A 57671-nucleotide genomic window follows, 5' to 3' on the forward strand; every position below is an offset into this window, starting at 1 on the left:
TATTTCTTCTAGGTTACCGATTAAAATATACCCACCTTTCGATCCTCTAATAGCCTTAACTAGATCAGCTTTTTTAAGTTTAGAAAATATCTGCTCTAAATAGTGAAGCGATATATTTTGTTTTACGGACATTTCATTCAAAGTGACCGGTTCGGCACTTGATTTTGAAGCCATTTCAAGTATTGCCATTACGGCATATCTTCCTTTCGTCGTCAGCATCATATAACCAACCTATTAAAACTTAAAATTGTTTTATATCTACAATACCCAAGTAATTTAGTCAAGTATATAATTATATTATTTAATAAAAAATTAGCTTGTTAATATAAACTAAAATTTAATTGTGTAGAAACTAGTAGAAGTAGAAAAGAAGGAGAAAATATTATAAATAAGTGATTAATCCAACATTACCTAGGGACGTTGTTGCATGGTGCAAAAAACACCTTCGATATCATTCCTAGCTAGAAGCAGGAATCCAAAATTGCTTTGTCATTATCCCGCAAGCTTGTAGCGGGCCCCAATTAAATATTAGTACTTTAAATTATTTTTATGGTCCCAGTGGTCAAGCGAACTAGGTGACATAATGGGTTTTACCAATCCACGCAACAATGCCGGAGTATGACATTTAGCTGGATGCCTGCTTTCGCAGGAATGACATTTAATTATAAATAGTTAATTATTTTATTATCCACGCCCTCTGTTTGTTGTTCTATTTCTAGCTTTAGGTTTTGAAGAAGCAGCAATATTTTTTAAATTAGTTTGATAATTTTCTCTATTCTTTCCTATCTTAGTTTTTCATAATGAGTTTTAGCATTTTTTCTGAAACCTACTTTGGTTTCCATATTTTTTACAAAATCAGTAACAAGTATTTGTAGATGCCCTTGAATATCGATTTGACAATTTTTATCTAAAGCACCGGGCATAGTTTCTTGTATTTTTTTACAGCACAGTACATATCTAAATCTTCAGGTTGATAATGACCACTATTATTACGAAGGTAATCAATTTTTCCCCTATCATTTATCCCTATAACTCCTGCTGCTTCCGCAGGCTTTCCACTTAAAAATGAACCGTGGACAAGATTTTTAGTATTTGGCAAATATTGATTTTTATGAGTACCCATATAAATTGTTCCATCCTCTCCCATTACAAATGCTTGAACATTATTCATGCTTTTACTTTCTTTACCGATAGTAGAAGCTACTTTATCGTTAGCATCAAGTAATCTTTGAGAGGAGGTATCATAGAATAATTGGTGCTTTTTTTCCTCTGGTCCCACACGTAATATTTTAAATTCATGCCTATCCCATATTTGTTTACCTTGAGCTATTTTTTGAAGATGATGTTCTGCAAGTTTTGGATTTGGATGAACTACTTTAACTCTTACAGAATCTAATATTGCATCGTTTAATTTTCCTAACTCATGTTCCAGTATTAAAGCATGCTTAAATTTCTTTATTAATCTATTCCAATTATCTCTAGCTCTAGTTTTTGGATCTCTAAAAGGTGTATCAATCTTTCTTCCGACATCTCCAACTAGATAAACTTTATTATCTTTTTGGACTAAGTTATCTTTGTATAAAGGCTCTCCTTCTTGATTTATAAGTAGACCTTTTCTTTCAATAGCAGCTGATTGACCATCCTTATAAAGAATAATTTTTTCATTACTTAGTCCAAACTTTGAATTAATTTGTATTTTACCCTGATGATTTAAATGACCAATACCGATACCGTCAATATCTGCAATTTGAATATCTCTATTTTTATCAACAAATTTTCTAATTTCTTCAGAATTATTAATAAATTGACCGTTATCCTTTAATATTCCTTGTATATCGCCGGTAGTATAAGTAAATTCTTCTTTGATTGTTTTTGTGTCCTTTATAAGACCTACTGCAACGAAAATTTGTTGAAAGAAATTTAGATTGCTCTTGACTTCAACATTTTTTACTCCAATAGCTTCTCGTTCATGAATTACCAATTGATCCGGCTTTAAGTAGCCGCCTTTATCATAAATATTAATTACTCTGCCTCTTATAAGGTCTACTTCTGTTGCTTCTTTATCTTGTGCAAATTCCTTAACTTGCAGCTCTTCTGCAAACCTTACTTTCTTTTTTTTCTTACCCATTTAAATTACCTAAATTTATAAATAAATAACTTTAGGTTTCATTTTAACAATAAAAACTTTTATTTTTTTAATAATAGGCTGTTTTTTTAGTAAATTGAGAATTTAAAATCACATATTATATGATAACTGATTTTTCTTATATATAGTGTGATAGGTTCTTGTTAATTTGCCAAATAGCGACAAATACTAAACAAGTTGTAAACATTTGTAGTAGCTGTAATAATATGCTTAATTCCGGTATTAATATAATAATAACCGGTTGTAATATTATCGGGACTCCGCTTGAAAACATTACTAGCCTTATAGAAGTTTGTATTGAAGTTTTAGTAGTAAGTAAATTAGCTAAGCTATATACTAACAAAACTATAATACTTCTCTCTAATAAGAATGTTACAAACCAAAATAATATAATAGCCGGCATACCGAAATAAATAAATAAATTTGGTGCATATAATAAATGATCGGCAAAATATTTTTTTATTATTTCAGGAGTTAAAATGACTTCATTTTGCTTGAATATCTCAGAATAGTTAACAGTACTTGGAAAATTTTTCTTAGTATTGGCTACAATTAAATTTATCTTCAGCTTATTCTCTTCAAGTACAAACGGTATTTTGCTTTTTTCTTTGTTAGAAACTTGATTTTTTGTATCAATGACGACTATTTTATTGTCTTTCTTGCTATATAAATATATAGGCTCTACTTCTTCAACTGAAATGTTTGAATTATTATATTTAATTTCCGGTAATTGATTGATAATATATTCAATGTTGGCTGTAACTTTTGATGATTGTATTCCGTTAAAATAATCTTTTAAAGTTATTATGTAATTTAATATAAAAATACAATAAATTATTGATGGAATAAAAGATAAGGTAAATACATATCTTATTCCGTACCCTTGATAGTTTTTATATACATCTTTATAAAACTCTATAGAGCGAATTGATAAATGTAATTGACGGAGTAGTGCATTTAATCCTCCTAATATAAATGATAATAAATACATGTATAAGTAATTTATTTAAGTTTTTCAACCTCTTCCTTCTTTAATCCGGTTGAGGTAGCGATTAAATCAGTTTTTACACTGGCTGTGATTAAATTTTTGGCTATATTAATTGTGATTTAAGTATTTTTTCTATTTCTATTATATCATTTTGACCAAGTTTGGTCAAAATGTAGAATAACATTAACTCTATATAATCAATCCCTATATTAACTTCAACAAATATAGTAAAAGGTCTGCTATTTCTTACCATCTCTTTAACAAATCTCGTGTATGAATGTGCTTCATAAAAAATTATAAAATTCCGGACCAAGTATTTTCTGTCAATTTTTCATCAGGAATTTCATGAACATTAATTAGCTGATAATCATTAATCCAAGTAGCTTTTACTAATTCACTATTTTCAAATAATTCCCATAAATTTAAAGGAGCAGTATATTTTTGTATGCCATTATAAAACACTAAAGGATATATGAAAGGAAATTTTGTGTTTTTTAGTACTTTCTATGATATTCAGCAATATTTAACATAATATCATCACGGTTTGTATATAAAGATTCAATAAATAAAATAGAGTCCTTTAAAGCTAGTTGCACAGCTATATTGTCCTGATTATGTCTTTCTATAGCTTTAGAAAGCCCAAATTCTTTAACTACATTACCTAATTCTTTTATATTAGCTCGAAATCTAGTAGAATCAGAATTTGATATAGGTGTTTTTGAAAGATTTATTATTTCGTTTCTACGTTCTTGTGTTTTAATAATAACTATTTTCTTTAAGTTATCGTCTAAATCTTCTATTCCAATTTTATTGCGAATAATATCGTTTATACTAATTACTTTATTTCCATGCTTTCTCTCATGCCTTGCTGCTACTATACTGCAAGCCAAATCTGTTAATATATCTATCTAAGAAACTTTGCGTTATTAAATCTATACCTTTTGCTAATATTTTTATTATACCCTCTTGCTCATTAATATTATTTTTAAATATTTTAGTTTCAGCAATACAGCAAGCATTTATGATATTTTTATATTCCAATAAAATGCATTACAGTAATCGTATAATAATGGGCTTGCTTGTGCTAAACTTTCAATTTCTCTAAAGATTTCTGCTTTTTGTATTGTGCCACTAGCTTTTAGTGTTTTATTGTGGCTATCTATCTTAATGTCATAGGCATCTAATCTTTTATTTGCCCCGGCATCTAGTAATTTAAAATTACTGGTTTTCAACCTTATTTTTGCATCTTGAATTATTTCACTTGCAAACTTCAGCTTACTACTATGTTTAAATATCTGTTTTTCTTCTTCAGGCTTAAGCTTTTCATTCTTAATAAAACAATCACATTGTTCTTGGGCTGCTAATTCGTTAAATAGTTGCCCTCTTAGTTCTGTGTTAATTTCTGCTGGATAAATCGTGGCTATTTTCTTTAAATGATCCTCACCAAATTTATATATTCGATGATCACCGAAAATACTTCTTTTTTCTAACAACATTACGAACTGATCTTTATTATCACCTGCATAAGATAAAAGATATTTTTCAGTAAAAAATTTGGTATTTTAATTTGTAATACTACTTACGTAATTAATATCACTTGCTGCTATTTTAAGAGCTAATCCTTTGTTTAGGAATATAGGTTTATGTGTTTTATATCATTCTGCTAACGGATCGTCTGTTTCTGCAAGTAATTTAGTTACAAACTCCTCTAAACTTACTATTTTGCTTGCTGAATTATCGGTTGTAAATGTTTCATAGTTTCTATCTTCAAATATTATCTTGCCTTCTATTCCCGGTGCTTTACTAACCGATACTGTAAAAGTAAAATTATATTTCTTTATACCATTTAAAATAAACTTACTCTCTAACTCATTTATCACACCGCTCTTTAATATGCTTTTACATATTTCTTTTAAAAAGATTTGCGTTTCGCTTATGTTCGGTAATTAGTTAAAACTCACAATAAACCATTCTATTACTTCAGGATTTTTACTTTTTTCATATTCTTGAGTGATGTAATCGGTTATTGTGTAGAGTGGTGTTTGCCTTTGTGTGTAAATCTTCATCAAATTGGAATGCTTCAATTTTAGTTAAGTAAATTATTTTTAATAATTCATGAAATTGTTTATGACCTCCTTTATTAACTAACATTACTTTTAATATTTCAATTAAATTCCAAGTAGCTTCATACTTAGGCATATCTGTCAACATAAGGGTCACTGAGTATATCTTTGAACACTTTAAATGCTTCTTCTACCGGTTTTACCTTTCCTAATTCAACTAAACTTAAAGCAGACTCAGATTTGTCAGAATTACTAAATAGATTTTTCAGTATTTTAGATGCGTCATGTGATATATTGGGGTTTATTTGTATTATCCAACCTAGGATTTTGGCGATTGTGAATTCAATATAATTACTAGGGTTATTAAGTAGTGTATTCAATATTTTTAATGTCTCTTGGGCTAAACTAGGATTTATACGTACTGTTTCAGTTAAGCTCCAAATAACTACAATTTTGACTTCGTTGCCGGAATCGTTTAATACTTCTTTCAATATACTAAATATTACTAATGTTAAACTTGACAATATAATTTATTTTTTTATTTATTGCAACTATTAATTATTAATGTATAAGAAATTATACACTCAACAAAGTTAGCACTTATAGTTATGAAATATAAAAATATGAAATGAACATCTAAAATATTAGCCATAGGAATTTTAATAGCCGGTAATAATATATTTGCACAGGATACGAAGTCTGCTAAAGAATAAGAACAAAGCAGGATTATTAGAACTAAGCTGTAGAGGGCTTTAGCAACTATAGGGTTTTCAAATGCACTACGTACAATCTCATCATGTTTAGGCTTTTTTTGTATAATATAATTTTACGAAGAAAATAATTTTAATTAGAGGTAGTATTAAAGTGCAATATTATATATAAGTTTGTTGATAAAAAATGATTTATTTACTAATATCTATATTTCCATAAATAATATTAGTTTTATATGCTACTGCTACTTCCTGAAATAACTTTGACTTTAATAGCACTTTTAGGGCAGTTTTTTGCCGTAATGATCCCAAATAAAAATAGAATTATTTCTAATATCATTATTTTACTATGCATATTATCAATTTTTCTTACCTTTAAGTATTCAAGTTATGAAGGAGTATGGTACTCATTTGCTACCGGAATAAATATCGGTATTAGTAAAAGCATAGTGCTACTATTCACTATTATCTCCATGATTATATACCGTGATTACTCTATTCTTGTTGCTGAGGAATTAAAGTTTGAATTTATTACTTTAATGTTATTATCGGTCGTAGGTATTTTTGTTGCAATTTCATCACGGAATTTTCTATTATTATTCTGCGGTATGGAGCTTACTGCTTTAACTTCATATGCACTTGCAGGATTCAAATTAAATGATATGAAATCATCGGAAGGTGCTTTAAAATATTTTATCTTAGGTAGTTTAGTTAGTTGTTTATCATTATTCGGTATTTCTTTTATATACGGATTTGGCGGAAGCCTACAATTTGAGGATATCTTATATAAACTAAATGATAATTCCGGAATGAATCTTGGTTTAATAATCGGTATTGTACTATTTTTAAGTAGTATTTTCTTTAAACTCTCAAGTGTTCCACTCCATTTTTGGGTCCCTGACGTATATGAAGGATCACCGATTACTTCAGTTACTTATTTCACCGCTGCCTCAAAAATAGGTATGGTTATTGTTTTATTAAATATCAGCAAATTAATTATAGGTAATTACTACCTTATTAATTATAATTTAATAAAGATAATTGCTATATTATCTATGCTGTTTGGAGCTTTTGGAGCCATTCGTCAAACTTCTCTAAAAAGATTAATGGCTTATAGTACTATTTTAAATATCGGTTATGTATTAATCGGCGTTCTTCTGCATAATCAAGAAGGATATAAAGCAACTCTACTATATATTCTAATATATGCGGTAGGGAGTATAGGATTTTTTACTTGCTTAATTATACTGCTCGGTAAAGACGTCGATAAAGCTAGTTTTAAAACTATACAAGGAATTGCAGAGCATCATAAAACTATAGCTGCCGTAATTAGCATAGTTATGTTTTCAATGATTGGAATCCCTCCTCTTACAGGATTTTTCGGTAAATATTACCTTTTTTACCAAGCAATTAATCAAGAAGAATTCGCATTAGCTTATTGTGGTATTTTTACCAGCGTAGTTGCTGCGTTTTATTATCTTAAAGTAGTAAAAGCCATGTATTTTTCTAAAAAGATTGAGATAATTAAGCTGCCGATGCAATATGGGCTTTTACTGATTAATTACTTAGTTGTAGGCTTCTTGTTGCTTGGTTCATTTATTATCTCGTTTTAGCCGGTGTAGACTTTTTATTAACAACACTAGCTGCAGTAGTTTGAGTAGGCTTCATAACCTTTTCTTTTAGATTCTTTATATGTTTTAGATTTTCTTCATCTACTTGGTCTTTTTGTTTAGCTTTTTTAGCTAGACCTAATTGACTTGGAGTAACACTAACCATATCATCCGTTCCAACTGCTTTCTTAAATTTTTCTAGAGTATCTACATATTCTCTGTTTGCATATATATTTGTCTTTACCAATTTTTGTTTTGGTTCTTTCTTTATTTTATCAGAAGAACCAGCTAAATTTCTTTCATCTTTAATATCTTCATTTAAACTTTTTATTGTCTTTATTAAATGTTTTTTCGCACTATCTCTAATACCAAGTATTTCTAAAATTCTTGCAAAATTAGTAGTAATTTTATTTCTTAATTTAAGTTTTTGTCCTCCTTTTTTTCTTTCTTCATAATTAAGAATTTTCGCAAAATAATCAGGATACTCTTTCATTAATGTTTTTAATCCTTGCTCTTTCACTTCGTAATAAGGAAAACTATCTTTTTTAGAAATTAAACTATTTACTTTAATTTCTAAGCCATATTCCTTTAAGGATTCTTGCCTTTTTTTCATTGTATCTATTAAACTAGCCTTAATTTCTTCAGGCGTTATTTCTTTAGATTGTTTATTATTAAATTGTTTTGGCATCGCTTGTTTTGCAAATTCTGCAATTGCTTCATTACTATAATATTTAGTTAATTCATCAAAACTTTTATCAATAGTTTTGCTTAAATCAATTTTAGAAACTGCAAGTAAGCTATCGGCAAAATTAGGATTTTTTGTTCTTAAATTAGAAGGAAATTCTCTAAAATGGTTAGTGGGACCGAATCCAGGCAAATGTTTGGCTCTTGAATGCGGATATATATTATTTGTTAAATTATCAAAACTACCAGCAAAATCAATTCTTACTAATTTAGGTAAAGTTTTTGGATTTTTTTGATCTCTGATAACTCCTATATTTCCAACATGTATATCAAAATCGCCGATCAATAAACTTGCCGGCATAATGTTTTCAAAGTTCTGATACTTAATTTCCTTAAAAGCATTTTCTAAGGTTCTAAATAATTTATTTCTAGCCCCCATAAAAAGTGGTCTACCGCCGTCCTTTCTAAACCAAGAACTCGGTTTAGTTTTAGCAGACATATGTTTATCCATGTCCACATACATATCGCTACTATAATTCTCAAAAAATTCAGATTTGACATATATTTGCGAATCAACGGTTTTAGATTTATTAAAATCATCAGGAGCAATTAAATTAACCTTTGCTCCATTTCCAGGACTTATAGCTTCAAAAATTTGAGATCCTAAAAACTCGGCTATATTTTTTGAGCTTGAAGCCTCTTTTTTTATCATCGCCGTAATTTTACCGTCTAAGCTTTGATATACTCCGCCATGCTCTCCTACCTCATTAGCTCCGCCTCCTTTAGGCTTTAAAAAATTCCAACCTTTAAATACTGATTTCTTATTTTGCGTCATCTTCGCCTCTTTATAATGATTTACATCAAATTGATAATTTTGATATAATTATAAAACATATTATTTATTTTATATCAAGAACAGAAGCCGTTTTCTACTGAATTTTATTGTTCTTTAATATTTCAGCTACTTCAAGAGCTGCATAGGTAAATATACCTGTGGCACCGGCACGTTTAAAACTAATTAATGACTCCATCAAAGCTCTCTCCCAATCAATTGCCCCTGCTTCTGCTGCAAATTTTAACATTGCATATTCTCCACTAACCTGATATGCAAAAATTTTAACATTAAAATTATTTGCCGCTTCACGAATAACATCCAAAAACGGCATACCAGGCTTCACCATTACTATATCGGCTCCCTCTGCTATATCATGCTCAATCTCAAGCATTGCTTCCTTAATATTACGTACATCCATTTGATAGCTTGATTTATCTAAATAATTCTTTTTATTACTCTTAACAGCATCGCGAAACGGACCGTAAAAACTTGACGCATATTTAGCGGCATAAGCAAGAATTCCAACATTTATAAATCCCTCTTTGTCAAGATATTCCCTTATAGCCCTGATTCTTCCATCCATCATATCGGAAGGTGCAACAATATCTAATCCAGCTTTTGCTAGCACTAATGCCTGATTACACAAAGCTCTTACTGATCTATCATTATCAACTTCCCCATGATGCACAATACCATCATGACCATGTGTAGTATAAGGATCAAGTGCTACATCGCATATTATACCAATATCGATATTAGCGTTTTTGATGCTTCTAATAGTTCTACATATTAAATTATCTAAATTATAAGCCTCATCGGCATTTTCACTTTTTAGACTTTGATCAATACTCGGAAATAATGCAATAACATTAATACCAAACTCTGCTGCTTCTTTTGCCGTTTCTACTATTTGATCAATCGATAAACGATATATACCAGGCATAGTTTTAATTTCTTGCCTTTCATTATGTCCTTCAACAACAAATAAAGGCAACACTAAATCACTAACCGATAAATTACTTTCGGATATTAACTCTCTAAGCCAAAAAGCTTTTCTATTTCTTCTAAGTCTAATATGGGGATACATAAAATTCATATCTCATTTTAGTTAATAACTTGGATTCTAATATATAAAATATATAACCTAACTTATAGTAAAAATATTGCATTACAAAAAGAAATTTTGCTTGCAATTTATAAAAAATTTAAGCAAGCTGTTTAATTATGTAAATAAACATAGGGGCTTAATATGGCACAATATAATATTCCAACATCAGTAAAAGATAGAATACAAGAGTGGGAAAAAAATCAAAAAATATGTCAAATAACCCACCAAAAAATACAAAACCGGCTGTTCCTCCAAAACCCACTTCTGAGCAAATAAAGGCATAGAACGAGGCACATAAAAAACAGACTGACTTAACTACACATTCCCAAGCACTTGATATATTTGTTGACACCCCATCTCCGCAAGTTGAAACCCAAAAGCCTATTATTTTTTCAAAACCGGCTCCGGAACAAACAAAAGTACCGGAAGAAACACCTAAAAAACAATCTAATTTAACCGTAAAAGAGAAAATAGAGAAATTTTTGATCATACTATTGATACCAAAGATGCTTTGATTCCGGAATTTAGCCGCTATATAGCATTAAGCGGTTCTATGGCAGGGAAGCGTCTTGATGTTACTATTAAAGCTTATGAACAATCATTAGGACGGCTAATAAAACAAGCAGGAGTACCTCAAAAAGAGTTTGTTTCTTTTATAGAAGATGATCTAATAAAGAATCATACACACAAAGATAAATTTGAAAAAATCAATCAACATTATAAATTACCTGAACCACCTAAACTATCTGAGATAATTGATAATCTTAGAGAATTAGTAAACAATGATGATATAATAGCTTATTTGAAACAAAATAGAAAACACATTGAATTTAAAGAAAAAGTAAATAATATTATTCAGATTTATGATGATTATAAACATAATCCAGCTGCTATAGCTAAAGTTGAAGCAAAACTGAAAGAGGTAGGTAAATGGTGTGAAGAAACTACAAAAATGGATAATAATCCTATTTGGAACAATATTGGTAATTTTATAAAATATTCTTTTACCGGAGATAAAGCTAAAGCTGCTTTTTATAAAGATGCTATAAAAATTCTACTCAAAATACTAAAAAAGCTATAGCAGAAATACAAAAATCTCTTACCAATCCTTCTCCTCATTCATCTAATGTTCCACCGTCAAGAATCAAGGAGCAAGATATAGAAGCTAATAAAAACTTTTAGGATCGATATCTATTTTTAGATGGCAAAAAGAAGGAATTTTTATAAGGCTTAGCCAAAATTTTAAATATTTCTGCAAATTAAATTTCTTATCGGCTATAATAAGTATTCGGTAACGATATTTACCAGCGAGCTTTGACATTAATGAGCTTGCCGGTCCTAAAATTTTCACGTTTGCTTTTGGTGCAATTCGGACCATATCCCTAGCAATTTCTAGAATTTTAGCCTCACTGGAACCTGATAAAATTACCGATGCTGTTTTGGAAAATGGCGGCATATCTGCTGATTTTCTTATTTCAAGTTCATTTGCAAAAAAACTATCTTCATCACCAGCTTTAACATAACTAAAAATTGTATTATCAGGATAATAGCTTTGTAAATATACTACACCTTTACTATCTCCTCTACCCGCTCTACCACCTACCTGATGTAGTAGCTGAAAAGTTCGCTCAGATGCTCTAAGATCGGCATTATTGCTTCCAAGATCGGCATCTATTACTCCAACTAAAGTAAGATTCGGAAAGTGATAACCTTTTGTTATTATTTGTGTGCCTATTAAAATATCAATTTCTAAATTTTCCATTTGATGTAGAAGCTGTGCTATTTTTTCCGGGCTTTTAGCATGATCTTTACTTATCACCGCAATTTTACTCTCAGGAAAAAGTGCTTTTGCTTCTTCCTCTATTCTCTCTATACCTGGACCACAGATAGTTAATGTTTCATCCTCTAGACATTCAGGACAAGAACTAAAAATTTTACTTTGATAACCGCAATGGTGACATTCAAGTTTTTTAGTCGCTTTATGTACTACCATCCAAGAAGAGCAAAATTTACAGGTCAATCTGTGACCGCAAGCTTTGCATAGCATGAGCGGAGCATAACCACGCCTATTAAGAAATAATAAGACTTGCTTTTTATTATCTAAATTACCTTTGATAGCTTCTATAAGAAGCTTGGATAAATAGGAATTCTTAGATAGCTTTTCTTTAGTCATATCGATTATTTCTATATTTGGCAAATCGACATTTTTGTATCTATTAACCAATGTAACCAATTGATATTTACCCATTTCTATATTATGTATCGTTTCAATAGACGGTGTTGCCGAACACAAAACAATTTGTGCTTTATCAAATGTACCTCTTACGATAGCCGTATCCCTAGCATTATATAATATACCGTCATCTTGTTTATAGGAATCGTCATGTTCCTCATCGATAACTATTAAACCGAGATTTTTAAAAGGTAAAAACAAACTACTTCTAGCCCCAATTACTACTTTAACTTTATCGCTTAATATACCTCTTAAAATCATTTTCTTGTGAGCTTTGGTAACGCTTGAGTTCCATATGATAGGCTCAAAACCGAATCGCTCTATAAAACGATTAATAATTTGTGTACTTAAAGCAATTTCAGGCAACATAACAAGCACTTGTTTGCCTTTTGCTAAGTAATCTGCTATTAGATGAAAATATATTTCTGTTTTACCTGATCCCGTAACACCTTTAACAAGTGTTGGCTTATTACTTTCATTTAAAATTGTTACTGCTTGTTTCTGCTCCTCTGACAAATCAGGTAGCACAAAGTTATTATTGACCTTCTGCGCCTTAACTTTAATCGGTTTTTCAGCAATATCTATAGGTAATACTAACTTGGCTATGCTCCCAAGCTCTGACATATAGTAGCTACTCATCCATTTAATTAATTCTAAAACTTCTGAAGTAATATTTAAGTTTAACGGTACTTTCGCTCTAATAGTTTTTATTTTTTTTGCCTCGGAATTTGAAACAAGCGCCCATACTATGCCGGTTAATTCCTTATTTCTAAAAGGCACTACAACAAGATCACCTATGTTTAGCTCTAAATCTTCAGGTATTAAATAATCTAGCGGAAATAATTTTGCTACCGGTAATAATATTTTTGCTATTCGCATATATAATGTATTTTATAATTTTTTTTTTATTATATACTAAACTGATAAATTATAGAAACCTAGATGAATAAAGAAACAAAAATTGTTATAGCAATTTCTGGAGCTTCAGGAGCAATATACGGTATTCGTTTGCTTGAAGTACTAAAGCAACAAAATATCGAAACTCATTTGGTTATTTCAGAGGGAGCAGCTCTTACTATAAAGCTCGAAACTCAATATTCTATAGATGAAGTTAAGCTACTGGCTAATGATTATTATGACGATAAAGATTTAGGTGCTACTATTTCAAGCGGCTCTTTTAAAACTTCAGGCATGATAATAGCCCCTTGTAGTATGAAGACCTTAGCCAGTATTGCTCACTCAATGGAAGATAATTTAATTAGTAGAACGGCAGGTGTTGTACTTAAAGACAGAAGGAAACTTATTTTAATGACCCGTGAAACTCCTTTGCATATCGGACATTTAGAAAATATGTTAAAAGTAGCGAGTTACGGCGGCATTATATCGCCGCCCGTGCCGGCTTTTTATAATAACCCTGTAAGTATAGATGATATAGTGAATCATTCTATTACTAGAGTTTTAGATTTTTTCGATATCGAAACTAATTTAATTAAACGCTGGGATAGTTATGAGCAATAAAGTATCAACTTTACTATTAAAACTTGTATTTAAAAAAGCCCGTAATATCATTAATAAATATTTTTCACCGGAAGAAAGTTTAGTAGATAAATTAATCGCTGAACGTAGAAATGAAGCAAAGAATGAATAATGTAAAATGTTCTGTTTTGGGCTTTGTTGTGTGGATCGGTTTTAACGTCATTGTGAGGAAATTACATAAGTAATTGACGAAGCAATCCAGTAAAAATTCTGATTTACAGAATTTTTTTATCACCACGCAGCCTACGGCTGCTTGCAATGACGACTCGGTATCCTTTCAAACCATATAATAATTTAACAAACAACAATGGTACGTAATAAAATAAATAACGAAACAAATATATTAGCTGATAACGAAGATAATTTACCTATATCAAGGGTTTTACCTTCAAATGTTCAAGCAGAGCAAATGCTACTTGGGGCGATTTTAACCAATAACGAATTACTAAATTACGTATCGGAATTTTTACGTGATGAACATTTTTTTGAACCTATTCATCAAAAAATCTATAAGGCAATTGAGAAAATTACTGAAAAAGGGCTAACAGCTACACCTATTACTTTACGTAGTATGTTAACTCAAGATGAACTATTTCAAGAAGTAGAAGGAGCGGCGTACTTAGCAAAATTGATAACTATGTCAATGATGGTAATAAATCCGGTTGATTATGGTAAAATAATATATGATTTAGCAATAAAGCGTAATTTAATAAATATCGGTGAAGAAGTAGTAAATAATGCCTATAATTCTTCATTAGAAGTTGAAGCAAAGGAACAGATTGAACATGCCGAAGCTAAACTTTACGATTTAGCTAGCGAAGGCTTGAATGAAAAAAGTTTTACCAAAATCGGTGTATCTATTTCAGAGTCACTAGCTAGTATTAATAGGGCTATGAAAAATAATGATCATATAATCGGCATATCTACCGGTTTGATTGATCTAGATAATAAATTATGCGGCTTTCATAATTCCGATCTTATAATTCTTGCAGGGCGTCCGTCGATGGGTAAAACGGCATTTGCTATAAATCTTGCACTTAATGCCTGTAATAATATGCGCCTTAAAAATATTAGAGATAATCAAGAAATTCAGTCAGTAGGTTTTTTCTCTTTAGAAATGTCCTCAGAACAGCTAACCACACGTCTACTTTCAATGTGTGCAGAAATTGATTCTACTTCTCTTCGTACGGGGATTCTAGGTGAAGAAAAATATAACCGTCTTCGCAAGGAAGCAAATACTTTATCGGAATTACAATTTTTTATCGATGATACCCCTGCTCTATCTATTTCCACTATAAGAACAAGAGCTAGAAGAATGAAACGCAAGCATAATCTCGGTATATTATTTATTGATTATTTACAATTAATTAGAGGAGTAAGTAAATCTGAAAATAGAGTTAGCGAGATTTCAGAAATAACCCAAGGTTTAAAAGCAATAGCAAAAGAGTTAAATATTCCGGTTATTGCGTTATCTCAGCTTTCAAGAGCGGTAGAACTACGTGAGGATAAAAAACCTATGCTATCCGATCTTCGAGAATCGGGAACTATAGAACAGGATGCTGATATAGTAATGTTTATTTATCGTGAAGAATATTATTTAACTAGAAAAGAACCGGCAGCAGGCGATGCTAAACATGCCGCATGGTTAGATAAGCTCAACAAAGTATATAATATTGCCGATATAATTGTTGCAAAACATCGTAACGGACCAGTTGGAAATGTTCCGCTTTATTATGATAGTCAATTTTCTAAATTTGGTAATTTGGAGACAAGAACTTTTAACTCTAATTAAATCAGACTTGTTTTACGTCATTATTGCGTGGATATCAAATCGTCATTGCGAGCGAACGTTAGTGAGAGTGGCAATCTCAGGAATTTTTCCTGAGATTGCTTCGTCAGTTACTTCATACCTTCCTCACAATGACGATTTTTATCTTTTATTTTTTTCTGTCCATCCTATTGCTTTATCAAGCATCTCATTATTATTGTTCCTATAAAGCCACATCTCATTATCAGGAATGAACTTACCGGGCTTTATTATTATAGTACCGTCACTTAATGTTAAAACTTGTATCTGTTTTCCTGCATATTTCTTCCCCATGGATATTTGCCCGTTATTTCCTACATGTTTGATTGTTTCTATATTATTTCCTATTATCATAATATACAAAATTCCTATTTTTTAATATTACTAGTATATGTATAAATAATAAATAGCCTTATTATTTAGTTACTATATTAACAAGTTCATAGCCCATTATAAGCATTTCGACAATTACGCATATAATAATTAGATATTGTTTTTGTAATTCAAGATAATAAATTATTTATCTTTGCTTTATATAACAGATAAACCGGTAATAAAATTGCAATAATTACAAGAATCATACCAGCAAATCCTAAAATTATAATAAAAGCATTAGGTACTACTCTACTGCTACAATATAAGCTGGTAATATAGTAACTATAGAAGCGGTCATATTACGCATTACTACATTCGGTATCGAATTCATAAACATAGTTTTAAGGGAATCACATAACCCTACTCCGAGTATTGATGTAACGATAGCAAGAGTTGAAATTATCCAAACTAATAATTGTACGGACGGCCATTTTGCTATATTACTTAAATCTCTGACTTCTACATTACTGGTAATCATTTGTTGATAAAATGTTGGATTATTATGATGTACTACAATAAGAATACTACAAGTCCAAATTATATATACTATTGCAGGAATTAAGCTTCCAAATAAAAACGCCGTCTTTAGCATTTTTGTTACAATAATTAGTTAAGGTATGGAAGATTGCTTGAAAACCAAATGAAGTAAAAACTACCGGAGTGACTATACCCCATACAGATATTTCTTTTAGAGGTAATAATAATACACCATGCTCCTATATAAGTTATACTTGTATTTAAAGCTAATAACTTCTGTAATATTGAAGAGCCTCCGTATATAAATACTGCAAGTAAAGCATATGAAAGGAGCTTAAGACTTACCGTACCGATGATTTGAGCAGTATGTCCTGAAAAATATTTTCCCAATGCCCAAGTGTTAAGCCTTTACCCGCTTGAAGATTAAGCTCTAGGTTAATTAAAGAAGTATAATACATTATAAACCAAATTATAAACATCAATATTATACTAGGTATTATACCTAATTTTGCTAATACCATGGGTAGTGCTATCATACCGCTACCTATACAAGTACCTGAAATTAACAGGATTGAACCAATAAGTTTTTGCATATTTTGCATAATTTAATGAAGTTTAGATTAAAGCAAAGGACTTAATTTTTGTTAAAAAGAAAATCAGCTAAAAAAAGACGATAAGAATTTTAAAGAATCAAAAGTTTTGATAAGTAAAAGTAACATTCGTATAATTTTGTTAAAACATATGTAGCGGTATAGTATAATTATATTAATAATTAATGTAAAATTATTAATATTGCTTTTTAAGGGTATTTTTATATATTCTTATTAGACCTCTTCCCAAACCAACTTATAGAGAGGAATTGAAAGGAGACACGGAACACAGCACCACAGCGTATATAGAAATACGTGAAGATGCGAGTACCGGATCGACGTATAAATTATCTCTAGAAGCGACGCTTGGGAAGAGGTCTATTGAAAATTACTATATTTAAAAATGCATAGATTAGCTAAAATAATTAGTAATGCAGGAGTTTGTTCTAGGCGTGATGCTGAAAAGCTGATAGTTGAAGGACAGGTAAAAGTAGACGGCATTACAATTTTATCACCGGCTACAAATGTTGATATTAGTAATCAAATTGAAGTATCAGGCACATTAATCAATAATATACACAAACCAAGGCTTTGGATTTATTACAAACCTGTTGGTTTAATTACCACTCATAAAGATCCTTTATCTCGTAAAACGGTGTTTGAACAGCTAACCGGTTTACCTCGTGTTATTTCAATAGGTAGGCTGGATTTAAATAGCGAAGGTTTATTATTACTAACTAATAGCGGTGATTTAGCTCGTCAGTTTGAGCTCCCCTCAAGTAGGTTAAAGCGAGTATATCATGTTAGGGCGTATGGGCAGTCTGATATTCTACTAAAAAGCAATTATAAAAATTTAGAAATTGACGGGATATTTTATAACCCTCATTCGATAAAATTACTTAAGCAAAATAAGACTAATTCTTGGTTTGAAGTAGTTTTATTTGAAGGAAAAAATCGTGAAATTAGAAGAATATTCGAGTATTGTGGACTAAAAGTTAACAAATTAATTAGGATTCAATATGGTAGTTTTACAATAGATAATCTAAAACCCGGAGACTATAAAGAAATAAATAATAAAGTACTGGAAAAATAATTAGTAATGTGTTATTATTAATACATTTTAACTAATCATATAGAATACATATGACAAATCTTAATATATATAAATGTGCAGAAAAAGACCTAAACGATTACCTTGGTTATATAAAAGATAACCCTAGTGTCTCGCTAAATGATTTTATCAAAAATAAATATTTCGCTGAAGATAATGATAAAATTATCATTACTAGTTTAGAAAATATGGAAATTAACGCAGATTTAGCCAATGCTAATTTCCAAGGTACAATACTAACAGATGCCGTATTTAATAATTGTGACTTAACAAATACCATATTATGTGATTCAGATTTAACAAATGTAAAATTTAATGATTGTACATTTATCGGTACCGACTTTAGAGGAGCAAATCTTCATTATACAGATTTTAATTATAAAGATTATGATTATGATAACTATAAAATCCCCAATCTCAAAGATAAAATACGAGATATAAAACTATCTTTTTCAGATCTTGAAAGATTAAATCAATATATAGATAAAGATTTAGAAAAAGAACATATCAAAGAAATAGTTATAGATGAAGCTACGAAGACAAAGAAATATATTTTGGCTGGAGAAGACGAAAAAACTTTATGGGAAATCAAATCAAAAGAGCTAAAGACTAAGCAAGAAGAGTTAGAAACTCTAAAGCAAAATTTAGATAATCCTGGGATTGCTACCAATCTTTTAAATGCTTTTTGGAATAGTGCAGAAACTATTGCTAGAAACCGACAAAACGAACTAGAAAAAATCAACAAGTTACAGCATGAAGTAAACAAATTAGAAACTGAAGTATATGCTTTAGATAATCTTAGAATGTTCTGCGGTAAGGGTTTAGATGGTATTTTTGAGCAGTTAAAAGACGAAGAAATACAAATAAAACTAGACCCATCATATATTATAGGTTCGACTGCCAAAGAACGAGATATACCGAAAGAATATATAAAATTAACTTCTGCCGAATTTGATCTATATTTAGCTGAAGCAGCAAAACAATCCAATACAAAATTATCTCTTACCGAATTTGTTAGAAAGCAAAAAAATCTTTCAGAAGATTTAAATATAGTTCCTGATCTTTCAGCGATTAATTTATCAGGTAAAACTCTTACTAATCTTAACCTGAAGAATACATTATTGCTTCAGCCAACTTAGAGAATATCAAAATCTCAAATTGTAATTTAGATTTTACTAATTTTGAAGGAGCTAATTTACAAAATGCCGTTTTTCAAAATGTTACGGCTCGTAACGCAGGATTTCTTTTTGCTGATCTTAAAAAGAGCAAAATTGAAAATAGTGATATGTCGAGAGCTTACATGCCTAAAGTAGATTTATCTGAAGTAGAGGTAACAAATAGCAAATTTAATGCGGTTATGATGGTTAATGCCGATGCCGAAAAGTTAATTATTAAAGATTCAGAATGGAAAAATTCTAATCTTACCGGTATATCGCTTGCCTATGCAGATATGCAAAGAGTTCAAATGCAGGGGGTAGTTTTAAATAATGCACTTCTAGATCAAGCAAATATCGTTTCTACTGATCTTGAAAATGTTTTTATGAATAAAACACATGCATTAGAAGCAAAATTTAAAGAGCAATGTAACATGCAAGGCATAACTGCAAGAAATGCCTATTTTAGCGATGCTGAATTTGAAAATATACTATCTTTAAAAGAAGCGGACTTAAGAGAAGCTATAATGCAGCGTGTTAAACTTAAGAACGCTGATTTAACAAAAGCACAGCTTGATAAAGCAAATCTTGAATATGCCGATCTTACAAACGCTACGCTTACTAATGCAACTGCACAATTTGCTAAGTTAAGTAATGCTACTTTAGAAAAAGCAGAAGCCGAAGGATTAAATATTTCGGATGCTATTGCTAAAAATATTAATGCTAAGGAAGCTAACTTTAAAAATGCAATTATGAAACGTGCCGATCTTACTAAAGCCAATTTCACTAAAGCAGTGTTGGAAAATGCCGATATGCAAGCAGTGGAAGCAGCCGAGGCTATATTTAAAGAAGCAAATCTAAAACAAGCGAATCTAAAAGCAGCAAATCTAGCTGGAATTAATAAAGAAGGAGCAGATTTTGATAAAGCAAAAATCAACGATGCTACAAAGATGCATGATACTAAAGGTGAGGCTAAAGGGAATTTAGATCATCAAGATAAAGACGGTAAAAAAACATCTGTCAATGTTAACGAACATGCTAAATTACAAGATAAAATTCACGCAAGAGAGAAAAGCGGTTGGTTTCTGAAAACCGGAGTAGGACAGCTTTGTACAAAACTTGCTAAAAGTACTATATCAGGAATTAGCCGCGTAACAAAGTTTTTAGCAAGTAAAAAATTTTTAGTAGGATTTGCCGTAGTAGCGGGTCTTGCAGTAACAGCTGCACCTTTCGTAGCAATGCCTGTGTTATTGGTCACCGGCACGGCCCTTACTACTAAAGCTGTCATTCTAGGAGCAGGTATTTTGGCCGGAGGGCTAGTTGCTACCGGAACTTATAAACTCACTCAAAAACCTTTACACAATCTTCAGAAGTCATTTGAAAACTTAACTAGTAGTATAGATAAATATATCTCACCGCCTCCTAAAAATATTGATGAATTAGTAATAGAAAAACAACAAGCAAGACAAAAAGCTGAGACAGAAAAATCTAAAGAAAGGGAAGAAAATTTAAATAATGTAAATAATAATATTGATAAAGCTAAAGAACAAGATCTTTTAAAACAAGCACAAAATAATTTAAACCAAGCAACGCCAAAAGTAGAAATAAAAGAAAAGCAAGATAAAACTGTAGAAAAACAACAAGCAACATCTAATACATTCGCAGTACAATTTAAGCCTAACACTAAAGGCAAAGGATTTGCCACAAAAATAAAAGACGAAAAAAAATCACGCTCAATAAAAGAAGTATATAACTAAATAAGTGTTAAAAATAATATCCGGTAAATATAGAAACCACATTATACCTACCGCTAAAAATATCAAATATCGACCTTCCACCGGTAAGCTCAAAGAGGCAATATTTAGTATATTAACCTCCGGTGAGTTTACCGGTAATAAATTATTTAACGAAAATACTCACATTCTTGATTTATTTGCCGGTAGCGGTAGCCTTGCTTTTGAGAGCCTATCAAGAGGAGCAGGTTTTGCTACCTTAATTGATATTGATACATCCTCATTAAAAATAGCAGAAGGATTTGCTAAATCTCTAAACATTGAAAATAATGTTAATTTCGTTAATATTAATGCTTTAAATCTACCAAAAGCTACTAGACATCTTTTTAAACCAGCTTATAGAGAGGGATCTAAAGGAGACACGGAACGCAGCACCACAGCGTACACACTAGTACGTGAGGATGCGAGTACTGGATCGACGTCTAAATTACCTCTAGAAGCGAAGTTTGGGAAAATATATAATAAATCATTTGATCTTGTCTTTATAGACCCCCCTTATCATAAAAATATAGTGCCTAAAGTAATGAAACTGCTGATAAAAAATAATTGGCTCAAAGACGGTGCTATTATAGTTATTGAGATGGCTAAAACAGATGATTATGTTTTAGATGAAAATATTGAAATTATACGTGAAAAACTATATGGTAAGAGTAAGCTGTTGGTTTTGAGCTTTACCGTCATTCCCGCAAAGGCGGAAATCCATTAAAACATATAAAATATAAAAACTTGTTTTTATATTTTATTTTATTAATAGTATGTAATTTTGTACCTGTATTGCATAACAAGACATTAAAAAACAAACATGACCAAAAAACATTACATATGTTCTAACTGTGGAAATATTAGTCCTAAATGGTCAGGACAGTGCTTTGATTGCGGTGTATGGGGTAGTATTGTCGAAGAGATAGTCAGTACAAATCAAGCAATTGTTAAAGTCGGTAGCAAGCAAGACTTCGATAAGCTTTCAGGGCATGTAACCGAGCAGTTACGCATCCTTACCCCTATAGGTGAATTAAATAGAGTACTAGGCGGCGGTTTAGTGCTTGGTTCTGCTATATTAATAGGAGGAGACCCTGGTATAGGCAAATCTACTTTGTTACTACAGCTAGCAGCAAGTAATTTTGCATCAAAGATGAATTGCTTATATATAACGGGCGAAGAATCGTTAGACCAAATAAAATTAAGGGCCATAAGGCTAAACCTAACTAACTATAATACCGATATTTTAGCAACTACTAATTTGGAAGATATTATTGCGAGTATAGAAGCTAATAAAAATAATATTGATTTAATAGTGATTGATTCTATTCAAACAATTACCACAAAAGAATTATCATCGCCTCCAGGCACTGTTTCGCAAATTCGTACATGTGCAAATGAGCTTGTTAATTATGCTAAGCAAAACAATATAATTATTTTATTAAGCTGTCACGTCACTAAAGACGGACAACTAGCAGGTCCTAAGATACTTGAACATTTAGTTGATACCGTGCTATATTTTGAGGGAGATCATAATAATCATTTCCGTATTTTACGCTCATATAAAAATCGTTTTGGCGGTGTGGGTGAAATAGGAGTATTTGAGATGAGCGGCAGCGGGCTTATTGAAGTAACAAATCCGTCTGAACTATTTTTAATGAAGCGAGAACAAAACGTTATAGGTACGTCTATTTTTGCAGGAATCGAAGGTTCAAGACCGTTACTTATGGAAGTACAAGCCCTTATAGTACCCTCAAATATGGTAACTCCTAGACGCTCTGCGGTGGGCTGGGATGCTAATAGGTTATCAATGATACTTGCCGTGCTTAGTAGTAGGATAGGACTTAATCTTGCTAATTATGAGGTATATTTAAGCATTGCGGGGGGACTTAAAATTGCCGATCCTGCTTCTGATTTAGCAGTAACAGCGAGCTTAATATCTGCTGCAACCGGCAAACCTGTACCCGAACATAGCGTCTTTTTCGGCGAAATAAGCTTATCGGGTGAAATAAGAAAAACCGCAAAAGCAGAAACAAGAATAAAAGAAGCCATAAAACTTGGATTTAATAAGATTATCTGCTCTAAATTTGAAAATTTAACGTATGACTTTATATCTTCCGTCTCACATTTAAAGGACCTAAAAGAGATAATTAAATGAGTATAGTTTATGAAATAAGAAATTTGGAAGAAGCACGTAATTTTTTATCTAGTGTAGAAGAGCAGCTGATATTAACAAATCATGCCTCTAGCATAAAATATTACGGTATACTAGCAATTGATTACATGTTTAAAACTCTAAGTAAAGAATTTCCGGAAAAAGTTTTAGATCTTACCGTAAATGTAGGAGAGGATCACGCCGCTTTATTTACTGCAATCAAACTAGGGTATAAGAATATATCATATACAGGGAATTCTGAGGAAGCTAGGGGGTTGTTGTACGGCTATCAAACCGTCATTACGAACGACTGAAAGGAACACGGCAATCCAGAAAATAATTAAAAAAAATGCTAAAATTAGCATTTTTAACTGGGTTGCTTTGTCAATTACTCCGTAATTTTCCTCGCAATGACGAAAATTTAATAATAAAAATCATGAATATCAAAGATATAGGAGTAATAATTGCTAAAAAACCTTTAAAAGAAAATACATTTATTATTACGGTTTTTACTAAAAATCATGGTTTATATTCGGGAGTTGTAAAAGAATTTTCTAGAAAAAGTAAATTTATATATCAAGAAGGGAATATTATAGATTTTCTTTGGCAGGCAAGATTACATGAACATATTGGTATGGCTAAATGTGAACTCATTAAATCTTACACCGGTTATTTTATCACAAATAAAGCTAAATTATATGCCTTTAATTCTGTTATATCTTTAATCAAAGAGTTATTTCATGAAAGAGAAGAACATTCTAAATTTTTTTCATTTCTAATTAACTATTTAGATCATTTATCAAAGAATTTTTGTTTTCGTGATTATATTAATTTTGAGCTAGCTTTACTTGCCGAGACGGGTTATAAGCTTGATCTTACCAAATGCGGCGTGAGCCATGTTACAACTGATTTAATCTATGTATCACCTAAATCAGCTAGAGCATTATCATATGAAGTAGGAAAACCTTATAAAGATAAATTATTGATGTTACCAAGATTTTTACTTTCAGATAATAGTGAGATTACATTAGAAGAAAAACGGCAAGCTTTAGCTCTAACAAACTATTTTTTTAATAGATATTTATTTCATAATAATAGACAGGTTGAAGCACGCCAAACTTTCATTGAATATACTTTAAATAATTTTTAGAGACTATATTTTTACTTTTATTTTTCTTATTTTATTGATATACTGACTTAAGTAATTACTTAAATAAGTATGTAATATGACTAGACTAAGCATAGATATACCAAACAAATTACATCATTTTCTTAAAGTTCACACTGCACATAAAAATGATACTATTATATGAATTTTGTAAGAGAAGCGATATATCATAAAATAGCACAGGAAAAAGCATTAAATGCAGAATCAATAAAAATATTAGAAGAATCAGCAAAAGGTTTAAATATTAATAAATATTCTGCGTATAAAGAAATGTATAAAAAGCTTAATTTAATATGATTCTGCAAACCTCTACTATTTTATTCCATGTCATTCCTGCGAAAGCGGGAATCCAGTTGAGTAAAGCTTCTTAAAAGCTTTACTCAAGAAGAAAGTAATATAATAAAAAAATCTTTAAAATCAAGATTTTTTTTAGCCTGGATTCTGTTTTCACAGGAATGACATAAGGTCTTTTCAAAAATTTCCCGGTACACTATTTTATACATACCGGTACACATAGTGTAGTAATCTATGAAAATACTAGCATTTGACACAGCCAATAATACTGCATCGGTAGCAATATCCGAAAATGAGAATATCCTTGCATGTATAGAAGAATTACGTCCTTCTATGCAAGCAGAAAATCTAATGCCGATGATAGAAGACGTGATGAAATCAGCTAAATGTTCATATGATGATTTAGATTATTTAGCGGTAACTAACGGACCCGGTAGCTTTACCGGTATTAGAATAGGACTTGCTAGTGCTAAAGGTATATTATTTTCCAAGGAGAATATTAAAGCAGTAGCGGTTAGCAATTTTGAATATGCTTATTTTAGAGCCATAACTCAAGTTAAAGATTATGATAAAATATATGTCTTTTTAAACGCTTATCGCTCACAGCTTTATATGCAAGTTTTTCATAAATCAGGACAAATAGAAGAACCGTTGTTGATAGATTTCGAGTATGCTATAAAACTGCTTACAAATGAGAAAGGGAATATAGTTTGTTGCGGTAGCGGACTTGAATTTATATATCACCAAATTATGCATTTGCCGAATATAATAACCTTGCCACGTTTTGCACGAGTTAAAGCTTGGGTTACCTGTAGATATATTGCTAGTAGATTGTCGAGCGATGTAAAATTAAATAGCTCTATCGAGCCACTATACATACGCCCTCCTGATGCTAAAATCGCAATCAATTATGCCATTCCTAGTTAAAAATAGGAATCCATTTACTGGATCTCTATAATCAACGAAATGACATAAGAGCTTTATTATAAGTATACTACATCATCTTCATAATCAAAGACTCCAAAATAATTATAAGATAATTTCTCACCTGATAACTTCATAGTAAAATCACTATTAGAGTGTTCTACTTGATTGTCTGATACTTCTACTTCATCTTCATAATCAGAGAATCCGGAATCACTATCAGATACTGCACCTGATTCTTGCTTTACACACTTCTTGTCGTGTATTAAGGCTATTATTTGCCCAACTAATGATTTCGATAAATCATGATTATCCGAGTTAATAATATCAATGATTCTTACTAGACTTTCATCTGAGGCGCGCGAAATTATTGTTGCTAGCTTATCATTTGAAATATTACTCATGATTCTTACTAAATTTTTATTTGGAATAATATCAAAATTTTCTGCAAGTTTTTCTTCTCCTGCTAAAATAATTATATTTTCAAGCTGTTCATCAGAAATATCCTCATCTGATAATTTTTTTAGTTCCTGCTCGGTAAGCTTTTCTAAAGAAATGGTAGTATCTAAATATGTATTTAATTTATCTAATGGCATAAATTGTATTAATTTTTCAAAATGCTCCGGCAAAATATAATGAATTAATTTTTGTGCTTGTTCGTCGGAAATATTATCAATTAATTCTACCAATTTTTTATATGTTATACTTTCAAAAACTTCATCTAATGCATTTTCAGACGTGTTTAAAATTTCTTCTACTAACTCATTATCAGAAAGAGTTTCTAGTTGATCTAAGAGATTAAATGTTTCTTCAGTGTTATGATTTAAATAAGAAAAAACTTTATTACTCACAAAATTAAAAGTTTCAGCAACTTTAGAAGAAAGAATACTAGATGTATTTTTTATAATATTAAAACTCTTTACTCCGAAATCATAAACTGTTTTTAATGATGAACTAAATGTACTGAAAAAACCTTTACTTTTAGGTGTGTTAGTTACTTTTTCACTACCATCAAGCTTATTTAAAAGATCTGTAAATCTGATTTGAGAGATGCCTAGAGTATTAGTAGTTTGCTTTGGAGAAGTTATAAACTCAAATTCATCGTTAGCAAGATAGGAGGCTAGCTTTGGAGAGGTATTATGTGGGATTAAATTTTGTAACTTATTAAAAATTGATGTTATGGCCATAATTTTTCCTCATTTCTGATTATAATAATCAACATTGCATTATAATAGAAATTATGAGGAGGTCAAGATAAAGGATAATAATTATTAACTTTTTATTATATTTTACTTAAAATTGATTAATTTATCAAAAAGGGATATTCTACTAAATGTCATGCCCACGAAAGCAGGGCGTTGTTACGTGGTTCTAACTTTTCGTCATTGCGAGGAAATTACGAAGTAATTGACGAAGCAATCTCAGAAGTTTGTTATTATTTAATAAGATTGCCATGCAGTATACAACTACTCGCAATGACGATTTAGTAGTATCCATGCAACAACGCCGCAGTACTTGTATGATAATGTAACCAATTTTTGAAGTTCAACGCGTATATTATAATTGTCTTCGTTCTTGAATTAGCTCAAAAACTTCAACTGTGTCTCCTGCTCTAATATCTTCGTAATTTTCAAATTCTATACCACACTCATATCCTTCTCTAACTTCTTTAACTTCATCTTTACCGCGTTTTAAAGTTTTGAGTTTTCCTTCATGAATGACTACATTATCACGTAATAAGCGTACGCCCGCTCCTTTCTTAATAATCCCTTTAGTTACATAACTACCGGCGATTTTACCGACTTTGGTAATATTAAATATTTGTCTAATTTCTGCGCTTCCGATATACTGCTCTCTAACGATCGGATCAAGCATACCGCTCATAATGGCTTTTATATCATCAATTAAATGATATATTATGCTATAATATCGAATATCGACTTTTTCTTTTTCTGCGGCAGTTAAGGCATTTGCCCCTGCTCTAACGTTAAAGCCGACAATAATAGCCGAAGAAACATGTGCAAGAGATACATCGGATTCCGTTATCGGACCTACGCCGCTATGAAGTATACGAAGCTTTATCTCATCACTCGGTAATTTTAATAAGCTACCTGAAATAGCTTCAACCGACCCTTGAACATCACCTTTAATAATTAAAGGTAATTCCTTAATTTTACTATTACCGGAAGCTTTTAAAAACAAATCTTCTAAACTTGAACGCGGTGCAATAGATATTTTTTTTTCTTTAGCAAGACGCATTCTATATTCGGCTATATCTTTTGCTTGTTTCTCATTTTGTACTATGTTAAATTTATCGCCGGCAAAAGGCACTTCATTTAACCCCTGAATTTCTACAGGAACAGATGGAGTTGCTTCTACTATTTCTAGTCCCTTATCATTAGTCATCTTTTTAACTTTACCGTAAGCAGTACCAGCTATTATAATATCACTGTTTCTTAAAGTACCTCGCTGCACTAATATAGTGGTTAGTGTTCCTCTTCCTTGTTCAATTTTTGACTCGATTACAACACCGGCAGCTGAACCGAAAGGATTTGCCTTTAAATCCTGCATTTCTGCAATTAATAAAATTGCTTCTTCAAGTTTATCTAAGTTAATTTTCTTTAGTGCCGAGATAGGAATAATCATAACGTCACCACCTGCCTCTTCGCCGATAATTTCGTGGACATATAATTCGTTCTTTACACGCTCAATATCAATATCAGGCTTATCAATCTTATTAATAGCTACAATTATAGGCACACCTGCTGCTTTCGCATGATTAATTGCCTCAACCGTTTGCGTTTTGATTCCATCATCTGCTGCGACCACTATAATAACTATATCTGTTACTTTAGCACCTCTTGACCGCATTTCCGAAAAAGCTTCATGCCCCGGAGTATCAATAAAAGTAATTGCTCTACCGTCTGCAAGAGTTACTCTATAAGCCCCAATATGTTGTGTAATTCCGCCTAGCTCACCTGAAGCAATATCTGTAGACTTAAGAGCGTCAAGCAATGAGGTTTTACCATGATCGACATGACCCATTACCGTCACAACCGGAGCACGCGTTCTTAAATCCTCAACCTTATCATCACTAATTAAAACATTTTCAACATCTGACTCTTGGACTCTTTTTACCGTATGCCCTAAATTTGTTGCAACTAGTTCTGCCGTATCGGCATCTATTGTTTGGCTAGCATTTGCAAGAATACCGAGTTTCATTAATTCTTTAATTACATCAGCCACTCTTTCAGACATAGCATTTGCAAGATCTCCGACTCCGATAACTTCCGGGATCGTCACTTCTCTATATACTTTCTCAGGTGCTTGTGATACTAATTTACGCTTTTCTTTTTCTCTAGCTCTTTTTATAGAAGCAAGACTTCTAGTTCTACCGCTACCGCTTTCGTCGTCGCTAAGCATATTGAAAAGATCGGCTTTTTTGAATTTTTTTGGCTCTTCTAGCTTAATTTTTGGTGCTACTATTTTACTATCTGCTGTTTTATCTAATTCTTTCTCTGATTCTATACCGTAACGTGTTCGCATTCCTACTAAAGGAGACTTTACAAAAGTTTCTTCTTTCTTTTTAGGTATTTGTGACGGTATATCTTCATCATCTTGAACGATTTTAGCACTAACTTCTACTTTATTTTCTTCGATATTTTGCTGTTTTTGTTCAACTTCTTTATCAGTTTCTAGCGGTTCTATTTTTGAGTTAGCAGACTGGTTAATACTTGCAAGTTTACTTAAAGTGCTTATTTTTGAAGGGTCATTTAATTGAGATTGCTCAGCAGCTTTTTTCAGAATAGATAAACGTCTTTTAAATTCTTCCTTATTAGCATCAATAACAGTTTGATCTAAGCTATTCCTTTCTTTATTTAATGAAAGGGTAGTAGCACTACCGGTAGAGCTTTTTCTAACTTCTACTAGCGTTTTAGATTTAGCATTAACAAAGCTTTGAGCTCCTGTAAGAGAGTCAAAAGACTTATTAAGCGATAATTTTGAATTGCCAAGTGTCAACTTTTTGGGTTTGATTTCCTGGTTATCCGTCATATTTAAAACCTTTGTGTTTCTGTTTTTTCCGTCTACTACTTGATTATGTCATTCCTAGCTAAAAGCGGCGTTGCTCGCATGGCTCGTGTATGTCATTCCCGCGAAAGCGGGAATCCACTAAAATTTATAAAAAAACTTATTTTTATAGGTTTATTTTTCAAGGACGCCCTAATTACTAAGCTATTTATTCTGGATGCCTGCTTTCGCAGAAATGACATACACCCTACCATTCAACCCACTAACTATCCTTCAATTCACCATGCTGTCTAGCAGTTTTAATCAGCAATTTAATATTTTCGTCCGTTATATTAGAATTTGGAGCTAAATTTTTAAATTCATTTACGCTCATCTCTCCTAAATCTTCTATGGTCTTTATACCATATTCGGCAAATTGTAATATTAATTCAAGCGATAATTCTAATATATCTATTAATTCTTGCTCAACTCCTAGATCCTCTAGCTTTTTGATAATCTTTTCATTCTTAAGGTCGACGTAATTAATAGCTCGATTTTTAATCTCTACGGCAAGTTCTTCCTCAAAGCCTTCGATTCTTGTTAAAGTACTAATCTCACTACTAGCAATTTGTTCTACTGAATTAAATCCCGTTACCGATAAAAGCTGACCTATAACTTCTTCAACATCTAAAGCTTCCATAAATAATTCCGTAGAAGTTAAGAACTCTTCATTTCTTCTTTTTGATTCTTGCTCTTCGGTCATTATATCGATATTCCAACCTGTAAGCTGAGAAGCTAAACGAACATTCTGCCCTCTTCTACCTATTGCAATACTTTGATTTTCTTGTGAAACTACTACTTCTACCTTATGCCTATCCTCATCAATCAAAATTTTTGTGATTTCCCCAGGTGCAAGCGGTGCAAGAGCATTAACTATAAACTGTGCAAGATCATTACTCCATAATACTATATCAATTTTCTCTCCGTTTAATTCATTTGTTACGGCTTTTACTCTATTACCTCTAATACCTACGCATGAGCCTACGGGATCTATACTACTATCCGAAGCAAATACCGCTATTTTTGCTTTTGAACCAGGATCACGTGCTACTGATTTTATTTGAATAATAGATTCAAGAATTTCAGGCACTTCTAGCTTAAATAGTTTAACTAGCATCTGGTTATCTACTCTAGACAAGAAAATTTGCGGTCCTTTTGTTTCTTGCCTTACATCCTGTACATATGCTTTTATACGATCATTAGGTTTAAAATTCTCACCCTTAATTAATTGATCTTTTTTTATTATTGCTTCAGCACGACTCAAGTCAACTATTATATCACCGTATTCTATTCTCTTAACTATCCCATTTATAATTTCGCCTTTTCTATCTTTAAAGTCATGATATTGTTTTTCACGTTCAGCTTCTATAACACGTTGAGTTATAACTTGTTTTGCAGCTTGAGCCGATACTCTAGCATGATCAATCGGCGGTAAATATTCATATATCTCATCACCGATTTTAGCTTCCGGATTCTTTATTAAAGCTTCTTCAAGTGAGATTTGCGTTAAGTAATCTTCTACATCTTCTACTATTTTTAAGATCCTTAAAAGATTTATCTCACCGGTTTTCCTATTTATCTGAGCTTTAATATTATATTCATTACCGTATTTTTTTCGTCCTGCTGCTTGTACCGCTTGTTCAACCGTTGAAATCAAAATTTCTTTTGATATTCCTTTCTCACGAGCTACAGAATCTATAATTTGTAAAATTTCTACATTACCTATATTAGACATACATTATCTCTTATTGCTTTAGCAATTTTTTAAATACTTCTTCAGTTAAAACTAGATTAGCATTTTTAATTAAATCATAATCAATTAGTACTTCTTGTTCTTCACATTTTAAATATATTTTATTATTTTCGGCTTTAATTATTTTACCCTGATAACGAGTTTTGCCGTTCAATAATTCTTTAAGTTTGATTTTAACTTCTCTTTCTAAAAATCTATTATAATTTTCAAACTTTACTAACGGACGTTCAAGACCGCTTGATGCTACCTCTAAAGAATATGCAGCTTCTATTAAATCTTCAACATCTAGAATAGCGGAGATAGTCCTACTTGCTTTAGTACAATCTTCCACAGATATTTTTTCGCCGTTTAAGCTATCAATCAATATCTCGACTACTTTAGGGTTAACACCTTTAAACTTAACAAGCACTAACTCAAACCCCATATCCGTCAAGGATTCTTCTATTACGTTTGTTATTTGTTGTTCAATAGTTTGCATATTTGATATTTATAACAAAAAAGGTGGGATAAACCCACCTATCTATAATTTTTATAATGCTTATCCGTAACGAAAATACACTAATTAGAATATATAAGCAATATTTAACTTTATATTTTTATAAAACTACATATTCATAAAGGGGCAAATACTCGATAATCCCTCTGGTCCGCTTAGAGATGGATCATAGTCTCCTCCTGATGAACAAAATGCTTCTACATGAATCTGACATAACCCCCATTTTCGCTTCTAATATATGCTGCACATGATCGTTAAAAGAATGAGGACCACAAATTTCATCAGTTTCACCTTTTAAAAGGCCTAATAAAAATTCTTCAGCTATTCTACCGGTATGATAATGTATATTATCGTTAATATTATTATAACTATCTTGAGTATAAAATTTATCATAGTGAATTTCAGTATCGCATATTGCTGCAATATCAGTTAATTTTTTTACAGCTGCATCTAATTGAAATGTATCACTGTTTTTATTTCTAGTAGAGTGAATAATGTGCATAACGGTGGAAAGCTTAACATTTTCTTCATTTGTTATACTATTAATTCTAGCAATAGAATGGCTTGCTCCCGACCCGCCGCTGATAAGAATGAGATCTTTATTGTTTTCTATATCCGATTCAATATATGAAGGGTGTACTTTTACCAGCTGATTTTCAGAATCAAATAGATAATTTGTTACAGTTCCATTAGGATTTTTCTTTATTAAGCATTCATAATAATGACCTTCTTCATCATGACCGGTTTTTATAACTGTAAATTCACTGTATTTTTCTCCTACTTTAACAATAATAATTTGCCAATGTTTGTGCGGTATTACTTTTTGTTCATTTTGTCTATAAAATTTTATTTTTGCCGTATTTTTATCAGCACTTTCTATTTCGATTTTTATTTTATGACTTTCAAAACTCTCTATATTATACTTTGCTTTTAATTCATAATATTGCTTCTTTTCAGCACTTACAAAATGCTTTCCTACTATATTTAATATTTCCGTTACCAGCTTGTTACCCTCATCTACATTTGATATAAGCTCTTCAGCAACAGGTTGATATAACTCTGAAGGAATATTACGCCCTACATGTATACCAACAATTTTTGATACCGCCCTTTTAAATTTATGATCATTCTCTAATGCTTGATTGGATCACTTCTAAAAGATCTATTTCATCTGTTTCGCTATATGCACTTAAAACCTTTAGAATACTACTGCCGATAAGATTTAAAAAATTTTTCATTGCATTTGGCTGTATTCCTTTCTCAGGTTTTTCAGTATTAAAACTATTACTATTAAAAAATTCATTTACCACTGCTTCATATTTAGTTGCTAAATTTCCATAAAAATTTAAAGATTTAGTAATATCAAAATTCTTAAATAGCTCAGCAGTTTTTCTCATTTCTCTCACTATAGTTGTTCTAGACATGATTACTCCTTTTTAAATAATACAACCTTTACTATATAATATGCATTTAAAATACATATTATAGTAACTAGACTTATATAGACGTTTTTTTGTATATTCAAGGTAAAAATAAATAAAATTTTTATGCAGTTAACAAGTTTTACCGACTACGGATTACGTAGCCTTATATATCTTGCTTCAAAACCGGAAAGAATTTGTAGTGTAAAAGAGATATCAGAGTACCATAATATTTCCCTTAATCATTTGATAAAAGTGATTCATAGATTAGCACAATTAGGATATATTAATAGTAGTAAAGGAAAAGGAGGAGGAATTAAGCTAGCATTTAGCCCTTCTTCCATGAAGTTGGGAGATATAATAGAAAAATTAGAACCTAATATGGATATAGTAGAATGTTTCAATAAAAATACTAATAGCTGCAGAATTACAAATTCATGCCAATTGAAACATTTTATTAAAGAAGCAAGTGAAGCATTTATAAAAACATTGAATAATTATACATTAGAAGATGCAATGATTACTAAAACAATTCAAATTAAGGATAAACTATAAAAAAATAACCGTTTTTCTTTTTCCGCATATTAAAAACTCTTGATTCCCCTTAGCTCCTAGTATTGGACTTGCTATTATACCGAATATTTTAAAATTATGCTCTTTCTCAAGCCAATCTTTGATTTTATCGCATACTTTTTGATGTAAGAGAGGATTTTTAATAACTCCTCCCTGCGCTACTTCATGCTTTTCAACCTCAAACTGCGGTTTTATTAAAGCAATAAGCATGCAATCTTCTTTAACTAAATTTAGTGCAGTCGGTAATATAGTAGTTAAACTAATAAAGCTGGCATCGCAAACAATTAAATCAGGCTTCGTTATTATTTGTTTATCGGTTAAATATCGTGCATTAGTCTTCTCAAGCACCTTAATGTGTGGATTGTCGCGTAATTTAGGATGCAGTTCGCCATAACCGACATCTATGGCAAAAATTAATTTTGCTTTACGCTCAAGTAACACTTCCGTAAAACCGCCGGTGCTACTACCGATATCAATACAAACTAAATTTTCGGGATCAATTTTAAAATAATCCAAAGCGGCAATTAATTTTAATGCCCCTCTTGAAACATAATTATGCTGCGGTAGCTTTACCTTAATGTCGGTGTCATTTATATTAACCTGTATCCCAGGCTTAATTAACTGCTCATGCTTATTATGTACTTTACCTTGGATAATCAAACTTCGTGCTATGGTAATATCTGTTACAAAACCTTTTTGCAGCAAATATTCATCAAGCCTTATTTTAGTCATTACTGTTTAAATTTGAATTTAACTTATGTTATAAGGGCCCATTAGATAGAAAATATACAATTTGTCTAATTGAAAGTTACAGTTTCAATTAGACATAATATATTTGAGCCATACAATAATTCTGCAACTGAAGGGAACACGGTAATCTAGAAAAATATTCAAACCCTAACCAATATATGTCTTTTCTTACCGGCAGAGAGCTTTATAACATTTTTATCGAGTAAGAAATTAGTGTTAATTATCATATTTTCATCTTCGACTAATCTATCATTTATCTTAGCACCATTCCCTCTTATAAGCTTGCGTGCTTCAGATTTAGAAGTAGCAAACCCTGCTTCATGGAATAATTCATATGCACTAATACCTGCTTGTAATACTTCCTGCTCTAAAACAACGGTAGGTAAATTCTCATCGATTTGTCCTTCTTCAAATATCTTTACTGCAGTTTCTAGAGCTGACTTTGCTGCCTGCTCCGAGTGACAAAGCTTAGTTAGCTCATAAGCAAGCTGTTTTTTAGCGGCATTAATATCTTCTGCTGCTAAACTCTCAAACCTATTAAACTCTTCTTGAGTGAACTCGCTATATAATTTGGCAAATCTAACTATGTCGGCATCTTCGCAGTTACGCCAATATTGGTAATAATCATACGGGCTTAGCAAATCTTCATTAAGCCATACCGCTCCCGCAGCAGTCTTGCCCATCTTAGCACCGGAGCTAGTCGTAAGTAGCGGTGTCGTCATACCGAATACTTCTTTGCCGCTTATTTTACGAATTAAATCCGCTCCCATTACGATATTGCCCCACTGATCACTACCGCCAAGCTGCAAGCTGCAATTGTAATGCTTGCTTAAATAGTAAAAATCATAGGCTTGCAATAACATATAGTTAAATTCTAAGAAGCTTAAATGCTGCTCACGCTCAAGCCTTAGTTTTACCGAATCCATAGTCAGCATACGGTTTACCGAGAAATAGCTACCGAAATCCCGTAGAAAATCTAGATAATTTAATGAATCTAACCACTCTGCGTTATCCAGCATAATAGCATCACTTTTACCGTCACCGAATTTGATAAACTTCGACAAAGATTTTTTAATACCTTCGGCATTTTTAGCTATATCTTCTTTGCTTAAAATTTTGCGCACTTCGTCTTTCCAAGTAGGATCACCGATTTTACTCGTACCGCCACCGATAATTACAATAGGCTTATGCCCGTGTTGCTGAAGCAATCGCAGAATCATTATCTGCATTAAACTACCGATGTGGAGTGATGTAGCAGTACAGTCAAAGCCTATATACGCAGCTATTTTTGTTTCTTTCGTTATAGCAGTTAACCGATCCAAATCGGTACATTGATGGAAATATCCTTTATTTATAAACTCTTCTATAAAACGCATATATTATTTCTTATTTTTTAACAATTCCTTTTTTACTTTTCTGCTAGGAAATAAAGTGTTAAGGAAAATAGCATCTTTATCACCTTTTATATAAAGTACTGCATATACTTGCGCAATCATTCGAACATATAAAATTTTTTGACCTTTATATTTCTCTGGATTATGATGTAATTTAATATCTAATAAATTACCGTCAGCAATCGACTGTATATTATTTCTTCAAAACCTATACTACGCTCATACAATAACTTAACGTTCTTTTCATGATATCTATACTTGGTCATAATATTTAGAGTTTAGTAGCGTCTGAATGAATTAGCATATTAAGATAGGTCTGATAAGGCAAACCATGCTTAGAAGCTTTAATTTTTATTGCTTCTATATCATGTTCTTCAATCCTAATAGTAACAGATCTTTTTTTACTAAGATGTGCTTTTGCAAATTTTTGAAACAAAGCTATTTCACTTCTATCATCAATTTTTTGCTGCTTTTCAAAATTATCTTCAATATCTTGTTCGTAAGAATCTAGTTTGATACTCATAATACAAACATTCTCAATGTTATAAAGAATGTAAGTACTTTGTCAATACTTGATATATTAGTATTATCATGCGAATATTTGTAAAAGCAGCAATATCAACGGCTGCATGGAGATTTTATGTTCATCCTACAGTTGCTATGGGGATTTGTGTTGGAGCAGCTCTTGCATATTCGCCGGAGAACACATTTGAGTTATTAAAAAATACGACTTATACAGGCATAGAAGCAGCAAAATTTGCTTATGAAAATACAGCAGCGATAGTAAACGGAATAGCCGGCTTATCTCATCTCGTGTATGATAACTTACCAAGCTACAGCGAAACTCCTCAAGTGGATCTAGCCGGTAGCATAGAAATTTCATGGGTAGATGCTGTTGCATAACTCTCTAAAATAGCCAATAACTAAAAAAGCTGATTATGTCATTCCTGCAAACCAGGGACGTTGTTGCATAAATCGGCGTCATTCCCGCAAGAAATTGTTGCGTGAATCAGTAAAATCCACTGTGTCATACCGTGGTTTGACCACAGTATCCAAAAAAATAACTTAAAACACTGGGGGTGCCCGCTGCTGCAAGAAGACATTGCCTGCGTAGATCGATTCCACCATTGTCACCCCGTAGGCTGTACCTGCTGGGTCCAGTTAAAAATACTAGTATTTTTTTATCATATTTATGAATCCCGTGGTCAAGCCACGGTATGATAACAGGAAATCGATCCACACAGGCAATGCCCCACGGGAATGACATAGAATAAAAACTGTCCGGTTACCTTACTGATATCTGTTATATTTTATAATAATAAAATTTTATTTCGTTGTTTTTAAATGCATCTTTTTTATTCCTAAAACCCTTTTTCAAAGAGCTACAGGAAAAATTAATATTACCGGCTTGAGCCGTGTCCAGTCCTTCATTTTTTATTTTCTCTATATCCTTACTACTTGGTATTACAACGGCAATATGCCCTGCTCTTTTTGGATTAGCATCTTTATATACGGATACAACAAAATATCCTTGATTAGCAAATTTTTGTGCTTGAATAAAACTATTATCACGATTTCCTGCTTTAACAAAATGCCATCCGTTCTTCGTCTGTTTCAAGCCACTCAGCTTGCTTATTTGATAAAGTAGGTATAAATTTCTTTATCGCTTTCAGGATGAGGAATTAGAGACTGATTTGGCAGCCCAAGGCCGCACTAGCAGCATACGCAAAACAACTACAATGAGTCAAACGCTTTAACTTAGGAGAATTATATTTTTCTGTTTCTTCTAATAAAGTTTCTCCCGACTTACAATTTATTACATTACCTTTCTGCCACTTTTCCTCAACATTTAAAGAGTTAATTACTGCTAAATTTTTTTTAGCACTTTCTGATATATTGTCTGCTTGTGCAGTCATATTAATCCAAAGTAAGTAAATTATGATTAATGTTATTTTATTCATTTTTTTCTCATATCAATTTATGCACCTCTATATACAATATATAATATGATAATTCGACTATTAATTATAATTTTTTATATTTTATTATTCAGAGAAACATAAGAACACTCTATGTTTCTTGACAAATGCTATGCTTTTATATATGCTTCTTCGTATGTTAGCAACAAGAAATAAGGCTTAGAAATAAGTACTTTAAACTTAGCACCCGTAGCTCAATTGGATAGAGTATATGACTACGGATCATAAGGTTAGGGGTTCGACTCCTCTCGGGTGCGCCATTTTTCAATTTCTTTCACTTTTATGAATGAATCAAACGGTGGACGCAGCATAAAATCAAGCTTTTCAGGTTTAAGTGTCAGGTTAGCAAAAACTAAAGGTGGTAAAAAAACGATGCGGGCAGCATTATATATGGCAACTGTTACGTCTGTAAGATATAATTCTGCAGTTAAACCTTTTTATAAAAGACTTGTAGAAAAAGGAAAAGCCAAAAAGTTAGCTCTTATCTTGACTTCTTAAACACAATTACCTATGTAAAGGATAAAGAACTTAAAGGCTTAGTTAAATGCCGTAAGCTGGAACGGACTATATTTTGAGCGAGGTGGATTTAGCTTTACCAAGTGAGATTTAAGCAAGAAAGAAACACATTTATTCCCGGGAAATAAAGATTTTGCTTCTATATAGAGTTATCTCCCAGTGTGAGATGTTTCTTTTTGACTGATCGTTTAAAGCTTTCCGTTGTACCATACTATTACCTTTAGTGTTTGCTCTTATTTTAACCATTCCTGTTGGAATGGGACTTCCAATATTTAAAGCTTTCTGTAGTATTGTTCTAGGTATGTAACTAAATCCTATATCATGTTTTTTACTGTTTTCTAAGTTTTTCTCTAAATTAACCAGATGACTAGAGCCGACACTTGCAATTACATTATATCCTTTACCACGCATCTCATTAATTACGCTCGTCATATATTGTGCACAATTCTCATTATAAAGCGGTGTATCTTTTAAGTGTTCTAGATTTTTACCTTCTAAACTGATAATTTTAATTATTTTCTCCTAAAACCTCAACGCTCTTCTCAAAGATTGAATTATCAATATCATTACCGTCTACTAAAATCGTCATGTTACCTGGAATGCTTTTTAAGCTTTCCGCACCTAAATTGGTTATGTTATTATCTCTTATATCTTAGAATTAATTATTGTAAAACTATTTGATTGTCTTCATAATTTACAAACTTTAGGAGTAAAATCTATAGAAAAACAAATAAAAATTATTAAAGAAACGCTTATTTCATTTTTACCTATTGCTATTACTATAAGCTATAAGCGAGAAAATAAAATTGTTCATCTTTGTTTAAATGTCTTAAGCGCGTTAGAAAATCATTATGATTTTTATTCTAATAATAATTTCCAGCATTTATCTCTAACTTTTTAAAATGATTTATACCAAAACCATAACCCACGAGAACAGGCAAAATTATAATTAATAGCCCCAGTAAGCAAAATAATTTGTTAGGAAAACAACGCCAAAGGATGCCAAAGCATACATTAAAGCACGTGAAGTTGCAAAAATAACGCTAGTATATAAAAAACGTTTAAAAACAGGAAAGTTCATACAGAAAATAGCAAATGCTGTAAATCCTGTAGGAGCACAAACCCCAATAAATGCTTGAAAAATAAATAATTGGTAAGCAGTAGTTATATTATTTAATAAAGTAGGGATAACTAAGAAAAAAAAAGCTAAATATAATCAATCTTATTTTAAGGAGTTTTAAAGGATGTATTTTTAAACTAAATAAGTAAAAACTATAGTGGATATAAGTTCTAATATTCCAACTCCCAAATTTTGCTGTATTACTTGAGAAGCAGTAAAATTAAATTTATCTTTTAAAATACTCCCGCAATAGATATAAATAATACAAAACCATAAAGGTCCTGTACATTCAATTAAAAAATAAGCAATTATAGTTTTTCTGCTAACCTTTTGTTATAAAGCTGGACTAGATTTTAATATCAATTTTAGCTTTATCAAAAGTCTTTTTAATTCTTCTTCTAGCATCGGCAAATTCAGGAGTTTCTCTTAAATTTGTTCTAGCTATAGAACCAATCACCACAAAAAATGCTAAACACCAGTTTAAACTATAAGAGGTAACTAAGGCTACTATTCCTAGAGCAAATTTTGCTCCTAATGTGCCAAACACTCCGATACAGCCATGTATCTTGCAGGTAGCTGTATAGTTTTCTGCTAAATATAATTCTGCACCTAGAATAACTCGACAAGCTGTTACTAACCATACAGCTTTAATTCCTATTGCTTCATATGAGGACAAAGTAGCCATAATTAACAAGATATAGACATTGAAAAAGGTGGTAGTAATAATTGTTGTTTTACGTCCTATAGCGTCTCCTATCCAACTAAATATTAAAAAGCTCCAAAAGGTCTTAATAAATATGTTGAACAAAAAGCAGATGCAGAATAAATAAAAACTACTTTTGGATCAGCCTTTGGAAAAAACAATTCATTGAATACTACTACCATATGTACATAAAGCATAAGGTCAAAATATTCAAGAAATGTACCAACAGATAATAAACCTATTGCTTCTTTTTGATTACGATTTCAGTTGCTTTGTTCTTTCTCATAGCCGAGCATAATGTCTTTATAAAAAATTAAATTGTAAAGAAACTTATACTGTTTTATATAAAAGTCAATAGGAAATTTCGCTTTATACGATAAATAAGAAAATGAAGTGCAACTTAACTCACTTCATATAATAATGCGTTGATCTTATATGAATATGGCATAACCTCACCGATAGTGGAAAACTAAAACCTATTAAGAACCAAGTTAAATAAAACTTATATCTCAGATATTGTTTGAATAAATAATTAATACATTCAATCAAAGCTACTGAAGCGACAATGATAGCTAAATTAATAAAACGATTTAATTTTGATTGAGGAAAATTAAAATATTTATAAAACAGCCCCCCAGAAATAGTAAAACCGAGTAATCCCCAAAATACCGTCCATACCCAAGCAAGACAATTCACATCAATAATTTTAAGATAAGCTACCATCGGTACGGTTAATAGCCATAAAAACGCTCCAAACATATAAGGGTATTTTTGAATAATCTCTTCTTTGGTTACACTATATATAACAGCAATAACCATTATTCCAATTGTTATAGATGCAATAATATCAACCGGATAATGATAGCCCTTATAAATCAGCGAAAATCCCATACCGGTTAAAATCACTACTATTATTATTCTTAATAAGGAATATCTAATATTTGCAAAAAACCAACCGTAAAATACTACGCCGCTGCTCATATGACCGCTAGGGAAAGCAAAACCTTTAATATTTAGAGCAGGATTCAAAGGTATTTCAAATGTATATTTTAACAATATATTTAAAATTGTAGTGAAAAGTAATACACAAATAGCTTGTGCAAATAGTTGCCTCCTAAATATAGTAAATCCAAGTATTATGATAATCTCATAACACTCTTCTTGTCCAAATAACAAAAAAATTTTTGTTAAATCTTGAAAAAAATATCCTTATTCATTAATTTACTTAATTTTATTTATATATAATTGCAGTTATCATAAATAATAAGCTATAGATATGAAAAATATTTTCCACAAATTTGTATTTACTATTTTTGTATGTTTAATAAATTTACAACTAATTGCTGCAAGCTTTAACGAAAAAATACCTTTATATTTTAAATTAACTAACGAAAATCTGTTAGAAGGACAAAATGCGTTAAATATTGACCTTTGCGACTCTAGAATTAAAGAATGGTGTACAAAGCCACAAAGAGAGCTAGGGCTTAACGGAAAAAAAATAAATGATTACATATCTATTTCACCTGATATTAAAGGAGAATGGCGATTTGGCTGGTGGTATAACATAAATTTTACTCCAGAAAGCAATTTTGTAGCTCATCAAACTTATAAGATTACTATCGAAGATTATATATTCCCTAATTTTATCGGTTTAAAAAGTAATAATATAAGTTTCACGACTTTACCGCTACTTCCTATTATTAAAGAAATGAATTATCTACAGGATAATATCGATATTTCCAAAAAATTCGTTCAAACTAAAATAGCTTTTAACTATCCTATCGATCCTAAAACTCTAGAGAAAAGAATAGAGTTTATAAAATCTTCAACTAAAGAAAAATCACCGTTTTCTATCAAATTCAATACCAATAATACGGAAGCTACGATTATTACTAATATACCACCGCTTACAGATAAAGAAGATACAGTTTCCGTAATTATAAAAGACGGTGTTAAACCTCTACATGGCGGAGAAGTTTTCACATATAAAAATGTAGAAGATCAAAATAATAAGACGCCAAATAACATAAGATATTCTTATAAAGAAAATGTATTAATTCCAAGTCTATCCTCATATTTAAAAATCACTAATAGTACTGCTACAATTGTTAAAGATGATAAACTAAAACCGGAACAGATAATTATAATTACCACAAATACACCTGTTTCGGGTGAGGAAATAAAAAAACATTTAGAGTTATTTTTATTACCGCAGGATAAGCCGGCTTTCTTAGGAGTTGCAGGCAAAAAAAACTATAAATGGCAAAATCCGAAAGAAATAACCGATGATATTCTTAAATCGAGTGAAAAAATAAATTTTGAGCTTTTATCTTCCGTCCCAAGCATTACTACTATGCATAGTTTTAAAGTAGATACGTTTGCCTCAAGAGCTTTGCTTGTTAAAGTAAATCAAGGTGTTAAAACATCGGATAATTTAACACTCGGCTCAGATTATTTTCAAATCGTACAAATACCGGGTAACCCTAAAGAAGTTAAGCTAATGTCCGACGGTTCTATTCTTTCATTAGCCGGCGAAAGAAAGCTTCCCGTATATTCACTTGGCATAGATAAATTATATTTAGAAATCGATAAGATTAATCAGCAAGAAGTTAATCATTTAATCAGCCAAACAAATAGATATAATATTTTCCAAAATCCGACTTTTATAAATGAATATACCTTTAATGAGTATAATATTTCCGAGGTATTTCAAGAGGAAGTAATAGTTAACTCTCAAAATTTAAATTTACCTCATTATACCGATTTAGATTTCAGTAAATATTTTAATTTAGAAGAAGTAGGCAGCTATTCCAAGGGGTTATTTCTAGCAAAAGTTTATGCTAAAGACAATAATAACATTATATCTCAAGATAAAAGATTAATTTTAGTTACCGATCTTGGTTTTATAGTAAAAACCGATAAAACCGGGACGCATCATATCTTTGTTTCTTATATCAGTAACGGTAAACCGGCTGGCGGCGTAAAAGCAGATATTATAGGACTTAACGGTGAGGTGTTAGTAAGCAGCACAACCGATAGTAAAGGACATGCCGTTTTATCAAATATAAATGATTTTACAAAAGAAAAAACGCCAGTGGCTTATATATTAACTACTAAGGATGATTTTTCATTTATGCCGTATAGTAGAATTGATAGACAAGTTAATTATTCTCGGTTTGATGTAGCAGGAGCCGTTAGTTCTGATCAAGGGTTAAAAGCTTATTTATTTTCCGATCGTGGCATCTATAGACCAAGCGAGCAAGGTCACATAGGCATTATGCTAAAACAAACCAACTGGCAAGGAAAATTTGACGGCTTACCTTTAGAAATACAAGTAACTAACCCTAGAGGAAAAGTAATAGATAAAAGTAAAATAGCTTTAGATGCAGAAGGATTCGGCGAATATTTATTCTCAACGCTTGATGATTCCTTAACCGGCTTATACAATATAAGCTTATATTTAGTAGGAGATAAAGGCAGCAATAACTATCTTAATAGCGTGTCTGTCAGGGTTGGTGATTTTCAGCCTGACCGCATGAAAATAAACATAAACTTCAATAACTCACAAGATGAGCTATGGACGAATCCAAAAGATCTTAAAGCAACCGTTAATCTCATAAATCTTTACGGCACTCCTGCAGAAAATAGAAAAGTCAGCGGCTTTATTGATATTAGACCTACCGAGTTTTTCGTACCTAGATTTAAAGAATATAAATTTTATAGTAGCAAAGGAAATAAAGAGTTTTTTAACGAACGTTTAGGAGATATTACTACCGACTCTAAAGGTACGGCAAACTTTGACCTTAACCTTGAGAAATATTATAACGCTACTTTTAATCTAACATTTGCAGCAGAAGGATTTGAGCCTGATTCAGGAAGAAGCGTAAACGCAAACAAATCGCTTATAGTTTCACCTCTGCCTTATATTATAGGATTTAGAAGCGATAGCGATCTAAAATATATTAAGACAAAAACAAGCGCGGCAATAGAATTCATAGCCATATCAAATAAAGCAGAAAAAGTAGCTGCACCTAATTTAACTCTTAACTTAAAAAAGATTAATTATGTAAATAACTTAGTAGCAGATAGTAACGGTAATTATTCTTACAGTTCAGTACCTATTGAGACTAATATATCTTCTGACAAAATTAATATCACGGCAAACGAAAGTTATATTTATAAAGTGCCTACTAAAGAAGCAGGCGATTACGTTATTTACTTAACCGATAAAGAAGATACAATCTTTGCCCAAGCTGAATTTTCGGTAATAGGTGAAGGAAATGTTACAGCTAATTTAACAAACAAAGCAAATTTAAAAGTTAAACTTGATAAAGATGATTATAAAGCCGGCGATACTATTCTTTTAAATATTATAACTCCTTATACAGGTTATGGGTTAATTACTATCGAGACCGATAAAGTACATAATTTTGAATGGTTTAAAGCTGATGAAAATAATAGCATTCAAGAAATAAAAATTCCTGACGGCTTTGAGGGTAAAGGATATGTAAATGTACAATTTATAAGAGACATAGAAGCTACGGAAATCTTTATATCACCGTTTAGCTATGCAGTAGTACCTTTTACTGCGGGCATTTATAAACATAAACAAGATATTGGATTAACACTTCCTGCAAAAATCAAATCGGGAGAAAAGCTAGCAATTCGTTACCGTACTACAAATCCCGGTAAAATAATAATATTTGCTGTTGATGCAGGGATATTATCATTTGCTGGTTATCAGACTCCCGACCCGCTTAATTACTTTATTAACGATAAAGCCTTGGAAGTCCGGACATCACAAATCATGGATTTAATATTACCTGAGCGTCCTTTATTAATGAAAGCTTATATGGCGGCTCCTGCCGGAGACGGTTTTATAAATGTCGCTCGAAACCTTAATCCGTTTAAAAGAAAAAGCCAACCTCCCGTAGCATTTTGGTCAGGAATTTTAGAAGCAGATCTTGATGAGAGAGAAATCACATTTGATATACCAAGCTATTTTAACGGCACTTTAAGAGTTATAGGGGTAGCCTCAAGCCTTGACGCTATAGGAATTTCCAAAGCTGATTTATTAGTCCAATCCGATCTTATTATCAATCCAAATTTACCGTTATTTGTAGCTCCAAATGATGAATTTACAGTACCGGTAACAATATTTAATAACCTAAAAGATTCAGGAAATGCTCAGGTTTTTCTAAATATTGAAACAAGTGAAGGACTTAAAATATTAGATTATCCTAAAAAGATCCCGATAGACGAAAATAAGGAAGCTACTATTAATGTTAAATTAAAAGCAACTGATCAACTCGGTTCGGCAGATTTAAAGGTTGTGGCTTCTATAAATCACCTAAAGCCGGATATAATATCTATGGCAGTAGTACATAGCTCCGAATTAACTAGTACTACGAGCGTTCGCCCTGCTAGTCCGAGCGTTACAACAGTTAATACAGGCTTTATTACAAACAACAAGGCTAATTTAAAAATCTTACGGGATATATATCCTGAATTTGCTAAACTGCAAATTTCCGCTTCTAAATCACCGCTAGCTATTATTTCTGGCTTTAAAGATTTCCTAGATAATTATCCTTATGGTTGCACTGAACAATTAATAAGCCAAAATTTTGCCAATATTTTATTATATAATGAACAAGAGCTAGTTCAGATTCTTAAAACTGATCGTAAAAAAATGGATGAATCATTATCAAAAATATTCCAAACTTTATCGGAACGTCAAAATTATGACGGTGGATTTAGATATTGGAACAATTTTAATGATGATTCTGATCCATTTATTTCCGTTTATGCTATGCATTTCTTAAGCGAGGGAGCAACTAGATATTTAGCCGTTCCAAGTGATACATTTAATCAAGGTATTTACTATTTAGAGAATATGGCTAACAGATCAATAAACTCCTTAGATGAAGCAAGAGAAAAGGCATATGCGGTTTATATCCTGACGCAAAACAGCGTTATTACTACAAGCTATATTGCAAATATTTTAAAATATTTAGACGAGTACCATAAAAATACATGGCAAGATGATTTGACTAGCATTTATTTAGCAGCTAGCTATAAAATGCTGCAAATGAATGAAGAAGCGGAGAAATTATTAGACAGATTTACTCTAAATAAACCTATATCCAAAACAAACTATCAGTATTACAATCCTCTAATAAAATATAGTCAGTATTTATACTTAATTTCTATGCATTTTCCGGAACGGTTAAAAGACTTTGACCCAAAAATTGTACAGGATATCGCTCTTTTTGCTAAAGATAACTATAATAGCCTATCCGCAAGCTATGCTATTATGGCAAGTCTTGCCTATGCCGATAAAATAAATAATGTAGATGAGGCTACTATTCAAGTAACCTCTACAGATAAAGAAGTTACTTTAACAGGCGATAAAGTGATGATTGCTGAGCTGTCGGTAGAAAATAAGAATATCGACTTAACATCCTCAAGTAACGGCTTTTTCTATCAGCTTTTAACTTCAGGCTATGATAAGCAATTAACAGAAAATAAAGAGATAGTTAAAGGCATAGAAATAACAAAAAAATATCTCGATGAAAATAATAAAGAGGTTAGCAAAGTAAAATTAGGTGATAATATTACGGTGGAAATCACCATGCGTTCAGGTAGTAATAAAACCTTAAGCAATATGGTACTACTTGATTTATTACCGGCAGGCTTCGAGCTTTTACCGGATAACAACCACGTAAATATATTAGAACGCACACAGGAAGTAATGATATGGAAACCGATATATATAAATAATCGTGATGATAGAGTTATGATTTTCGGTACTATTTCTGATCAAAAAATGACGTATCAGTATAAAATCAAAGCAGTTAATAAGGGCATATTCTCTACTCCTGCTATTTATAGTGAAACTATGTACGACCCTCAAACTTACTATCGTGGTGTTATAGGCAATATTATTGTGGAGTAGCGTTACCAGCACGGTTTTTATGTTATTCCCGTGAAGCATTGTTGCGTGGACCGGTAAATGCTCTCTATGTCATTCCTGCGAAAGCAGGAATCCAGTAAAACCTACAAAAAACTTGTTTTTTTAGGTTTATTTTGTCAATATTAAGACTACTTTTTCTGGATTCCTGCTTTCGCAGGAATGACATAGTAGGAGTTTATCCCACAATTACTTTCAGCTTCTCTATAGTTTTTGGATCTTTTGCAAGTTCTAAAAATATTTCCTGCTCATAGGCAAATAGCTCTTCTTCATTTGTTTCATTATGTGTATCAATAATATCTTGAAATTTGCTAAGTACCTTATTTTGTAGATCGTTATTTTTGATGTATCTATTGCTGTGGCTAAATTTATTTTAGGCAAAGTAATTTTATGCGGAATCGGTACTATCTTTTTAGGTAGGTTTAATTTTAAAGCTTCCTCTAAAATATAATGCTTGTTCATATTTACGTGCATATTCTCTACATCATAATCTGCTTTAAAGTAATCGGCTGAACTTGTTTTATTCTTCTCTATAATATTGCTGATATTTCTAATGAGTTTAGTTTTATTACCATTACTTCGAGCAAACATTGCGGTAACACCGCCCCACCTGGGTATTAAACCAACTCCAAGTGCCACACACCAAGACCACAAGCTAATAACATGTACAGAGGAATATTTTAAGTGGAGCATGGTTTGCTGTCCCAGCTTTAGTAAATTCTCTAGATCGTGAAAATTCTTATCTTCAATATAAGAAAGAAGAAGTTTTAAATCAGCACCGGCAGAAAAATTATTTCCTTGCGGATAAATATAAAGATTTTTACCATCATTTTCGGCTTTACTTGCTGCTTCTTGTAGTAAATAAAACACCTCATGATTTAAACAATTCATTTTTGTAGTAATAACAAAAATCAAAACATCTTGATAAAGTATTAATTTTGCTGAGCTATTCTCCAATACTATCTGACTTTCTTGTAAAATATCTTTGTGAGAATTAAATTTTTGTTTATCGATTTTTTGATATTCTTTATTGGCTAAATATTGCGGAAGTGGGATATGCATTAAATCGGCATTTTTAATTACCGCATTCCAACCGTTTTTAGCAGTTATAGTCAATAATTCAAATGGACCATATTTCCAGCTGTAACCAAGCTTCATAGCAGCATCGATATCATAAATATTATCCGTCACCGACGGAACTAGACTTGCTAAATAAACATAAAATTCCTTGATAATTGCAGTAAAAAATTTACCGTAAACCGAATCACTTACAAGAAGCGCATCAAGATTAAAATATCTACTTTTTGAACAGGACTATATTATAAGTCGTTTATATTGATAACTTCTTTAATCTTTTTGCCATTTGATACCGATAAACGATAAAATCCACAGTCACCTTTACGTCCAATTAACTGCTTCTTCTATCATCCTATCAAGAACAGGGGTCTTTACATATATTTTATGATAAGCATCATTTGCAGGAAGAGAGGTAAGTAATGAACTTGAAATTAACTTCATTACGTCATACCCGATTAGATCATATAAACCGAAAATTCCGGTACTTGGCAGCCCTAAAAATGTAGTAAATATTTTATCTATAGTAGCAACATCAAGATTCTGACTTATCGCTTTACAGGCTACTAATTCAAGTAAAAAACACCCTACTATATTAGCAATAAAACCAGGCGTATCATTACATTTTACTATAATTTTACCAAGCGTTTTCGTTAAGAACTCTGATACTCTTTCTATTACTTCAGCCTTTATCGTAGGGTCTATAATTAACTCAAGCAGTTCCATATTATCTTGGCGGATTGAAGAAATGCGTAATAACGAATCTAGATTTAATATTATCTGGTAAATTCTCTTTGAGTCTTTTAAGCGGTAATGTAGAGGTATTAGAAGCAATAATTGCATCTTCTTTAAGATAAGGAATAATTTTATTATATAATTGGTGTTTGATTTCTAACTTCTCAACAATAACTTCAATCACTAAATCATATTCTAAATTACCGATGGTAATGAAATTTGCTTTATCAGGAAAAGATAAAGGTGGAGGTTTTTGTTTATGCAAATTTTCTTTAGCGGTTTTAACTATTTTATTAGGATCATCGGAATCTTTAGCGATAATATCAAGCAGCACTACTTTATAAGAGGAATTAGCAATTAACGCTGCAATCCCTGAACCCATTACTCCTGCACCGATAACACAAACTTTTTTTATTTCATTTTGTATAAGTTACCTTCTGTGTTACCCCGTGGCTTGACCATGCCAGTTAAAAATACTAAAATTTTTTATTATTTTTTGGATCCCGTGGTCAAGCCAAGGGATGACATCGAGTGTGTTTTTCGATATACACAACCACGTCCCCTTGCAATGACGTTATGTCATAGCAACACTTAAGACTTTGACCGATGCCACCCCCAGCTTGTAGTAAAATTTTAGCACATTCATTTATAGTAACAGCAGTGGTAACGACATCATCACCTAATAAGATTTTTTTACTTACAATATTATACTTTGTGTTAAATTTGATACTACCCTTTATATTATTTTTGTGTTGTTTTCGTGAGAGAAAAGTCTGAGACTTAGTCCATTTTGCTTTAGTTAAAATATCAGCTTTTAACATTTTATTGGTAACTTTTACAATTTCCATAGCTAAAATATAAGCAGGATTATACATTCGTAGTAACCTCTTAAAGCTATTCATAGGTACAGGTATGATTAAATCAATATCTTTTATATCCTCGCTGCTATATCTATTATATAAAAGCTTAGCAAAGGTCTTAGCAAATATCGTCTTATCTTGATATTTAAACTGATGAACTATTTTTTGCTATGCTAATTACACTTAAATAAGCTGCGAGCAAACTCATAATTAGGTTTGTTGCTATAACAATTTCCAAAAATGCAGTTATCTAAGATTTTTATACTAAATCTTTGTCCACATATACTACAATAGGATCTTGCTATAAATTCTAGCTTCTTCCAACAATCGCTACAAAATTCACCGCTCCCCCCTAGTATTTCTGCACCGCTTAAACATCTCTGCGGCAAGATATAATCTATAAGGTAATTTATAAGTCTTTATTAACAATTAAAAATCCTCTTGAAGATTCATGGTGTTTAGAAGCATTCGGTGTTGATTGTGATGATGGTGAGCTAGCACCATAACGAACCCCCTTACCGCATGACAAATTCTCTTGCATATGTTGGCTTGCTCATGAGCTTTATTTTGCTCTGGTTTTACTTTATTGCTAACATTTAGAGTTATAAAAGATTGAGATGTTTCTTCTTTTTTACCGTACATTTCTTTTAAATCACCAAATTGCGATTCAATAAAATAACCGACTCCTACTTTTAATGCCGATTTAACTTTTTCAAAATTAGTTTTTTTAGCAGGAGGAGCAAATTCAGGTCTCGCTGCAACCTTTGCTCTAGTTACATTAAAATGCTCTCTTAGCTGCCCTTCACTTAATTGATCAATTTTAGGGGGTATAGTTAAAAATTCTTCTAATGCTTTGGTATCTATTTTTGCTTGCCTTTCTTTTTCAAGCAAGTCTTTCTTATCTTCATAATTTCCTATTGATGTTTTTAAACTATTTATTTTATCTTTTTTATACGCACTAAATTAGCATCTCCTTCACCTATTACATTAGCTCCTCCTTCCAATAGCACCTGCTACTAAACCGCCTATAATACCACCTACAGAACTTGCTTGTGCTATTAAAGATACCGTTTCTAAGGTAGTACTCGTATTACTTTTAAAATCTCTTTAGTTCTAGTTGTATTTAATTTTTCAGGTTCAACTTTTTCTTGATAAATTTTAGGTAATTGAATATCCAAGACATTTTTAAGTTCAGGGCTATCTTTTGCTTTATCTATTCAAGTAGTAACTACTAACTCTGCTTGCTTCACATAATTAACTTTAATATTTTCTAAAGTTTTTTCTTTCTATCTAAACGCTTATCTTCTTTTACTTCTAAAGTTTCTTTTCCAACATTGTAAGCAACGGCTGATAAAGAAAGTGCAGCAAGCCCACAACCCCGACGGGAGTGGGATTAAGGACTAACGATACTGCAACGCCGCCAATTCTAGCCGCACGTCTCACTGCTTTACTACCTAATGTTTTATATGTTTTCTCTAGAACATTTGCTGCAGTTTCACCACCGGGTAGTGTCCTGATTTTATTTAATGCCTTATCGGCTAAACCAGGACTTGGGGGACCTTTTTCTTTAATTTTTGCACCTTGCTGAAGTGTATCAACCAGATCATAAGCTTTTGCTACTTTTTCTCCAACGTTAATTACTCCTTCTACTAATATGAATAGGACTAGCGATAACTTTACTGCCCTCCTGTACCACTTCGATTGCTACTCCAATTGCAGCGATTCCGGCACAAGCAACTTTAGCACCGTAAAGTGCCGTATCCTCTTGCAGCGTTCTTTTTCCTGCTGGCTTATTTCACGATTGCCGTTCTCCTGTGGAGGCTCAAAAGCTTTTGTTTGTACTGCTTCTAAAAGCTCTACTCTTTCAGGGGTATTTATTGAAGATTTAAGCTTATTATCTTCTGCTGCATTTTTTATTCCTTCTTCAGGAGTATTAATAGATGATTTACTGCTTAAATTTTTTTTACTCACGCATATCTCATAAAATTATGTTCTATGTTATTTCACATTCTATGTCATTCCCGCGAAAGCGGGAATCCATCTTTTAAAAAGTATAAACAAATAATGCTTTTATCGATTCTTGATTACTGGATTCCCACTTTCGCGGGAATGACATCAGAACTAGCTAGAAATGATACAAAAGAACACTCACCTCTTCCCCATCGCATAGCTAGTAATCAAGTTTTTTACAGGTTTAAAATTATTTATCACCTTAAATCCTATTTGTCTTAAACATCTTAAATTTTTGGAATAATTTGAAAAAATATTATTTAACTCATCAATCAGCTTATACATAATAAAATTATCCTCTTGCCTTAGCTTTTGATATTCTTGTAATGTGCCATTATTACTAACTATCATACTCAAAATCTCTATATCCTTTATGCCCTGATTAAGCCCTTGTCCGGCGAGCGGATGTACTGTGTGGGCAGTGTCGGCAATAAGCACTATACGGTTATGAAAATATCTATTTGCTATACGGGCTTTTAGTGGAAAGCTACTAATCTCACTATCAATAGTAATTTTACCTAGGGAATTACCGGCATTTCTTTGAGTTAAAAACCTCACTTCTTCTACAGGCAAATTAACAATTAAAGCAGCCTGATCAGAAGAAGTTGACCATATTACGGATGAAGCATATTGATCTTTTAAAGGCAGCAAAGCAAAAGGACCAAGCGGCAGGAAATGCTCCATAGCACAATTTTCATGCGGCTTTTCATGCTTAATATTAAATGCAAGAGCAGTTTGATAAGGTTTCTCAATTTCATTAGCAAAGTAATGAGACCTCACTTTTGAATTTGCTCCGTCACATATAATTAATAAATTACACTTAATTTGTTTATCATTAAATTTTATAATCGAGTAGTCATTATGGCTTATAACCTCTTGATATTGATTATTATCAATTAATGTTATCAACGGATTATTAGTTATTTTTGACAATAGCATTTTTTTAAAGTCACTATTCTTAACCACATATCCAAGTACAGCGTCAGCGTCATTTCGTAAGTCTAATATCTCTGAAGCCTTATTATCTACTACATATATGTCTTGCATTTCTGCTACAAACTTCTCAAGCGCCTCCCATATATCAATAGAGAATAAGAAATTTTTAGAATGCGGCGTTAAAGCAGTAGTTCTTATATCTTTAAAAAACTCTGGGCTTTTTACCGATTTACTCTCGAATATAGTAGTTTTTATACCCTTTTGTGCAAAAGAAAGCGCCGTTAACATGCCGCTAAGACCGCATCCTAAAATTACCGTATTAGACATCTTCCCAAACTCTACTTCTAGAGGTAATTTGTGCGTCGATCCGATACTCGCATCCTCACGTACGCTTGTGTACGCTGCGGTGCTGCGTTTCGTGTCTCCTACAAATTCCTCTCTATAAGCGAATTTGGCAAGATGTCTATCAATCTGTTTTGTTTTCATTCGATTCATTTATGAAATATTTTAAATATCCGTTTGTTGCTATAAAGCTTAGAAGAAAATAAATAATTGCTATATCCAAATATGAACTATTGCCTGAGTATAAACCTAAACAACAAATCAATAAACTCACTAAAGTCGTGAAGCTATTTAAAATCAATAAATTTGTAAAAATATCCGTTTTGCTGATAAATAGGTAGGTTATTAAGCAAATAAATAATGAAATAATAATCAAAAAGATGTTAAGCATAATTTTTAAAATCAGTTTTACTGTTGGATACACAATCGTCGTCGTCATTGCGAGGAAATTACGAAGTAATTGACGAAGCAAGCTCAGGAGCTTGTTATTATTTCATGAGATTGCCACGCTCCCTACGGTCGGTCGCTCGCAATGACGACTTGGATATCCTACCCCTCTCATTATATATAATCATTTATAACACTACAAACTGCAAATAAAATTAACTAAAATTCCTTAAATAATTTTAATATTATGTAATCTTAGCCAACCTTTACATTATAAATAGCTATTGTGACAAAAATGTTATAAAAAAATGTTGCTTTCTTTTACATTCGGCATTAACGTATATATTTAGGTTCTTACGTACGATTTCTAAAAAGATTTACTATTTTACGATATTTTTTGCTGCAAATTATAAGATTTTTTTTGAAATATGAATAACTAATTCTTTCAAAAATCTTATTAATTTTCGCTAAAAAATATCGTAAAATAGTAAATCTTTTTAGAAATCGTACGTAAGAACCTAGTATTAATATTTTTAAGGTAAATTGTAATGTCACAACTAGATGTTTTAATAGTAGATGATGAAGAGAGTATACGAAATCTCATTGCTGCAAATTTGAAAGATGAAGGTTTTAACCCTAAGGTTGCTGCTAATAGTACTCAAGCCCTTAAAATACTTTCCGAAAAACCGGTCTCTGCAGTTATACTTGATATTTGGCCTTCAAGGAAGCGAAATTGACGGGCTTGGGATTTTAGAGATAATTAAAAAACGCTATCCTTTAATGCCGGTAATAATTATTAGCGGTCACGGTACTATAGAAACAGCAGTAAATGCTATAAAAATGGGTGCTTACGATTATATAGAAAAACCATTTAATAATGATAAATTAGTTATTTTACTTACAAGAGCTTGTGAAGTAACAAAGTTAAAACGCGAAAATATAGATTTAAAATCAAAGGTTATAGATAAAACTGAATTAGTAGGCGGATGTTCGGTAACTTTAAAATATAAAATGGCAATAGAAAAGGCAGCTAGCTCTAGCAGTCGTATAATGATTCACGGTAAAGTCGGTAGTGGTAAAGAACTTGCAGCAAGATTAATTCATAAACAATCTAAAAGGGCTAATAATCCGTTCATTATTTTCAGCCCTACCTGTATGACTACGGAAAAAATCAATCAAGAATTATTCGGCGAATCGGAAAAGCAGGCAAATAATAAACGCCCTACTATCTTAGAATTTGCCAATAACGGTACTTTATATATAGATGAGGTCAGTAATATTCCCATTCCTATCCAAGTAAAATTATTAAAATTCCTTAAAGATCAAACTATTACAAAACCTTGCGGAAAAAATATTAAAATTGATATAAAAATTATCACCGGTACTTCTAAAAATATACAAGATGAAGTTAATAACGGCAAATTCCTAGAAGATCTATATTATCGCCTTAATGTATCCTCTCTAAAAGTACCTTCATTATATGAAAGAAAAGAAGATATACCGCTACTCGTTAAGTATTTTGTTAAGCAACTTTCAAAATTTTCAGGTTTAAAAGAACGTAGCTTTGCCGATGAAACTATTGCTGCTCTTCAATCCTATGAATGGCCGGGCAATATTAGACAATTACGTAACGTTGTTGAATGGACTTTAATTATGAATCCGTTAACTACAGGTAATAATGAAATTATCAAACCTTATATGATACCTTCTGAAATATTAGCAAATAGTACTAATCTTACAAAACTTGAAGATAGCTTTGATATGTTATCTATGACGCTTAGAGAAGCTAGAGAAGTTTTTGAGCGTCAATATCTATCGGCACAAATGAGTCGTTTTAATAATAATATTTCAAAAACATCCTCATTTGTCGGTATGGAAAGATCGGCTTTGCATCGTAAATTAAAATTATTAAGCTTACATATACCTCCTACAAATAGAATAAACGAAGAAGAATATGAGGAAGCAAATGCTTAAAGTCATATCAATAATGACGATTTATTTGTTATTAAGCAGCTGCTCCGAATCTACTCATGATGCGAACGGATTACTGACGGATAGCCAAAGCACGGTAATTCGGAATTATATAATATCGCAAAATGCTAAAAACCTTAAAGTGAACCTTAAAGAGAAGTTCGGTTCAAATTTAAAAGGAGTAAAATTAATAGGAGTACAGCTAATAAATGAAGATTTATCAGGAATAGATTTGACTTCCTGCGAAATATTACGTGCTGATTTTGCAGGTAGCAATTTAGACAAAGCAATACTTACAAATGCTATAATTCAAGAAAGTAATTTTGCAGATTCGGTAATAAAAAATATTTCCGGATATAATTCTGACTTTCAAGGTTCAATTTTTCACAATATAACATTACAAAATACAAATTTTGTTCAATCAAATTTTAGCGATACTGCTTTTAATAAAACTACTATAATAAATGTCAACTTTGAAAATTCTAAATTTAGTCATGTATTATGGAGCAATAATACTATCAACGGTGTTAATTTTCAAAAAGCTAACCTAAAGAATAATAGCTTTAAAAATACTAATATAACAAATTCAATATTTTACGGTACGGATTTAGAAAAAAGTGTAATAAATAATACCAATTTTACTAATAATTATTTTGAATCTAGCAACCTAAGTCAAACTACATTAACAGCAGTAATAATTAAGGATTCTAACTTCACACAAAGTATTTTTAATGCAGTAAATTTTAATAACGTACAAAGTAATAACTCTTGCTTTTCATACGCTTCTTTTCAAGATGCAACATTACAAAATATTAGCCTTACTAAATGTGATTTACAAAATAGTACAATTAGTAGTTCAGTTTTAAATCATTTTAAAATCGATAATGCGATATTAAATAATATGAGTCTAAACGATAATAAATTTAATAATTTATCAATAAAAAATAGTAATGCTAATTTTGTAAGGATTAATAAAACTAAAGGCTCAAATATTATTTTAGATAATATTAGCTATACTAATAACATTTTTAGCAATAATGATTTTAAACAATTTATAGTGATTAATACTGACTTAAACAGCAGTGAAATAATAAACTCAAATATAACTAACGGACAATTTAATAATATAAATTTTTCTAAATCTTTAATACAAAACGTAAATTTTTCAGATGTTAAAATTACTTTAGGCAATTTAAACCAAGTAGCTCTAATAAATTCCAATCTAACAAATACTGCGGTTATTAATTCCGTCCTTTCTAATTCACAAATAAATAATATTAACTACCAAGCGTATTCTGGTTTTATTAATACTAATATTTCTAATAATATTATTTTAAATAGTGATAATTCGAGCAAAATTCTACCAAATAATATAGTAATAAGTTCGGTAAAAGATTTGCAAAAAATAACTCACTTAGCAAATATGAATTTAACAAATTTTGACTTGAGCAACTTAATATTTGATAGAGTAGATTTTTCAAATAGTATCTTTAAAAATGCTAACCTAACAAATACGGTAATAAAAAATTCTATTTTAAAAGAGGCTAATTTTTCTGCAGCAATACTTACTAAAACAGATTTTTCAAACTCAATATTAACAGATAGTATATTTAAATTAGCTAAAATTGATCAGGCGGACTTTAATAACTCCGACCTAACAAATGCCGATTTTACCGAAGCAGCAATTAAAGATACTTCGTTTGATAAAGCTAAGACAAGCGGAATGAACGTAGTAGAATAATCTTTAAATACCTTGGTCCTTATACGAACATTCAGTATGTCATCCCCGCGTGGCATTGTTGCGTGGATCAGTAAATGCTCTTTATGTCATTCCCTCGAAAGCGGGAATCCAGTAAAACATATAAAAAATTTT

General features: G+C 31.4%; 53 protein-coding genes, 1 tRNA gene and 8 pseudogenes (1 of these 62 only partly in view). 21 read left to right on the forward strand and 41 right to left on the reverse strand.

Annotation, left to right across the window (positions count from 1 at the left end):
- The 11 genes and pseudogenes from RJP_RS04075 to RJP_RS04125 all read right to left on the reverse strand — a co-directional run.
- Positions 1 to 222, reverse strand: the 5' portion of a protein-coding gene (locus RJP_RS04075; protein WP_014120872.1) for a Fe-S cluster assembly transcription factor. Its footprint begins 198 nt before the window's first position; only the first 222 of its 420 coding nucleotides appear in the window; the start codon lies at positions 220 to 222; its stop codon lies off the left edge, out of view.
- Between the two features lie 462 nt (positions 223 to 684).
- A pseudogene (locus RJP_RS11400) lies at positions 685 to 923 on the reverse strand (hypothetical protein).
- On the reverse strand, positions 908 to 2128 hold the full coding sequence (locus RJP_RS04085; RefSeq protein WP_225981220.1) for a hypothetical protein: 1221 nt from the start codon (positions 2126 to 2128) through the stop codon (positions 908 to 910). Before RJP_RS04085 ends, RJP_RS11400 begins: the two are co-directional and overlap by 16 nt.
- Positions 2129 to 2264: 136 nt before the next feature.
- On the reverse strand, positions 2265 to 3137 hold the full coding sequence (locus RJP_RS04090; protein ID WP_014120873.1) for a DUF1189 family protein: 873 nt from the start codon (positions 3135 to 3137) through the stop codon (positions 2265 to 2267).
- A gap of 100 nt (positions 3138 to 3237) precedes the next feature.
- Positions 3238 to 3387 carry a hypothetical protein gene (locus RJP_RS09465; protein WP_014014441.1) on the reverse strand — a complete coding sequence of 50 codons (150 nt, stop codon included), beginning with the start codon at positions 3385 to 3387 and terminating at the stop codon, positions 3238 to 3240.
- A gap of 41 nt (positions 3388 to 3428) precedes the next feature.
- Complete coding sequence (locus tag RJP_RS04095) at positions 3429 to 3596, reverse strand: Rpn family recombination-promoting nuclease/putative transposase (protein WP_014120874.1); 168 nt, start codon at positions 3594 to 3596, stop codon at positions 3429 to 3431.
- A gap of 32 nt (positions 3597 to 3628) precedes the next feature.
- Positions 3629 to 4024, reverse strand: a complete 396-nt coding sequence (locus RJP_RS04100) for a hypothetical protein (protein WP_041405560.1) — start codon at positions 4022 to 4024, stop codon at positions 3629 to 3631.
- 129 nt (positions 4025 to 4153) lie between these two features.
- Complete coding sequence (locus RJP_RS04110) at positions 4154 to 4630, reverse strand: hypothetical protein (protein WP_024704485.1); 477 nt, start codon at positions 4628 to 4630, stop codon at positions 4154 to 4156.
- 159 nt (positions 4631 to 4789) lie between these two features.
- Positions 4790 to 5014 carry a hypothetical protein gene (locus tag RJP_RS04115; RefSeq protein ID WP_024704484.1) on the reverse strand — a complete coding sequence of 75 codons (225 nt, stop codon included), beginning with the start codon at positions 5012 to 5014 and terminating at the stop codon, positions 4790 to 4792.
- Positions 5015 to 5132: 118 nt separating this feature from the next.
- A complete protein-coding gene (locus RJP_RS04120; protein WP_151201693.1) occupies positions 5133 to 5333 on the reverse strand; it encodes a hypothetical protein in 201 nt (66 codons plus the stop codon).
- Positions 5326 to 5721 carry a hypothetical protein gene (locus RJP_RS04125; RefSeq protein WP_231839086.1) on the reverse strand — a complete coding sequence of 132 codons (396 nt, stop codon included), beginning with the start codon at positions 5719 to 5721 and terminating at the stop codon, positions 5326 to 5328. Before RJP_RS04125 ends, RJP_RS04120 begins: the two co-directional genes overlap by 8 nt.
- 422 nt (positions 5722 to 6143) lie before the next feature.
- On the opposite strand from RJP_RS04125, the gene nuoN reads away from it, so the two are divergent.
- Positions 6144 to 7520, forward strand: coding sequence for an NADH-quinone oxidoreductase subunit NuoN (nuoN, locus tag RJP_RS04130; RefSeq protein ID WP_014120875.1), 1377 nt, complete (start codon positions 6144 to 6146; stop codon positions 7518 to 7520).
- Here the strand turns inward: nuoN and RJP_RS04135 are convergent.
- The 3 genes from RJP_RS04135 to RJP_RS04145 form a co-directional block, all read right to left on the reverse strand.
- On the reverse strand, positions 7507 to 9036 hold the full coding sequence (locus RJP_RS04135) for a hypothetical protein (RefSeq protein ID WP_014120876.1): 1530 nt from the start codon (positions 9034 to 9036) through the stop codon (positions 7507 to 7509). The genes nuoN and RJP_RS04135 overlap by 14 nt on opposite strands.
- Positions 9037 to 9130: 94 nt before the next feature.
- Positions 9131 to 10123 (reverse strand): porphobilinogen synthase, encoded by a 993-nt coding sequence (gene hemB / locus RJP_RS04140; protein ID WP_024704586.1) that lies wholly within the window; start codon positions 10121 to 10123, stop codon positions 9131 to 9133.
- 157 nt (positions 10124 to 10280) lie between these two features.
- Positions 10281 to 10634 carry a hypothetical protein gene (locus RJP_RS04145; RefSeq protein ID WP_024704587.1) on the reverse strand — a complete coding sequence of 118 codons (354 nt, stop codon included), beginning with the start codon at positions 10632 to 10634 and terminating at the stop codon, positions 10281 to 10283.
- Between the two features lie 21 nt (positions 10635 to 10655).
- Here RJP_RS04145 and RJP_RS10555 point away from each other — a divergent pair, with 21 nt between their 5' ends.
- The gene (locus RJP_RS10555) at positions 10656 to 11225 is read left to right on the forward strand and encodes a hypothetical protein (protein ID WP_014120878.1); all 570 of its coding nucleotides are present in this window, start codon (positions 10656 to 10658) and stop codon (positions 11223 to 11225) included.
- 84 nt (positions 11226 to 11309) lie between these two features.
- Here the strand turns inward: RJP_RS10555 and RJP_RS04155 are convergent, their stop codons facing one another.
- On the reverse strand, positions 11310 to 13256 hold the full coding sequence (locus RJP_RS04155; RefSeq protein ID WP_014120879.1) for a primosomal protein N': 1947 nt from the start codon (positions 13254 to 13256) through the stop codon (positions 11310 to 11312).
- A gap of 63 nt (positions 13257 to 13319) precedes the next feature.
- Between RJP_RS04155 and RJP_RS04160 the strand changes: the two genes are divergently transcribed.
- The 3 genes from RJP_RS04160 (at position 13320) to RJP_RS04165 (ending at position 15705) form a co-directional block, all read left to right on the forward strand.
- Positions 13320 to 13895 (forward strand): UbiX family flavin prenyltransferase, encoded by a 576-nt coding sequence (locus tag RJP_RS04160; protein WP_014014448.1) that lies wholly within the window; start codon positions 13320 to 13322, stop codon positions 13893 to 13895.
- A complete protein-coding gene (locus tag RJP_RS09600) occupies positions 13885 to 14025 on the forward strand; it encodes a hypothetical protein (RefSeq protein ID WP_014014449.1) in 141 nt (46 codons plus the stop codon). The genes RJP_RS04160 and RJP_RS09600 overlap by 11 nt, the downstream gene beginning before the upstream one ends.
- Positions 14026 to 14220: 195 nt before the next feature.
- Positions 14221 to 15705, forward strand: a complete 1485-nt coding sequence (locus RJP_RS04165; RefSeq protein ID WP_014120880.1) for a replicative DNA helicase — start codon at positions 14221 to 14223, stop codon at positions 15703 to 15705.
- 138 nt (positions 15706 to 15843) lie between these two features.
- Here RJP_RS04165 and RJP_RS04170 read toward each other — a convergent pair whose 3' ends face one another.
- From RJP_RS04170 to RJP_RS09115, 3 genes and pseudogenes are all read right to left on the reverse strand, one after another.
- Entirely contained in the window at positions 15844 to 16074 is a 231-nt protein-coding gene (locus RJP_RS04170) for a hypothetical protein (RefSeq protein ID WP_014120881.1), read from the reverse strand.
- A gap of 149 nt (positions 16075 to 16223) precedes the next feature.
- Positions 16224 to 16687, reverse strand: a pseudogene (locus RJP_RS09105) (aromatic amino acid transport family protein).
- A 226-nt stretch (positions 16688 to 16913) separates the two neighbouring features.
- The gene (locus RJP_RS09115; protein ID WP_024704589.1) at positions 16914 to 17165 is read right to left on the reverse strand and encodes an aromatic amino acid transport family protein; all 252 of its coding nucleotides are present in this window, start codon (positions 17163 to 17165) and stop codon (positions 16914 to 16916) included.
- Between the two features lie 230 nt (positions 17166 to 17395).
- Here RJP_RS09115 and RJP_RS07965 point away from each other — a divergent pair.
- The 9 genes and pseudogenes from RJP_RS07965 to tsaB form a co-directional block, all read left to right on the forward strand.
- Positions 17396 to 17548: pseudogene (locus RJP_RS07965) on the forward strand (palindromic element RPE1 domain-containing protein); the annotation flags it as partial.
- Between the two features lie 17 nt (positions 17549 to 17565).
- Entirely contained in the window at positions 17566 to 18255 is a 690-nt protein-coding gene (locus RJP_RS04190) for a pseudouridine synthase (protein ID WP_014014453.1), read from the forward strand.
- A gap of 50 nt (positions 18256 to 18305) precedes the next feature.
- Positions 18306 to 21184: pseudogene (locus RJP_RS04195) on the forward strand (pentapeptide repeat-containing protein).
- Positions 21185 to 21188: 4 nt separating this feature from the next.
- On the forward strand, positions 21189 to 21926 hold the full coding sequence (locus RJP_RS04200; RefSeq protein ID WP_014120884.1) for an RsmD family RNA methyltransferase: 738 nt from the start codon (positions 21189 to 21191) through the stop codon (positions 21924 to 21926).
- A gap of 96 nt (positions 21927 to 22022) precedes the next feature.
- Positions 22023 to 23357, forward strand: coding sequence for a DNA repair protein RadA (radA, locus tag RJP_RS04205; RefSeq protein ID WP_014120885.1), 1335 nt, complete (start codon positions 22023 to 22025; stop codon positions 23355 to 23357).
- Complete coding sequence (locus RJP_RS04210) at positions 23354 to 23668, forward strand: hypothetical protein (RefSeq protein WP_014014457.1); 315 nt, start codon at positions 23354 to 23356, stop codon at positions 23666 to 23668. The genes radA and RJP_RS04210 overlap by 4 nt, the downstream gene beginning before the upstream one ends.
- A 122-nt stretch (positions 23669 to 23790) precedes the next feature.
- Positions 23791 to 24504, forward strand: coding sequence for a DNA repair protein RecO (gene recO / locus RJP_RS04215; protein WP_014120886.1), 714 nt, complete (start codon positions 23791 to 23793; stop codon positions 24502 to 24504).
- Positions 24505 to 24663: 159 nt separating this feature from the next.
- The gene (locus RJP_RS09605) at positions 24664 to 24819 is read left to right on the forward strand and encodes a hypothetical protein (RefSeq protein WP_014120887.1); all 156 of its coding nucleotides are present in this window, start codon (positions 24664 to 24666) and stop codon (positions 24817 to 24819) included.
- Between the two features lie 231 nt (positions 24820 to 25050).
- Positions 25051 to 25743: a tRNA (adenosine(37)-N6)-threonylcarbamoyltransferase complex dimerization subunit type 1 TsaB gene (gene tsaB, locus RJP_RS04220; RefSeq protein WP_014120888.1), complete on the forward strand. Its 693-nt coding sequence runs from the start codon at positions 25051 to 25053 to the stop codon at positions 25741 to 25743.
- 56 nt (positions 25744 to 25799) lie between these two features.
- On the opposite strand, the gene RJP_RS04225 is transcribed toward tsaB, so the two are convergent.
- From RJP_RS04225 to RJP_RS10560, 6 genes are all read right to left on the reverse strand, one after another.
- On the reverse strand, positions 25800 to 26927 hold the full coding sequence (locus tag RJP_RS04225) for a hypothetical protein (protein WP_014120889.1): 1128 nt from the start codon (positions 26925 to 26927) through the stop codon (positions 25800 to 25802).
- Positions 26928 to 27297: 370 nt separating this feature from the next.
- Complete coding sequence (gene infB, locus RJP_RS04230) at positions 27298 to 29793, reverse strand: translation initiation factor IF-2 (protein WP_014120890.1); 2496 nt, start codon at positions 29791 to 29793, stop codon at positions 27298 to 27300.
- 238 nt (positions 29794 to 30031) lie between these two features.
- Complete coding sequence (gene nusA / locus RJP_RS04235) at positions 30032 to 31543, reverse strand: transcription termination factor NusA (RefSeq protein WP_014014462.1); 1512 nt, start codon at positions 31541 to 31543, stop codon at positions 30032 to 30034.
- A gap of 10 nt (positions 31544 to 31553) precedes the next feature.
- A complete protein-coding gene (rimP, locus tag RJP_RS04240) occupies positions 31554 to 32039 on the reverse strand; it encodes a ribosome maturation factor RimP (RefSeq protein ID WP_014014463.1) in 486 nt (161 codons plus the stop codon).
- Between the two features lie 184 nt (positions 32040 to 32223).
- Complete coding sequence (locus RJP_RS04245; RefSeq protein WP_024704591.1) at positions 32224 to 32559, reverse strand: ferredoxin reductase domain-containing protein; 336 nt, start codon at positions 32557 to 32559, stop codon at positions 32224 to 32226.
- 622 nt (positions 32560 to 33181) lie between these two features.
- Positions 33182 to 33481 carry a hypothetical protein gene (locus RJP_RS10560; protein WP_014014465.1) on the reverse strand — a complete coding sequence of 100 codons (300 nt, stop codon included), beginning with the start codon at positions 33479 to 33481 and terminating at the stop codon, positions 33182 to 33184.
- 123 nt (positions 33482 to 33604) lie between these two features.
- Here RJP_RS10560 and RJP_RS04255 point away from each other — a divergent pair, with 123 nt between their 5' ends.
- Positions 33605 to 34033 (forward strand): Rrf2 family transcriptional regulator, encoded by a 429-nt coding sequence (locus RJP_RS04255; protein ID WP_014120891.1) that lies wholly within the window; start codon positions 33605 to 33607, stop codon positions 34031 to 34033.
- On the opposite strand, the gene RJP_RS04260 is transcribed toward RJP_RS04255, so the two are convergent.
- The 4 genes and pseudogenes from RJP_RS04260 to RJP_RS04275 form a co-directional block, all read right to left on the reverse strand.
- Complete coding sequence (locus RJP_RS04260; protein ID WP_014014467.1) at positions 34028 to 34783, reverse strand: TlyA family RNA methyltransferase; 756 nt, start codon at positions 34781 to 34783, stop codon at positions 34028 to 34030. The two genes, RJP_RS04255 and RJP_RS04260, sit on opposite strands and share 6 nt — an antisense overlap.
- Positions 34784 to 34941: 158 nt before the next feature.
- The gene (gene tyrS, locus RJP_RS04265) at positions 34942 to 36177 is read right to left on the reverse strand and encodes a tyrosine--tRNA ligase (RefSeq protein WP_014014468.1); all 1236 of its coding nucleotides are present in this window, start codon (positions 36175 to 36177) and stop codon (positions 34942 to 34944) included.
- Positions 36178 to 36180: 3 nt separating this feature from the next.
- A pseudogene (locus RJP_RS04270) lies at positions 36181 to 36461 on the reverse strand (hypothetical protein).
- A gap of 5 nt (positions 36462 to 36466) precedes the next feature.
- Positions 36467 to 36718: a CopG family antitoxin gene (locus RJP_RS04275; RefSeq protein ID WP_014014470.1), complete on the reverse strand. Its 252-nt coding sequence runs from the start codon at positions 36716 to 36718 to the stop codon at positions 36467 to 36469.
- A 68-nt stretch (positions 36719 to 36786) separates the two neighbouring features.
- Between RJP_RS04275 and RJP_RS04280 the strand changes: the two genes are divergently transcribed.
- Positions 36787 to 37098 (forward strand): hypothetical protein, encoded by a 312-nt coding sequence (locus tag RJP_RS04280; RefSeq protein WP_014120892.1) that lies wholly within the window; start codon positions 36787 to 36789, stop codon positions 37096 to 37098.
- Between the two features lie 400 nt (positions 37099 to 37498).
- Here RJP_RS04280 and RJP_RS10570 read toward each other — a convergent pair whose 3' ends face one another.
- Positions 37499 to 37813, reverse strand: coding sequence for a hypothetical protein (locus tag RJP_RS10570; protein WP_225981221.1), 315 nt, complete (start codon positions 37811 to 37813; stop codon positions 37499 to 37501).
- 64 nt (positions 37814 to 37877) lie between these two features.
- A complete protein-coding gene (locus tag RJP_RS10575) occupies positions 37878 to 38156 on the reverse strand; it encodes a hypothetical protein (protein ID WP_225981222.1) in 279 nt (92 codons plus the stop codon).
- A 201-nt stretch (positions 38157 to 38357) separates the two neighbouring features.
- Here RJP_RS10575 and RJP_RS04295 point away from each other — a divergent pair.
- A tRNA-Arg gene (locus tag RJP_RS04295) sits at positions 38358 to 38434 on the forward strand.
- 22 nt (positions 38435 to 38456) lie between these two features.
- A complete protein-coding gene (locus RJP_RS04300) occupies positions 38457 to 38672 on the forward strand; it encodes a transposase (protein ID WP_024704594.1) in 216 nt (71 codons plus the stop codon).
- 129 nt (positions 38673 to 38801) lie between these two features.
- Here RJP_RS04300 and RJP_RS04305 read toward each other — a convergent pair whose 3' ends face one another.
- The 3 genes from RJP_RS04305 to RJP_RS04315 all read right to left on the reverse strand — a co-directional run bounded on the left by RJP_RS04305 (position 38802) and on the right by RJP_RS04315 (position 41689).
- On the reverse strand, positions 38802 to 39122 hold the full coding sequence (locus tag RJP_RS04305) for a hypothetical protein (protein WP_024704595.1): 321 nt from the start codon (positions 39120 to 39122) through the stop codon (positions 38802 to 38804).
- Between the two features lie 1034 nt (positions 39123 to 40156).
- Positions 40157 to 40495 carry an MFS transporter gene (locus RJP_RS07980; RefSeq protein ID WP_024704596.1) on the reverse strand — a complete coding sequence of 113 codons (339 nt, stop codon included), beginning with the start codon at positions 40493 to 40495 and terminating at the stop codon, positions 40157 to 40159.
- A gap of 423 nt (positions 40496 to 40918) precedes the next feature.
- Entirely contained in the window at positions 40919 to 41689 is a 771-nt protein-coding gene (locus RJP_RS04315; RefSeq protein WP_225981223.1) for a phosphatase PAP2 family protein, read from the reverse strand.
- Between the two features lie 100 nt (positions 41690 to 41789).
- Here RJP_RS04315 and RJP_RS04320 point away from each other — a divergent pair, with 100 nt between their 5' ends.
- Positions 41790 to 47468: an alpha-2-macroglobulin family protein gene (locus RJP_RS04320; protein WP_014120893.1), complete on the forward strand. Its 5679-nt coding sequence runs from the start codon at positions 41790 to 41792 to the stop codon at positions 47466 to 47468.
- 193 nt (positions 47469 to 47661) lie between these two features.
- Here RJP_RS04320 and RJP_RS11575 read toward each other — a convergent pair.
- The 8 genes and pseudogenes from RJP_RS11575 to RJP_RS08005 all read right to left on the reverse strand — a co-directional run bounded on the left by RJP_RS11575 (position 47662) and on the right by RJP_RS08005 (position 53831).
- A pseudogene (locus RJP_RS11575) lies at positions 47662 to 49719 on the reverse strand (3-hydroxyacyl-CoA dehydrogenase NAD-binding domain-containing protein).
- Between the two features lie 82 nt (positions 49720 to 49801).
- Positions 49802 to 50167, reverse strand: a complete 366-nt coding sequence (locus RJP_RS04340; protein WP_024704600.1) for a ComF family protein — start codon at positions 50165 to 50167, stop codon at positions 49802 to 49804.
- Between the two features lie 158 nt (positions 50168 to 50325).
- A complete protein-coding gene (locus RJP_RS10590) occupies positions 50326 to 50541 on the reverse strand; it encodes a double zinc ribbon domain-containing protein (protein WP_225981226.1) in 216 nt (71 codons plus the stop codon).
- A gap of 40 nt (positions 50542 to 50581) precedes the next feature.
- A complete protein-coding gene (locus RJP_RS04345; RefSeq protein ID WP_014014486.1) occupies positions 50582 to 51043 on the reverse strand; it encodes a hypothetical protein in 462 nt (153 codons plus the stop codon).
- 379 nt (positions 51044 to 51422) lie between these two features.
- Positions 51423 to 51724: pseudogene (locus RJP_RS11405) on the reverse strand (hypothetical protein).
- A gap of 132 nt (positions 51725 to 51856) precedes the next feature.
- Positions 51857 to 52123: a hypothetical protein gene (locus RJP_RS04360; protein WP_014120894.1), complete on the reverse strand. Its 267-nt coding sequence runs from the start codon at positions 52121 to 52123 to the stop codon at positions 51857 to 51859.
- A gap of 177 nt (positions 52124 to 52300) precedes the next feature.
- Entirely contained in the window at positions 52301 to 53584 is a 1284-nt protein-coding gene (gene ubiH, locus RJP_RS04365) for a 2-octaprenyl-6-methoxyphenyl hydroxylase (RefSeq protein ID WP_024704601.1), read from the reverse strand.
- A complete protein-coding gene (locus RJP_RS08005; RefSeq protein WP_081497974.1) occupies positions 53565 to 53831 on the reverse strand; it encodes a monovalent cation/H+ antiporter complex subunit F in 267 nt (88 codons plus the stop codon). The genes ubiH and RJP_RS08005 overlap by 20 nt, the downstream gene beginning before the upstream one ends.
- Positions 53832 to 54375: 544 nt before the next feature.
- Here RJP_RS08005 and RJP_RS04370 point away from each other — a divergent pair.
- Positions 54376 to 55801 (forward strand): annotated as a pseudogene (locus tag RJP_RS04370) (sigma-54-dependent transcriptional regulator).
- Positions 55794 to 57539, forward strand: coding sequence for a pentapeptide repeat-containing protein (locus RJP_RS04375; RefSeq protein ID WP_024704603.1), 1746 nt, complete (start codon positions 55794 to 55796; stop codon positions 57537 to 57539). Before RJP_RS04370 ends, RJP_RS04375 begins: the two are co-directional and overlap by 8 nt.
- Positions 57540 to 57671 lie beyond the last annotated feature (132 nt).

The organism is Rickettsia japonica YH (assembly GCF_000283595.1).
Lineage (GTDB): Bacteria > Pseudomonadota > Alphaproteobacteria > Rickettsiales > Rickettsiaceae > Rickettsia > Rickettsia rickettsii.

Bases quoted from the DNA above. Each gene is read 5' to 3' on its own strand.
- RJP_RS09605 (WP_014120887.1), top strand. From the start codon at position 24,664: ATGAATTTTGTAAGAGAAGCGATATATCATAAAATAGCACAGGAAAAA.
- RJP_RS04340 (WP_024704600.1), bottom strand. From the start codon at position 50,167: ATGTATAATCCTGCTTATATTTTAGCTATGGAAATTGTAAAAGTTACC.
- RJP_RS04275 (WP_014014470.1), bottom strand. From the start codon at position 36,718: ATGAGTATCAAACTAGATTCTTACGAACAAGATATTGAAGATAATTTT.
- RJP_RS04165 (WP_014120880.1), top strand. From the start codon at position 14,221: ATGGTACGTAATAAAATAAATAACGAAACAAATATATTAGCTGATAAC.
- RJP_RS04305 (WP_024704595.1), bottom strand. From the start codon at position 39,122: ATGACGAGCGTAATTAATGAGATGCGTGGTAAAGGATATAATGTAATT.
- RJP_RS04110 (WP_024704485.1), bottom strand. From the start codon at position 4,630: ATGTTGTTAGAAAAAAGAAGTATTTTCGGTGATCATCGAATATATAAA.
- RJP_RS09465 (WP_014014441.1), bottom strand. From the start codon at position 3,387: ATGGTAAGAAATAGCAGACCTTTTACTATATTTGTTGAAGTTAATATA.
- infB (WP_014120890.1), bottom strand. From the start codon at position 29,793: ATGACGGATAACCAGGAAATCAAACCCAAAAAGTTGACACTTGGCAAT.
- nuoN (WP_014120875.1), top strand. From the start codon at position 6,144: ATGCTACTGCTACTTCCTGAAATAACTTTGACTTTAATAGCACTTTTA.
- RJP_RS04120 (WP_151201693.1), bottom strand. From the start codon at position 5,333: ATGCCTAAGTATGAAGCTACTTGGAATTTAATTGAAATATTAAAAGTA.
- RJP_RS04245 (WP_024704591.1), bottom strand. From the start codon at position 32,559: ATGCACATTATTCACTCTACTAGAAATAAAAACAGTGATACATTTCAA.
- RJP_RS04375 (WP_024704603.1), top strand. From the start codon at position 55,794: ATGCTTAAAGTCATATCAATAATGACGATTTATTTGTTATTAAGCAGC.
- RJP_RS04255 (WP_014120891.1), top strand. From the start codon at position 33,605: ATGCAGTTAACAAGTTTTACCGACTACGGATTACGTAGCCTTATATAT.
- RJP_RS08005 (WP_081497974.1), bottom strand. From the start codon at position 53,831: ATGCTTAACATCTTTTTGATTATTATTTCATTATTTATTTGCTTAATA.
- RJP_RS04155 (WP_014120879.1), bottom strand. From the start codon at position 13,256: ATGCGAATAGCAAAAATATTATTACCGGTAGCAAAATTATTTCCGCTA.
- RJP_RS09600 (WP_014014449.1), top strand. From the start codon at position 13,885: ATGAGCAATAAAGTATCAACTTTACTATTAAAACTTGTATTTAAAAAA.
- RJP_RS04170 (WP_014120881.1), bottom strand. From the start codon at position 16,074: ATGATAATAGGAAATAATATAGAAACAATCAAACATGTAGGAAATAAC.
- RJP_RS09115 (WP_024704589.1), bottom strand. From the start codon at position 17,165: ATGCAAAAACTTATTGGTTCAATCCTGTTAATTTCAGGTACTTGTATA.
- RJP_RS07980 (WP_024704596.1), bottom strand. From the start codon at position 40,495: ATGGCTACTTTGTCCTCATATGAAGCAATAGGAATTAAAGCTGTATGG.
- RJP_RS04300 (WP_024704594.1), top strand. From the start codon at position 38,457: ATGAATGAATCAAACGGTGGACGCAGCATAAAATCAAGCTTTTCAGGT.
- RJP_RS04090 (WP_014120873.1), bottom strand. From the start codon at position 3,137: ATGTATTTATTATCATTTATATTAGGAGGATTAAATGCACTACTCCGT.
- RJP_RS04320 (WP_014120893.1), top strand. From the start codon at position 41,790: ATGAAAAATATTTTCCACAAATTTGTATTTACTATTTTTGTATGTTTA.
- RJP_RS04190 (WP_014014453.1), top strand. From the start codon at position 17,566: ATGCATAGATTAGCTAAAATAATTAGTAATGCAGGAGTTTGTTCTAGG.
- RJP_RS04210 (WP_014014457.1), top strand. From the start codon at position 23,354: ATGAGTATAGTTTATGAAATAAGAAATTTGGAAGAAGCACGTAATTTT.
- ubiH (WP_024704601.1), bottom strand. From the start codon at position 53,584: ATGAAAACAAAACAGATTGATAGACATCTTGCCAAATTCGCTTATAGA.
- tsaB (WP_014120888.1), top strand. From the start codon at position 25,051: ATGAAAATACTAGCATTTGACACAGCCAATAATACTGCATCGGTAGCA.
- RJP_RS04160 (WP_014014448.1), top strand. From the start codon at position 13,320: ATGAATAAAGAAACAAAAATTGTTATAGCAATTTCTGGAGCTTCAGGA.
- RJP_RS04145 (WP_024704587.1), bottom strand. From the start codon at position 10,634: ATGATCAAAAATTTCTCTATTTTCTCTTTTACGGTTAAATTAGATTGT.
- RJP_RS04135 (WP_014120876.1), bottom strand. From the start codon at position 9,036: ATGACGCAAAATAAGAAATCAGTATTTAAAGGTTGGAATTTTTTAAAG.
- RJP_RS04260 (WP_014014467.1), bottom strand. From the start codon at position 34,783: ATGACTAAAATAAGGCTTGATGAATATTTGCTGCAAAAAGGTTTTGTA.
- tyrS (WP_014014468.1), bottom strand. From the start codon at position 36,177: ATGCGTTTTATAGAAGAGTTTATAAATAAAGGATATTTCCATCAATGT.
- RJP_RS10560 (WP_014014465.1), bottom strand. From the start codon at position 33,481: ATGTCTAGAACAACTATAGTGAGAGAAATGAGAAAAACTGCTGAGCTA.
- RJP_RS04085 (WP_225981220.1), bottom strand. From the start codon at position 2,128: ATGGGTAAGAAAAAAAAGAAAGTAAGGTTTGCAGAAGAGCTGCAAGTT.
- recO (WP_014120886.1), top strand. From the start codon at position 23,791: ATGAATATCAAAGATATAGGAGTAATAATTGCTAAAAAACCTTTAAAA.
- RJP_RS04280 (WP_014120892.1), top strand. From the start codon at position 36,787: ATGCGAATATTTGTAAAAGCAGCAATATCAACGGCTGCATGGAGATTT.
- RJP_RS04225 (WP_014120889.1), bottom strand. From the start codon at position 26,927: ATGGCCATAACATCAATTTTTAATAAGTTACAAAATTTAATCCCACAT.
- radA (WP_014120885.1), top strand. From the start codon at position 22,023: ATGACCAAAAAACATTACATATGTTCTAACTGTGGAAATATTAGTCCT.
- nusA (WP_014014462.1), bottom strand. From the start codon at position 31,543: ATGTCTAATATAGGTAATGTAGAAATTTTACAAATTATAGATTCTGTA.
- RJP_RS10575 (WP_225981222.1), bottom strand. From the start codon at position 38,156: ATGAATAAAATAACATTAATCATAATTTACTTACTTTGGATTAATATG.
- hemB (WP_024704586.1), bottom strand. From the start codon at position 10,123: ATGTATCCCCATATTAGACTTAGAAGAAATAGAAAAGCTTTTTGGCTT.
- rimP (WP_014014463.1), bottom strand. From the start codon at position 32,039: ATGCAAACTATTGAACAACAAATAACAAACGTAATAGAAGAATCCTTG.